Origin of the sequence: Shewanella inventionis, assembly GCF_019931735.1 — a bacterium.
Taxonomy (GTDB): Bacteria; Pseudomonadota; Gammaproteobacteria; order Enterobacterales; family Shewanellaceae; genus Shewanella; species Shewanella inventionis.
Genome location: NZ_CP082926.1, coordinates 4,210,016 through 4,267,686 on the forward strand (window position 1 = coordinate 4,210,016; position 57,671 = coordinate 4,267,686).

General features: G+C 39.0%; 62 protein-coding genes and 2 pseudogenes (2 of these 64 running past the window's edge). 15 read left to right on the forward strand and 49 right to left on the reverse strand.

Annotated elements, in window-relative coordinates:
- From K8B83_RS18795 to K8B83_RS18840, 10 genes are all read right to left on the reverse strand, one after another.
- On the reverse strand, positions 1-730 hold the 5' portion of the coding sequence (locus K8B83_RS18795; protein WP_188739480.1) for an SAM-dependent methyltransferase. It extends 509 nt beyond the left edge of the window; 730 of the gene's 1,239 nt are visible here — the first part of the coding sequence; its start codon is at positions 728-730; its stop codon lies off the left edge, out of view.
- A gap of 109 nt (positions 731-839) precedes the next feature.
- On the reverse strand, positions 840-1,652 hold the full coding sequence (locus tag K8B83_RS18800; RefSeq protein ID WP_188739479.1) for a DUF1365 domain-containing protein: 813 nt from the start codon (positions 1,650-1,652) through the stop codon (positions 840-842).
- Entirely contained in the window at positions 1,649-2,917 is a 1,269-nt protein-coding gene (locus tag K8B83_RS18805) for an NAD(P)/FAD-dependent oxidoreductase (RefSeq protein WP_188739478.1), read from the reverse strand. The genes K8B83_RS18800 and K8B83_RS18805 overlap by 4 nt, the downstream gene beginning before the upstream one ends.
- Complete coding sequence (locus K8B83_RS18810) at positions 2,918-3,694, reverse strand: SDR family NAD(P)-dependent oxidoreductase (RefSeq protein ID WP_188739477.1); 777 nt, start codon at positions 3,692-3,694, stop codon at positions 2,918-2,920.
- Positions 3,694-4,092, reverse strand: a complete 399-nt coding sequence (locus K8B83_RS18815; RefSeq protein ID WP_223420118.1) for a nuclear transport factor 2 family protein — start codon at positions 4,090-4,092, stop codon at positions 3,694-3,696. Before K8B83_RS18815 ends, K8B83_RS18810 begins: the two co-directional genes overlap by 1 nt.
- 318 nt (positions 4,093-4,410) lie before the next feature.
- A complete protein-coding gene (locus tag K8B83_RS18820; RefSeq protein ID WP_188739475.1) occupies positions 4,411-5,820 on the reverse strand; it encodes an ammonia-forming cytochrome c nitrite reductase subunit c552 in 1,410 nt (469 codons plus the stop codon).
- Positions 5,821-5,906: 86 nt separating this feature from the next.
- Positions 5,907-7,118 (reverse strand): NnrS family protein, encoded by a 1,212-nt coding sequence (locus tag K8B83_RS18825; RefSeq protein WP_188739474.1) that lies wholly within the window; start codon positions 7,116-7,118, stop codon positions 5,907-5,909.
- Between the two features lie 238 nt (positions 7,119-7,356).
- Positions 7,357-8,790, reverse strand: a complete 1,434-nt coding sequence (gene phrB, locus K8B83_RS18830) for a deoxyribodipyrimidine photo-lyase (protein ID WP_188739473.1) — start codon at positions 8,788-8,790, stop codon at positions 7,357-7,359.
- A gap of 11 nt (positions 8,791-8,801) precedes the next feature.
- Positions 8,802-9,764: a YbgA family protein gene (locus K8B83_RS18835; protein WP_188739472.1), complete on the reverse strand. Its 963-nt coding sequence runs from the start codon at positions 9,762-9,764 to the stop codon at positions 8,802-8,804.
- 337 nt (positions 9,765-10,101) lie between these two features.
- Positions 10,102-11,001: a DUF368 domain-containing protein gene (locus tag K8B83_RS18840; protein ID WP_308419217.1), complete on the reverse strand. Its 900-nt coding sequence runs from the start codon at positions 10,999-11,001 to the stop codon at positions 10,102-10,104.
- A 186-nt stretch (positions 11,002-11,187) separates the two neighbouring features.
- Here K8B83_RS18840 and K8B83_RS18845 point away from each other — a divergent pair, with 186 nt between their 5' ends.
- From K8B83_RS18845 to K8B83_RS18885, 9 genes and pseudogenes are all read left to right on the forward strand, one after another.
- The gene (locus K8B83_RS18845; RefSeq protein WP_188739471.1) at positions 11,188-11,667 is read left to right on the forward strand and encodes a hotdog fold domain-containing protein; all 480 of its coding nucleotides are present in this window, start codon (positions 11,188-11,190) and stop codon (positions 11,665-11,667) included.
- A 47-nt stretch (positions 11,668-11,714) separates the two neighbouring features.
- On the forward strand, positions 11,715-12,602 hold the full coding sequence (locus tag K8B83_RS18850) for a prohibitin family protein (protein WP_188739470.1): 888 nt from the start codon (positions 11,715-11,717) through the stop codon (positions 12,600-12,602).
- A gap of 161 nt (positions 12,603-12,763) precedes the next feature.
- Positions 12,764-13,933 carry a DUF418 domain-containing protein gene (locus K8B83_RS18855; protein WP_223418659.1) on the forward strand — a complete coding sequence of 390 codons (1,170 nt, stop codon included), beginning with the start codon at positions 12,764-12,766 and terminating at the stop codon, positions 13,931-13,933.
- Between the two features lie 28 nt (positions 13,934-13,961).
- Positions 13,962-14,588: a YceI family protein gene (locus tag K8B83_RS18860; RefSeq protein WP_188739469.1), complete on the forward strand. Its 627-nt coding sequence runs from the start codon at positions 13,962-13,964 to the stop codon at positions 14,586-14,588.
- Positions 14,589-14,608: 20 nt separating this feature from the next.
- Entirely contained in the window at positions 14,609-14,965 is a 357-nt protein-coding gene (locus tag K8B83_RS18865) for a DUF1294 domain-containing protein (RefSeq protein WP_223418661.1), read from the forward strand.
- Between the two features lie 112 nt (positions 14,966-15,077).
- Positions 15,078-15,329: pseudogene (locus tag K8B83_RS18870) on the forward strand (FKBP-type peptidyl-prolyl cis-trans isomerase N-terminal domain-containing protein); the annotation flags it as partial.
- Positions 15,330-15,363: 34 nt separating this feature from the next.
- On the forward strand, positions 15,364-16,908 hold the full coding sequence (locus tag K8B83_RS18875) for a recombinase family protein (RefSeq protein WP_223418662.1): 1,545 nt from the start codon (positions 15,364-15,366) through the stop codon (positions 16,906-16,908).
- A gap of 202 nt (positions 16,909-17,110) precedes the next feature.
- The gene (locus K8B83_RS18880; protein ID WP_223418664.1) at positions 17,111-17,959 is read left to right on the forward strand and encodes a TIR domain-containing protein; all 849 of its coding nucleotides are present in this window, start codon (positions 17,111-17,113) and stop codon (positions 17,957-17,959) included.
- A gap of 22 nt (positions 17,960-17,981) precedes the next feature.
- A complete protein-coding gene (locus K8B83_RS18885) occupies positions 17,982-18,326 on the forward strand; it encodes a hypothetical protein (protein ID WP_223418666.1) in 345 nt (114 codons plus the stop codon).
- A gap of 80 nt (positions 18,327-18,406) precedes the next feature.
- Here the strand turns inward: K8B83_RS18885 and K8B83_RS18890 are convergent, their stop codons facing one another.
- From K8B83_RS18890 to K8B83_RS19065, 36 genes are all read right to left on the reverse strand, one after another.
- The gene (locus K8B83_RS18890) at positions 18,407-18,727 is read right to left on the reverse strand and encodes a hypothetical protein (RefSeq protein WP_223418668.1); all 321 of its coding nucleotides are present in this window, start codon (positions 18,725-18,727) and stop codon (positions 18,407-18,409) included.
- Between the two features lie 79 nt (positions 18,728-18,806).
- Complete coding sequence (locus K8B83_RS18895; RefSeq protein ID WP_223418670.1) at positions 18,807-25,067, reverse strand: DUF1983 domain-containing protein; 6,261 nt, start codon at positions 25,065-25,067, stop codon at positions 18,807-18,809.
- A gap of 59 nt (positions 25,068-25,126) precedes the next feature.
- Entirely contained in the window at positions 25,127-26,395 is a 1,269-nt protein-coding gene (locus K8B83_RS18900) for an IS4 family transposase (RefSeq protein ID WP_223418334.1), read from the reverse strand.
- A 91-nt stretch (positions 26,396-26,486) separates the two neighbouring features.
- The gene (locus K8B83_RS18905) at positions 26,487-28,793 is read right to left on the reverse strand and encodes a phage tail protein (protein WP_223418672.1); all 2,307 of its coding nucleotides are present in this window, start codon (positions 28,791-28,793) and stop codon (positions 26,487-26,489) included.
- A gap of 91 nt (positions 28,794-28,884) precedes the next feature.
- Positions 28,885-29,418, reverse strand: coding sequence for a hypothetical protein (locus K8B83_RS18910; protein WP_223418673.1), 534 nt, complete (start codon positions 29,416-29,418; stop codon positions 28,885-28,887).
- Positions 29,418-29,993 (reverse strand): hypothetical protein, encoded by a 576-nt coding sequence (locus K8B83_RS18915; protein ID WP_223418675.1) that lies wholly within the window; start codon positions 29,991-29,993, stop codon positions 29,418-29,420. The genes K8B83_RS18910 and K8B83_RS18915 overlap by 1 nt, the downstream gene beginning before the upstream one ends.
- A 95-nt stretch (positions 29,994-30,088) precedes the next feature.
- On the reverse strand, positions 30,089-32,884 hold the full coding sequence (locus K8B83_RS18920) for a phage tail tape measure protein (RefSeq protein WP_223418677.1): 2,796 nt from the start codon (positions 32,882-32,884) through the stop codon (positions 30,089-30,091).
- Between the two features lie 130 nt (positions 32,885-33,014).
- Positions 33,015-33,443, reverse strand: coding sequence for a hypothetical protein (locus K8B83_RS18925; RefSeq protein ID WP_223418679.1), 429 nt, complete (start codon positions 33,441-33,443; stop codon positions 33,015-33,017).
- On the reverse strand, positions 33,398-33,772 hold the full coding sequence (locus K8B83_RS18930) for a hypothetical protein (RefSeq protein WP_223418681.1): 375 nt from the start codon (positions 33,770-33,772) through the stop codon (positions 33,398-33,400). Before K8B83_RS18930 ends, K8B83_RS18925 begins: the two co-directional genes overlap by 46 nt.
- A 133-nt stretch (positions 33,773-33,905) precedes the next feature.
- Positions 33,906-34,382: a hypothetical protein gene (locus K8B83_RS18935; protein ID WP_223418682.1), complete on the reverse strand. Its 477-nt coding sequence runs from the start codon at positions 34,380-34,382 to the stop codon at positions 33,906-33,908.
- 25 nt (positions 34,383-34,407) lie between these two features.
- Positions 34,408-34,785: a hypothetical protein gene (locus tag K8B83_RS18940; RefSeq protein ID WP_223418684.1), complete on the reverse strand. Its 378-nt coding sequence runs from the start codon at positions 34,783-34,785 to the stop codon at positions 34,408-34,410.
- On the reverse strand, positions 34,782-35,327 hold the full coding sequence (locus tag K8B83_RS18945; RefSeq protein ID WP_223418686.1) for an HK97-gp10 family putative phage morphogenesis protein: 546 nt from the start codon (positions 35,325-35,327) through the stop codon (positions 34,782-34,784). Before K8B83_RS18945 ends, K8B83_RS18940 begins: the two co-directional genes overlap by 4 nt.
- A 7-nt stretch (positions 35,328-35,334) precedes the next feature.
- On the reverse strand, positions 35,335-35,655 hold the full coding sequence (locus tag K8B83_RS18950; RefSeq protein ID WP_223418687.1) for a head-tail adaptor protein: 321 nt from the start codon (positions 35,653-35,655) through the stop codon (positions 35,335-35,337).
- Between the two features lie 7 nt (positions 35,656-35,662).
- Positions 35,663-36,175, reverse strand: a complete 513-nt coding sequence (locus K8B83_RS18955) for a head-tail connector protein (RefSeq protein ID WP_223418689.1) — start codon at positions 36,173-36,175, stop codon at positions 35,663-35,665.
- Positions 36,176-36,187: 12 nt separating this feature from the next.
- The gene (locus tag K8B83_RS18960) at positions 36,188-37,552 is read right to left on the reverse strand and encodes a phage major capsid protein (protein WP_223418690.1); all 1,365 of its coding nucleotides are present in this window, start codon (positions 37,550-37,552) and stop codon (positions 36,188-36,190) included.
- 113 nt (positions 37,553-37,665) lie between these two features.
- Positions 37,666-38,337, reverse strand: a complete 672-nt coding sequence (locus K8B83_RS18965) for an HK97 family phage prohead protease (RefSeq protein ID WP_223418692.1) — start codon at positions 38,335-38,337, stop codon at positions 37,666-37,668.
- Positions 38,338-38,375: 38 nt separating this feature from the next.
- Positions 38,376-39,578: a phage portal protein gene (locus K8B83_RS18970; protein WP_223418694.1), complete on the reverse strand. Its 1,203-nt coding sequence runs from the start codon at positions 39,576-39,578 to the stop codon at positions 38,376-38,378.
- Between the two features lie 17 nt (positions 39,579-39,595).
- Positions 39,596-41,398, reverse strand: coding sequence for a terminase large subunit (locus K8B83_RS18975; protein WP_223418696.1), 1,803 nt, complete (start codon positions 41,396-41,398; stop codon positions 39,596-39,598).
- The gene (locus K8B83_RS18980) at positions 41,398-41,763 is read right to left on the reverse strand and encodes a P27 family phage terminase small subunit (protein WP_223418698.1); all 366 of its coding nucleotides are present in this window, start codon (positions 41,761-41,763) and stop codon (positions 41,398-41,400) included. Before K8B83_RS18980 ends, K8B83_RS18975 begins: the two co-directional genes overlap by 1 nt.
- Before the next feature lie 271 nt (positions 41,764-42,034).
- Positions 42,035-42,265: a hypothetical protein gene (locus tag K8B83_RS18985; protein WP_223418700.1), complete on the reverse strand. Its 231-nt coding sequence runs from the start codon at positions 42,263-42,265 to the stop codon at positions 42,035-42,037.
- A 50-nt stretch (positions 42,266-42,315) separates the two neighbouring features.
- Positions 42,316-42,732: an HNH endonuclease gene (locus K8B83_RS18990; protein WP_223418701.1), complete on the reverse strand. Its 417-nt coding sequence runs from the start codon at positions 42,730-42,732 to the stop codon at positions 42,316-42,318.
- Positions 42,716-42,937, reverse strand: a complete 222-nt coding sequence (locus K8B83_RS18995) for a hypothetical protein (protein ID WP_223418703.1) — start codon at positions 42,935-42,937, stop codon at positions 42,716-42,718. The genes K8B83_RS18990 and K8B83_RS18995 overlap by 17 nt, the downstream gene beginning before the upstream one ends.
- A gap of 12 nt (positions 42,938-42,949) precedes the next feature.
- On the reverse strand, positions 42,950-43,306 hold the full coding sequence (locus K8B83_RS19000; protein ID WP_223418705.1) for a hypothetical protein: 357 nt from the start codon (positions 43,304-43,306) through the stop codon (positions 42,950-42,952).
- Between the two features lie 60 nt (positions 43,307-43,366).
- Positions 43,367-43,654, reverse strand: coding sequence for a hypothetical protein (locus K8B83_RS19005; protein ID WP_223418706.1), 288 nt, complete (start codon positions 43,652-43,654; stop codon positions 43,367-43,369).
- Entirely contained in the window at positions 43,638-43,973 is a 336-nt protein-coding gene (locus K8B83_RS19010) for a hypothetical protein (protein ID WP_223418708.1), read from the reverse strand. Before K8B83_RS19010 ends, K8B83_RS19005 begins: the two co-directional genes overlap by 17 nt.
- 79 nt (positions 43,974-44,052) lie before the next feature.
- The gene (locus K8B83_RS19015) at positions 44,053-44,304 is read right to left on the reverse strand and encodes a hypothetical protein (RefSeq protein ID WP_223418710.1); all 252 of its coding nucleotides are present in this window, start codon (positions 44,302-44,304) and stop codon (positions 44,053-44,055) included.
- A 70-nt stretch (positions 44,305-44,374) separates the two neighbouring features.
- On the reverse strand, positions 44,375-44,932 hold the full coding sequence (locus K8B83_RS19020; RefSeq protein WP_223418712.1) for a hypothetical protein: 558 nt from the start codon (positions 44,930-44,932) through the stop codon (positions 44,375-44,377).
- Positions 44,933-44,942: 10 nt separating this feature from the next.
- Positions 44,943-45,131, reverse strand: coding sequence for a hypothetical protein (locus tag K8B83_RS19025; protein WP_223418714.1), 189 nt, complete (start codon positions 45,129-45,131; stop codon positions 44,943-44,945).
- A gap of 3 nt (positions 45,132-45,134) precedes the next feature.
- On the reverse strand, positions 45,135-45,377 hold the full coding sequence (locus K8B83_RS19030; protein WP_223418715.1) for a hypothetical protein: 243 nt from the start codon (positions 45,375-45,377) through the stop codon (positions 45,135-45,137).
- A 94-nt stretch (positions 45,378-45,471) separates the two neighbouring features.
- Positions 45,472-45,897, reverse strand: coding sequence for a toxin-antitoxin system YwqK family antitoxin (locus K8B83_RS19035; RefSeq protein WP_223418717.1), 426 nt, complete (start codon positions 45,895-45,897; stop codon positions 45,472-45,474).
- A gap of 118 nt (positions 45,898-46,015) precedes the next feature.
- Positions 46,016-46,645 (reverse strand): hypothetical protein, encoded by a 630-nt coding sequence (locus tag K8B83_RS19040; RefSeq protein WP_223418718.1) that lies wholly within the window; start codon positions 46,643-46,645, stop codon positions 46,016-46,018.
- A 323-nt stretch (positions 46,646-46,968) separates the two neighbouring features.
- Positions 46,969-47,313, reverse strand: a complete 345-nt coding sequence (locus tag K8B83_RS19045) for a hypothetical protein (protein ID WP_223418720.1) — start codon at positions 47,311-47,313, stop codon at positions 46,969-46,971.
- Positions 47,314-47,573: 260 nt separating this feature from the next.
- Positions 47,574-48,284 carry a hypothetical protein gene (locus K8B83_RS19050; RefSeq protein WP_223418722.1) on the reverse strand — a complete coding sequence of 237 codons (711 nt, stop codon included), beginning with the start codon at positions 48,282-48,284 and terminating at the stop codon, positions 47,574-47,576.
- Between the two features lie 839 nt (positions 48,285-49,123).
- The gene (locus K8B83_RS19055) at positions 49,124-49,276 is read right to left on the reverse strand and encodes a hypothetical protein (protein ID WP_223418724.1); all 153 of its coding nucleotides are present in this window, start codon (positions 49,274-49,276) and stop codon (positions 49,124-49,126) included.
- Between the two features lie 187 nt (positions 49,277-49,463).
- Positions 49,464-49,664, reverse strand: coding sequence for a hypothetical protein (locus K8B83_RS19060; protein WP_223418726.1), 201 nt, complete (start codon positions 49,662-49,664; stop codon positions 49,464-49,466).
- Between the two features lie 29 nt (positions 49,665-49,693).
- Positions 49,694-50,215, reverse strand: coding sequence for a glycoside hydrolase family protein (locus K8B83_RS19065; RefSeq protein WP_223418728.1), 522 nt, complete (start codon positions 50,213-50,215; stop codon positions 49,694-49,696).
- A 53-nt stretch (positions 50,216-50,268) separates the two neighbouring features.
- On the opposite strand from K8B83_RS19065, the gene K8B83_RS19070 reads away from it, so the two are divergent.
- Together K8B83_RS19070 and K8B83_RS21665 are read left to right on the forward strand one after the other, a co-directional pair.
- On the forward strand, positions 50,269-50,742 hold the full coding sequence (locus K8B83_RS19070; protein WP_223418730.1) for an endonuclease domain-containing protein: 474 nt from the start codon (positions 50,269-50,271) through the stop codon (positions 50,740-50,742).
- Complete coding sequence (locus K8B83_RS21665) at positions 50,739-50,873, forward strand: hypothetical protein (protein WP_263283558.1); 135 nt, start codon at positions 50,739-50,741, stop codon at positions 50,871-50,873. Before K8B83_RS19070 ends, K8B83_RS21665 begins: the two co-directional genes overlap by 4 nt.
- Before the next feature lie 36 nt (positions 50,874-50,909).
- Here K8B83_RS21665 and K8B83_RS19075 read toward each other — a convergent pair whose 3' ends face one another.
- Positions 50,910-51,272 carry a DUF3846 domain-containing protein gene (locus K8B83_RS19075; RefSeq protein ID WP_223418732.1) on the reverse strand — a complete coding sequence of 121 codons (363 nt, stop codon included), beginning with the start codon at positions 51,270-51,272 and terminating at the stop codon, positions 50,910-50,912.
- 146 nt (positions 51,273-51,418) lie between these two features.
- On the opposite strand from K8B83_RS19075, the gene K8B83_RS19080 reads away from it, so the two are divergent.
- Together K8B83_RS19080 and K8B83_RS19085 are read left to right on the forward strand one after the other, a co-directional pair.
- Entirely contained in the window at positions 51,419-51,889 is a 471-nt protein-coding gene (locus K8B83_RS19080; RefSeq protein WP_223418734.1) for an FKBP-type peptidyl-prolyl cis-trans isomerase, read from the forward strand.
- A gap of 50 nt (positions 51,890-51,939) precedes the next feature.
- Positions 51,940-52,170, forward strand: a pseudogene (locus K8B83_RS19085) (FKBP-type peptidyl-prolyl cis-trans isomerase); the annotation flags it as partial.
- A 77-nt stretch (positions 52,171-52,247) separates the two neighbouring features.
- On the opposite strand, the gene K8B83_RS19090 reads toward K8B83_RS19085, so the two are convergent.
- The gene (locus K8B83_RS19090; protein ID WP_188739467.1) at positions 52,248-53,462 is read right to left on the reverse strand and encodes a M24 family metallopeptidase; all 1,215 of its coding nucleotides are present in this window, start codon (positions 53,460-53,462) and stop codon (positions 52,248-52,250) included.
- 205 nt (positions 53,463-53,667) lie between these two features.
- On the opposite strand from K8B83_RS19090, the gene K8B83_RS19095 reads away from it, so the two are divergent.
- Complete coding sequence (locus tag K8B83_RS19095; protein WP_188739466.1) at positions 53,668-55,455, forward strand: aminopeptidase P family protein; 1,788 nt, start codon at positions 53,668-53,670, stop codon at positions 55,453-55,455.
- Positions 55,456-55,689: 234 nt separating this feature from the next.
- Here the strand turns inward: K8B83_RS19095 and K8B83_RS19100 are convergent, their stop codons facing one another.
- Positions 55,690-56,052, reverse strand: a complete 363-nt coding sequence (locus K8B83_RS19100; RefSeq protein ID WP_188739465.1) for a LysR family transcriptional regulator — start codon at positions 56,050-56,052, stop codon at positions 55,690-55,692.
- A 423-nt stretch (positions 56,053-56,475) separates the two neighbouring features.
- Here K8B83_RS19100 and K8B83_RS19105 point away from each other — a divergent pair, with 423 nt between their 5' ends.
- Positions 56,476-57,671 carry the 5' portion of a DEAD/DEAH box helicase gene (locus tag K8B83_RS19105; RefSeq protein ID WP_188739464.1) on the forward strand. 106 nt of this gene lie beyond the right edge of the window, so 1,196 of the gene's 1,302 nt are visible here — the first part of the coding sequence; the start codon lies at positions 56,476-56,478; its stop codon lies off the right edge, out of view.

Below are 57,671 nucleotides of genomic sequence, written 5' to 3' on the forward strand. Positions count from 1 at the left end.
GGGTTATTTTGTCTTCTAACCCTTCTTGCTTAACACGGGCAACAGCATAGTCATATTGCGCGTCAGAAATAGTTGTGGTGGTAACATTAACGCCAAAGTGCTTAGCTGCATAAATGGCTAATGCGCCCCAACCTGTGCCGACTTCAAGCAGGGTTTGCCCAGGGGTTAAATCTAAACGCTCACAAATGGTGTGCAGTTTATGAATTTGCGCTTCGTTTAATGTACTGTCATCGCTAGGATATAACGCACTTGAGTACATCATTTCTGGGTCTAAAAACTGCTGATACATGTCATTACCTAAATCGTAATGCGCCAAAATATTGCGCTTAGAACCCGCCTCAGAATTACGATTTAGCACATGTTTTACACGGCTAATGCCGTTACTTAGCCACGAAAAATAACGCTCAATGTTGTCGAGCAAGGCTAAGTTGCGCGCAAACACTTGCACCACTTTTGTTAAATCAGGGCTGCACCAATGGCCTTGAATATAGGCTTCACCGGCACCAATTGAGCCCCCAAATACTACCTGACGGTAAAAACTAGCATGCCTAACTTGCATTACGGCATGAATATCGCTTTTAGTGTCGCCAAAAGCTGCGGTATCCGCCCCATCGACAATTGTTAAATGACCTTCTGCAAGATGCGCCAGTGCACGTAATAAAATCTTTCTTGCAAGACTGTCTGATAAACCAGCTTGAGCCATGCTACTTTCTGTGGCCGTATTTTCCATTTTTTGTCTCCAGTTCATCACTGTTATAGGCTTTTTAACCTTATTAAGTGTTTATACGCTGCAGTTGTCCATTTGGTTTACAATTGATTGTTGGCTATGGGTGCTCAAATTACAAAGCTTTGGTGGCTTGTTTACTCACAAAAGGAATACGTTTTAAAAATAGCTTTAATGCCTGCCAATAAATACCTAACATAATGTTTGCTGTCATCAGCGGAAAATGCAGCATAAAACCTCGGATACTTTTCGCGCTTATCTCCTGGCGTTTAAGCACCACACCAGCATCAAAGAGTTTATCGTTGCTCGCGTTGCGGTTTTCAATGGTCACCTTTAAAAACTTAGATGGCGCGGTAATTCGCCATAAGTAATGCATGTCTAAATTCATAAACGGCGACACATGAAACACCTTGTCGGTGTGGGTAGTATTGGCCATGTCCACTAGATAGCAATGGCGTTCATTCCAGGGGGTATTACTTACCTCTGCCAGCATATAAACCATTTCATCTTGGTGGTAACAAAAATAAAAATTCACCGGGCTAAAATAAAATCCGCAATGACGAATTTGCCCCGAAAAAATCACTTTATCGCATACTTGGCTCGCGCCTAAATGCTTAATGGTGGCTAACACCCGGTGTTTTAACGCACTGGCATCATCACCATGACAGGCTGGCGGCAACACGAATGCATCAGCAAATTGCTTATCCAATTCGTTAAGGTAGTCGCTTGGTTTAAATTTAAGCGGAGTAAACCTGTCTGTCGAAAACAGCTTACTGCTGGCACATATGGCATCGACTTCATCTAAATCAATTGCCATCATCGCCAACTTGTAACCAAAACTGTGCACTTTAGGCACGTGGCGACGATGGCTCACCGTACCGGTATAAATGCCGCTATGTAAGGTCTGTGGCGATGATGTTAATGTCATAAGGTGATCCCAAATAAGTTACATACGTCAACTGCGCTTCGCACCCCGTCTTCATGAAAACCATTGTGCCAATAGGCGCCCGCATAATAAGTATGACGTTTTCCGTTGATTAGCGCTTTTTTAGCTTGAGATTTCATGCTGGCGTCATTAAACACCGGATGAGCATAATTAAATTTACGTAAGATTTTAGTTTCATCAATTAAATCAGTTTGATTTAACGTCACACAAAAGGTTGGCGCATCTTTGGGTAAACGCTGCAATATGTTCATGTTATAGGTGACGCTCGCTGGACGCTGGGCAACATCTAACTCATTTTTACCATCAAGACGATAGTTCCAACTTGCCCAAGCCGCTTTGCGTTTTGGCAATACATTAATATCAGTATGAAGCACGACCTCATTATTTTGATAGGCCATTGGTGCCAATATATCTGTCTCGTCTTGGCTTGGATCGCAAAGCATGGCTAATGCTTGATCGCTATGGCAAGTTAATACCACATCATCAAACTGTTGCCACTCGCCATGAGACACTTGCACCTGCACGCCATCGTCACTGCGTTTAATGCCTGTAACGGGTGAGTTAAGGTGAATGCGCTCTTTAAACGGGGCGGTTAATGCCGGAATGTAACTGCGTGAGCCGCCTTCAAGTACATACCATTGTGGGCGGTCATTAATGTTGAGCAGACCGTGGTGCTGAAAAAAACGAATAAAAAACCGTAATGAAAAACTGCGCATATCATCAATACTGGAAGACCAAATTGCTGCGCCCATGGGCAAAATATAATGCTCGCAAAAAAAGGCAGAAAAGTTGTTTTGATCTAGGTATTCACCCAATGTGGCGTTAGGGTAGTTGTCGGCTTCATAAATCGCTTTACAGCCGTTATTAAAGCGCACGATTTCGCCAAGGAATCGATAAAAGCTGGGGCGGAATAAATTTCGGCGTTGGGCAAATAAACTCCATAAATTATGACCATTATATTCAAGCCCTGTAATGGCGTTGTTTACACTAAAACTCATTTCAGTCGGCATGGATTTAACTTTGAGCTGCTCCATGAGTTTTTCAAATCGTGGGTAAGTACGGTCGTTAAATACAATAAAACCGGTATCAATGGCATACGACTTACCTGCCACTTCAACATCAACCGTTGCTGTGTGTCCGCCAATATAATCATTAGCTTCAAACACGGTAACATTGTGTTTGCGGCTCAATAGATGTGCGCAAGTTAAGCCAGAAATACCCGTACCGATCACGGCGATATTTTTCATTTAATCATCCTTAGTGCTATTTTTGTTATTTTTCTTTGCTAGTAAAGACACCAGCAATGACTCTGGTAATAACGAAGCCAATTTAAGTAACCAGGTAAATTTGCCCGGAAAGTGAATTTCATTACGTTGGCGTTGCATGCCGTTATAAATAGCCACTGCTGCTTGCTGAGCAGTAATTTGCATTGGCATGGCAAAATCGTTTTTATCGGTTAAAGGAGTTTTAACAAATCCTGGGCAAATAACACTCACGCCAATATCGTGCTCGGCCAAGTCGACCCGTAAACTGCGACCTAGATAACTAATCGCCGCTTTTGATGCTCCATAAGCTTCAGCCCGAGGAAACGGTAAGTAGGTCGCACTTGAACTCATCAACCCAAGTTGAGCGCCACGGCTAAGTAACGGTAAAAAATGTTCTAGACAATAACCCATCGCAATCACATTAGTGTTAATCACTCGGGCAAATAATGCCGAGTCAAAATGCAATGCATCGTCGATATATTCGCAACTGCCGGCATTGAGTATCACGTGCTGTAATTGCCAATGGTTATCGAGCAACAACCGCTTAAGTTCAGTGGCCGCAATTTGCACTTGTGCATTGTCGGTAATATCAAATGCAAGTGGTGTCGCGCCGCTAATGTTTTGCAGCGCCTCGCGGTTACGACCACAAGCAATCACTTGCATACCTTGAGTAAGGTAATATTCTGCCAACGCAAAGCCGATGCCTGAGCTAGCACCAGTGATGAGTACTGCCGGCGTTTTAGCGGTTGTCATCACCATTACTTGGCCGCCCGATTTTTTAACAGACCAATCAACCCACCTAAAAATGGCACCTGTTCATACAACATTTGCCCAAGGTCAAAATAGTCGCGATGGGCATAGATTTTGTCATCAAACTTAAGTTGCGACATGCCGTCAACCTGAATCTGCTGGCCTTTGTTTAACTTAGGGTGCGAATAAGTCATGGTCCAATATAATGCCGCCTGGCTATTGTTATGACTCACAACCACTTCTTTAATATTAAATTCAATGTGGGTAACGTTAAGGTACATATTGGCAAAGTAACGAGTGAGATCGTCGATGCCATTAACCTGATGCATAGGATCGCGAAAAGCGATATCGTCGCGATAAACTTGGCGTAGCAAATGCAAATTGTCTTTGTTAAGTTGCTGATACATATTAATAAATGCATCTACAATAGCAGGGTAGCCATGACTAGACGTTGCATTTACGCCATTTGATGGTTCAGCTGATATATCAACTACCGATTGTGCACCTTGCATTAACCAACTCCTCTAATGCTATTCTTGTGAGCATAAAATAAACAATGCCTTAAATCACAATAAGATCAAAGTGTTTCATGCATTCAAATTCAGACTTATTTAATTAAGAGATAATACGAGATAAGGTAAAATACAGATCACTATGGTAGATAAATAGCAAAACGCCCAAGCTAGGCTCGGGCGTGTGGTTATTCAAAGGGTTAACAAAGCAAATTAATAACCGGTTTTAGCCACCGGATGCCAATGCTTATCCACTTCGTCTTTAATAAACGCTTGTTTTGCTTTAATCGCGTCGGCTTCAATAAATCCTATAGCAGCATGGGCAGTTTGCTTTGTCGAAATATCAGGATACTCAACTTGAGTAACCGAAAGTTGCGCTAAAATTCGAGCTAATGCTTCACGACCATAAGTAATTTGCTCTGTTGCTACGCTCAACAGTGCCACACCCTCTTTAGGGTTATGAGCATATAATCCATGTGATGCCATGGCAAAATCCCAACGCCACTGCGCATGACGGATAGCCATAATAGAATCATTCATTTGTGGCCATGTCGCGCCTGCATCCCAAGCAGCTTTTGCTTCGTAATGGGCTTTAACCAGTAATAACTCTAGATTTCGTGCCCGCTCGTTTATGTCATTTTTAGCGTTATCGAGTTTCTTGGCTAATGCGGTTTTACTGCTATGACAACTAATGCAGGTTTTATCAAAATTATCCATGGCGCCAGCCACTTTATGATCGGTAAAGGTTTGCCCTTTATCATCGCTCACTTGTGGCATATGACAGGTAATGCAAGTCACCCCTTTTTTAGCGTGAGTAGAACGACTCCAGTGTTCAAATTCTGGGTGACGAGCCTTTAATATAGGTGTTTTTGAAATAGGGTGGATCCACTCATAAAAGCGGCGAGTGTCATAGTATTTTTCAATGTCATCAGCTGTGCTGCCAAAAATCCACGGTATATTTACCTTATTGCTTTTTTCTGGCTGAAAGTAATACGTTACATGGCATTGGCCGCATACCTGCGCCCCTTGCATTGTGCTGTCTTGCTTATCAAATGGCAGTTTAATTTTTGCCATGGCATCTTGAGCATATGGACGAGGTAAGGTTAACTCCGCACTGCCATCGACATGGCAATCACTGCAATACACGACCGATTTTATTTCACGGCCTAAATCGACAAAATTAGCACCAGAATACCCTTCAATCCCCATTTGTTTCATCAGTCTTGGGGCGTCTGGTGTTTTACAGGTCCAGCAACTGGCTGATAAGCCTTTGTCACCTTCAGCCACTGCAACACCAGTACGTAAAGTATGAGTAACGTCTGCAACCGCAAACTGGTGGCCACGTGGGCTATGATATTCTTTGGCAAAAGATGAGCCTGCCCACAAAATAATACTGGCAGGATATTGCGCCAACATATCTTCGCTTTCGTCCTGCTCTACTGTGGCCTCCCAAGATGCAAACTGATTAGGAAACTTAATCTGATTTGGGTCGAGCTCTTCACTTTGTAAAGACCAAGAGGTCAGTGTCAATAATGCCAGCCCTGCGACCAGTATTGTAATCCCTGTCTTGCTACGTAATGGCCGAGAAACTTTCATCATCACGTCTACTAATAAATTAATCATACCGTTGCCTTAATACCAATCAGTAATCTCTAATCACTTATTTATCCTGATTGATATAACAGATAAATGTGACACATCAGTTGGCGTTACCCAGGGCGGCCATCAAGCCTTGGGCGAGTTAAAATTGGCGCATAAAACCACACAAACATACCAAAGCCAACAAACCAAAACGCCCCAGCAATCCACAACCACATTTGGGTGTGCTCTGGCATTAGCAGCGGCATAATCGCTCGAAACACCGCAGCCAAAGCAAGGCTCATAAATGCAAACGCCATATTGGGGCCTTGATAAATATTGCGACTGGTATGCCCAAGAGATACACGAGAGATCATTGATAAACACAATGCTGCAATGCCGCCAACAGCAAAGAGATGCAACAAGGTTCGATAGGCATATTCGTTGTTAATGTTAATTGCCATCAAAATAAGCGTGATTGGCAATGACACATACGCCAAATGCAAAGACCATAACATAGGCTCTTTCAAGGTTTTATGCGCTTGCCATCGAGCAAAACGAACAAGGTGTAATCCACCAGCCGCCGCCAATAACACTTGCTCTACACTTTTAGGAAACCAATGTGTAATTGCTTGTAAAAACAATAATCCCATGGCCAATAATAATGTATTTTCTAATACACTTATGGGATCTGGCTTGGGTTGTTGAATACGCATGGCGGTAAAAAACGGAATGACTCGTCCCCCCACAATGGTAATCACTAACGCTAGCCACCAAATCATGGCTTGCCATAGCTGAGTCGAAAGCGAAAAGTCTCGTTGGTATAATGCATAGTAACTGGCTAGATTGACCACCAGAGCCACCATAAGCAGAATAGGAAACCCGATATTTCGCCATTGCTTAACCGGATAGATACAACGCCATAATGCAAACGCACTGAAGCCTAAAAATAAGCTGTCAAAGAGTGCCGGAAGCACTAATGGAATATTCATGGGTAATAGCAGCATGAGCCTGGCGATTAACCAACAAGCAAATGTCAGCATCAAACTTCGGCCTTTAATGGTCGGTTGATTAGTCCAGGCTTGCACTGCGGTCAGTAAAAAACCACACACAATTGCCATGGCGAAACCAAATAACATTTCATGTGGATGCCACCATAACGGCACAACATTAGCCCAAAACTCACTGTTAAATAAGCTATATTGCGGCGTAAACCAGCCCATTAACCACAGTGGAATATACAGCGCAGCCACAGCAGCCCCACCAAGAAAAAACGGCCTAAAGCCTAAACGCCAGATTGCAGGGGTGTTATCAACATCAGCAGGATCATCAATATTTAGCATAAGTAGCACACTCATTTAGTGAGTTAAGAGCACAAGATTTAAACATGCATTATATATAAATCTTTAAGTAAGGCTATTGTATGCTGCCCATTATGTTACTTCAATCATTACTCATCGCTAATGCAAACTAGGCAGGTCATAGTGTGATCTAACGCAAAAAAGCCAACACCGAAAACGGGTGCTGGCTTTATATAAAACGATATCTACGGGGATTAGCGAGAAAGGATTAATGAGGAAACTAACCGCGCTTTAATGCACTTAGCACTTCAATGGCTCTTAAGCGTGCCATTTTGTGTTCAACAATTGGCTTGGGATACCCTTGATTATCTGGCTGGGCAAATAAGTCGTGCATATTAACCGATTTAGGCTCATGGATATCTTTAATAGACCAGGAGGCAATTTCAGGAATGTAGCGTTTAATAAAGCTGGCATCGGGGTCAAACTTGCTACTTTGGGTCATGGGGTTAAACACCCTAAAGTAAGGCTGCGCATCACAACCGGTTCCGGCCGACCATTGCCAGCCGCCATTATTAGCGGCTAAATCACCGTCAATCAATTGTTGCCTAAAATAGCGCTCGCCCCAACGCCAATCTACCAACAAATGCTTGGTTAAAAAACTGGCCACCACCATGCGTAAACGATTATGCATCCAGCCGGTTTGATTTAACTGACGCATTGCGGCGTCGACTATCGGGTAACCAGTTCGGCCTTCGCACCAGGCTTGAAACTCCTCAAGGTTATTGCGCCACACAATGCCATCACCTAACTCATTAAAGTTTTGTGCCATCGACAACCGTGGAAACGCCACCAGCAAATGGCGATAAAACTCTCGCCAAATAAGCTCGTTGAGCCAGGTTTTAGCTGGACTGGTATCGTCAACTAATGCTTCAGGGTAACGCGTTAAAACAGCCGCAACACATTGGCGCGAACTAATAACACCCAGAGCTAAAAAAGGCGATAAACGACTGGTGCCCTCCAGCGCAGGGAAATCTCTTTCGTTTTGGTAGTCGGCAACTTGACTGGCTAAAAACTGATCTAAAATACGCTTGGCAGCCCCCTCGCCTGCAGCCCATTGCTCACTACTGCGTTTATTGCACTCAAACACAATAGCCTCAGGTTGTGCTAATGCTGGCGCAACGGGTGCCGGCGCGGCAACTGGCAATATGGCTCGTTGGCAGGTGATACTTTTCCATTTTTTAGCAAATGGTGTAAATACCTTGTACATGTCACCCGACAAATTTGACACGTCGCCGGCTGCAAGCACACAATCTTGCTCGAGTAATCTCAGTGGTACGCCCTGCTCGATTAACAGAGCATCGCGGCGTCGTTCATTTATTTCGGGCTCACTTCCTGCAAACACCGCACTGATGTTGTGTTGTTGCAAATAATCACTCAATGCTGCATGGGTATCACTAAACCAATGTAAATGCAGCACGTCTAATGCAATGCCTAATGCTGCAAGCGACTGAGCTAATAAATTGACATGACGTTCAATAAAATCAATCTGAATAGGCGCAACATCATGCTGCGCCCATTGCTGTGGCGTCACTATGTATAGGGCTCTCACATTGCCTTGATGTTGCTTGGCAAACTCACAAGCCGCCACTAACGCAGGGTTGTCGGCAACGCGCAAATCTTGTCTAAACCACATCAAGCTATTCATGTTAATCATTAACCCTCAACCTAGTATGCATAACGAAGTTTTAACGCTTCAGGATGCGGATTTAAATACACTTGATCTTCAATATAAGGAGTATGAAACTCACGAACATAGTGGTTAATCAAGGTAATAGGCACAAGTAAAGGCAGTAATCCCTGACGGTATTTTAAAATTGATTCGGTCAGTTCTTCTTTTTGATCTGCACTTAATTGCTTCTTAAAATAACCTTGAATGTGCTGCAAGGTGCTAGTGTGATTTTTACGCGTCGCGATGATTTTAAGTGCCGTCATAAAGCCCTCAAAATACTGTTGTGCGGTTTGCTCTAAATCTTGAATGTCAGCCAACATTGGGCCTAATTCGCGATACCATTTAGGGCTGTGCGCCATCAGTAAATATTTGTAACGCGAATGAAATTGCATCAATTTGTGCTTAGTTAAGCCCGACTCAATCATCTTTTTCCAATCGTTGTAGGCAAACACGCGAGTAAAAAAGTTTTCTCGGATGGGTAAGTCATGCAATCGGCCTTCTTCTTCTACCGGTAAAAATGGATAGCGTTCCATTAATGCCTTAGCAAAAACACCAACGCCGGTTTTTGAGCCATTGTTCGTGCCGATTTTATATTCTGTAACCCGCTCCATTCCGCAGGTGGGTGATTTGGCACATAAAATATAACCACCAAGATAGTCGAGCTCTTCTACTTTATTTTTAGAATACTCATTGAGCTTATCAGTAACATCTAGGGTCCCATCTGCACTGCGAATATACACAATATCGCCATCGCGGATTTGACGAACACTTTTACGTGGTGCGCCCATACCAATGGCCATTTCTGGGCACACTGTGGTGTATTCAAAAAACGGTTCAATTTCTTGCTTGCAGTAATATGAGTTTTTATGGCCGCCATCAAAACGAACTTGATTACCCAAGAGACAACTACTGATCCCAATTTGGATTTTTTCTGGCACAAATGTGGCTGTATTTGGCATGCTTTACACTCCTGGACCGAATGAGATTTTGCCTATGATTGGCAAATTATTATGTAACTTTAACCATGATTAATAGCATAGTTATTATGGCTGACAATACGACATTTGAATCAATTAAGTTCATTATTAATAATATGTTTCTATTAAAAATTGAAGTAATACTAGGCTTGCCAATCTTTGCTGGTTGAATTTTATTCAAACTAAAACGTGCTAATCGAGGCGAATGGATTGATGCCAGTCATCAACGCTGTAAAGAATCGCTCAACAAAGCAAATACGAAAAAAAGCAGAACCTAAGTTCTGCTTTGATGACCTAATTTAGCTTAGCTTCAGTTAGCTTAGGTTGCCTGAGCCTTGGCTTTGCCGCCTACATACTCTAGGCCCCACACCAAACCTATGCCGACACAGGCGCACAAAACCGCCAAGGCAATTTGAGAGGGTTCGCCTGTAACCTGCTCAAACTGAAACGGCGATAAATTTTGCTCTAGCAAAGGCACTTGCTCACCTTTGCTGTTTTCACGCCAGCTAATGACTTCTTTCCAGGGCCAAATTTTACCTAAAGTACCTAGCATTAATCCGGTTAAAAACAACACGGTTGCATCGTGAAACTTACGCAATAAGGCCGACAATACATGGCTAAAACACAGCAAACCGATAGCGGCACCAGCAGCAAAACACGCCAAATACACAATATCAAAGCTCTTTGCCGCAGCTAATACCGCAGGGTACATGCCTAGCAACAGCAAAATAAAACTGCCAGAAATTCCAGGTAAAATCATGGCACATATGGCAATAGCGCCACAAAAGAAGAAGTTAAGGTAGGTTATCTGGATTTCAATTGGGTGTAATACCGTGATTGACCAAGCAAACACAACCCCAAGAATAAACATCACGATGCGCATTGCGGTGTATTTGTCGACCTGTTTAACCATGTGTACAACAGAGTAGATAATCAACCCAAAAAAGAATGACCAAACCGGAATAGCATGGGTTGCTAATAACCACGAAATCAACTTAGCTAGAGTAAAAATACTGGTTAAGATGCCGCCAAACACACAGACTAAAAAGGGACCATTAATGTGCATAAAGGCCGCTTTAATCCCTTGCTGCTTAATAATCCCAAACAAAGATAAATTAATTTTACGGATACCATCTAGCAACGGGTCTAAAATACCGGTAATAAATGCAATGGTTCCGCCAGATACACCAGGGACAACATCAGCCGCTCCCATGGCCATGCCTTTGATATAATTCAACAACAGGTTCGATTTCAAAATTTATCCTTAAATAAACAACGCTAGCAAAATTATACCTGTAGCTAAGCAAATGAGCGATGAAAAAGAGTGGTTGTCACTTCACCCAAGGTTACAACAATGTTAACCTCGTCCGACCAGATAGTTTTTCTCACACGAAAAGAGTTTTATATGACACCAACAAAACCTAACAAAGTCATGTCGCTTTACAAAAAAGTGACATCATACCCTCTTGGAAAACACATTTTCTCTAAAATGGTCGCCCGCATGGCACCTTATTTTGGCACCATTCACCCTTACATTAGCGACTTAAAAGTTAATCGTTGTGAATGTCTTATTAAAAAACGTAAAAAAGTGCAAAACCATATTGGTACCGTGCACGTGATTGCAATTTGTAATGGCTTAGAAATGGCAATGGGCACCATGGCTGAAGCCTCCATTCCAGCTCATTTACGCTGGATCCCTAAAGGTATGTCGGTAGACTATACCGCCAAAGCAGGGACCGACATTTTATGTGTCGCAGAGGTAAAACCAGAGCAGTGGCAAGTCGGTGATATGTTAGTCGACGTAAAAGCCTATGACACGAACGGTATAGTGGTAGTACAGGGCCATATTAAGCTGTGGATTTCTGAAAAACCCCAAAAACACTAAAACATCCATAAAATGATATTCATTTTATTTTTTGCTAGGGAAGCACAATGTTAAAAAACGATCTTTCAAAAGTCAGCACCAACCATTTAGGTAAAATTATTCCTGTGTCGATATTGCTAATATTACTTATTGGCTTGTACGGCAGCTGGTATACGATCGACCAAGGTGAGCGTGGTGTGTTATTGCGCAACGGTAAAATTATCGACACGGCTGAACCTGGGCTTGGATTTAAAATTCCGCTAATGGACACTGTTGTAAAAATCTCAACTCAAACGCACACCGCAAGCTATCAAGCATTACAAGCCTATAGCCGCGATCAACAACCCGCAACGTTGCGCGCGTCAGTGACGTTTAGTGTGCCGCCCGATCGCGTTGAAGAAGTCTATGCCAAGTTTAAAGGCATCGACTCTATGGTGTCGCGACTACTCGATCGCCAAGTACCGACGCAAGTGGAGAACATATTTGGTAAATATACGGCGATTTCTGCAGTACAGGAGCGGATTAAGTTTGGTATTGATGTGACCGAGGCTATCACTAAATCAATTAAAGGTCCGGTAACCATTACCTCAGTACAGATTGAGAATATCGACTTTTCTAATGCGTACGAAAAGTCAGTAGAAGACAGAATGCGCGCCGAAGTCGAAGTGCAAACACAATTGCAAAATCTTGAAAAAGAACGTGTTAGCGCACAAATTGCGGTCACTCAAGCACAGGCTGAAGCAGACTCACAATTAGCCCGCGCGATTGCAGAAGCTGAAAGTATTCGTATTAAGGGTAACGCTGAAGCCTCGGCAATTAAAATCCGTGCAGAAGCGTTAGCGCAAAACCAAAATTTAGTTGAATTGACCAAAGCTGAGCGCTGGGATGGCAAGCTGCCAACCACCATGCTGCCAACGGGTACGATTCCGTTTTTAGAAGTACAAAAAACGAAATAACGCTTCTACAGCGTTAAAGAATAACCCGCAGTAAAAACCAAGCTAAGTGCTTGGTTTTTTTTTATTATGGTGAAATCTGATTGACTGGCATGTTTACAGTATTGATGATGTAATCAACCTCAACTTAACATTTAGTGGTCGCGTATTATATAAGGAATTCTGTGATTAACAGTAACACCAACATGGATGAACATAGCGAGCCAACGCCCAAAAAACGTCTAGCCAACCTTGACGCCATTCGTGGTGTGGGTGTGCTGGGTATTTTCTTTTTAAATATCTATTTTATGGGCAATAGCTTTTATGGCTATGCCCCCCATGCTGTACAGCCGGTTAGCGATATTGCCATAGAGCTTACGAGTAACTTTTTCTTAGAAGGACGCTTCTTTAGCTTATTCGCCATCATTTTTGGCGCGGGTATGTTAATTCAATTTGAAAAATATCAATCTCAGTTAGCACTGCCGTCAGCACAAAAGTCACTTAAACAACAAAAGTGGCGTTTATATTGGTTGATTCTATTTGGGGTTATTCACGGGGTTTTTATCTTCCCGGGCGATATTTTACTGTCGTATGGTGTCAGTGGATTACTGGCTTTTAAATACCGCTATCTCGATGCAGATGCGTTAATGAGGCAGGCTAAATGGTTTATCTTTTTGTCGCTTATTCCTATCGCGTTGATATCACTAACGCCAGACGAGCAGGTGTACCTGCGTGGTTCAGCTTTATTTATTGAACAATTATCGGCATGGACAGGCAGTTATTCTGAGCAATTATTAATGCATTTAATGATGTTTGGATACATGATTTTGGTCATTCCACTCACGCTAATGTGGTTTATTGCTGGGCTGATGTTACTTGGCATGGCGCTGTATAAACGAGAGGTATTTAGTCACGGTTTTGATAATATCACAGTCAAAAAATGCATTTTTTGGGCTGTATTATTGTCGGTAATTGACTCACTTTTTAGTTTCAGTGAAAACCCCATGCTGGTCAGTTTTTCTGATGTGGTTTTACTGCTCAGTGCCATAGCCTGTGCTTTGGTGTACATCCATATTATTTGCCTAGTTTGCCGCAACAAACCAAACCGTTTAACAGCACTGCAAAATGTCGGCAAATTAGCTTTTAGCTTATACATATTACAGTCAATCGTCGGCATTTTACTCTTGCGTTACTTTGCCCCGCAATGGCAGCAAGAACTCGACCGTATTGGCTATCTCTCTATTGCCATTATTTACAGCATGGTGCAATTAGGGTTAGCGCAGGTGTATTTACGCCACTTTAACCAGGGGCCGTTAGAAAAGCTTTGGCGTTATTTGGTGTTAACACGTGGATAATCGACAGCAATATTAAGGACACAGCACCATGAAAATCACGTCTCGTTCATTAGCGTTGGGCTTAAGCTTCGCGCTGTGTTTTAGTCTCAGTAGCTGTGTTAGCTGGCTGGCACCCTCGGTTAACGCAGATCTCGCCACACTGGAAACCGGCCAATATAAACTCGACCCAAACCATGCGGCATTAATATTTAAAATACAACATTTAGGGTTATCGACCTATTTAGGACGCTTTAACCAATTTGATGCCAGCTTACGTTTTGATCCGCAAAATATCAGTACATCCCGTTTACAGGCGCTGGTCGATATCCCTTCAATTGATGTCAACAACCCAGACTTAGCCGACACTTTACAAGGCAGCGATTGGTTTGACAGCCAACAATTTCCTCAAGCCCTATTTATCAGCCAAGGCGTTAACCCTTTAGTAGATGAACAATTTGAATTTTATGGCCAACTCACCTTGCATGGTGTTACCCGCCCTGTCAGTTTTATTGCTCGTTTTCATGGTGGTGCAGATAATTGGATGACAGGAAAATACACCTTGGGATTTAGTGCAACAGGCACCATAAAACGCTCAGATTTTGATATGGCAAGTTACATTCCGTTAGTTGGCGACGAAGTGCAACTCGAGATTTACGCTGAATTTTTAAAACAATAACCCATAAGATAATCATTCATATGAATAAATTTGCTTGGCTAATGTTGGTGATATTGACACTCAACAGTACACTTATTGAACTTTGGCTTGGCGTAGCATTTTTGATACTTAACTTACTCACGTTGGGTTTGTATTACATCGACAAGCGCGCATCAATAAAAAGTCATCAGCGGATCAGTGAAAAAACATTACATGCTGCCGCCTTACTCGGTGGCTGGCCTGGCGCATTGCTAGGCCAACACCACTTTCGTCATAAAACCCAAAAGGCATCGTTTATTCGTATTTTATGGTGCTGCATATTAGCCAATATCGTAATGGTTAGCGCTGCGAGCTATTTATTTTATTCATGGTTCAAATTGCAATACTCATTTGCCTGAACTCAGAATATAAAACGCCAGTGTTCTTGTGGTTTTGGCTACACCAGCAGTGTTAGCCTAGGTTGTTTTACGGTAAACTCATGCTACATAAAACCAATAGTAGAGAGCGACTATGCGTATGATTTTGGCCGTGGTGGTCATTGCTGGAGTGATTTTTTATTTTTTTACTCAGGCAAACAACTCAAAAGCAGCGAAAGAAAACATCGAAAAAGGTAAGCAGTTTTTAGCTGAAAATGCAAAACGCGAAGGCGTAGTACAAACCTTGTCAGGTTTGCAGTATGAAGTCCTCACCAAAAGCGATAACACAGAACACCCAAAAGCCAACAGTAAGGTGACGGTACACTATCATGGCACGCGCATAAACTTACAACTACAGTTAACAACTTGAGTAAGTTAAAATGAAAGCATACATATACAGCCGCATAAGTACTAAGATACAGAAAAAAGGTGATGGACTAGATAGACAGCTTGAACTAACACATGCATACGCTAACAGCATAGGTCTTGAAATACAGTTAGACAGCTTTCAAGACATTGCATCAGGCTATCACGGCAGACAAATGCAAGGACGTTTAGGTGTGTTCCTAGACGCTATCAAAACAGGCAAAGTAAATACTCCTGCCGCATTAGTAGTTGAGTCATTAGATCGTTTAGGTCGTGAGCATACAATGGATGCTTTACCTCGTTTAATAGACATTATTAACAGTGGTGTTGAAGTCCATGAAGTTTCAACTGGTGTTGTTTATAATCGCGAAGATACTCACAAAATACACATTGCTATTGCAGTAATGGAACGCGCTCATAATGAATCAAAAGTAAAAGCACTTAGAGCTAAACAAGCTTACAAAACAGCTAGGGAAAAAGCATCCGAAACAGGTAAGGTTATAACCAGTTTAGTACCAGTTTGGATGGAAGTTAAAGATGGAAAGATTGAACTCATTCCTGAACGAGCTGAACTAATAAAGCGTATTTTTCAAATGTATATCAATGGATGTGGTGGTGGCGTCATAGCTAAAACATTAACATCTGAAAATATCGAATATCCTGTTTATAGAGATGCTGCACACAAACATAAACCAGTATGGAATGAACAGCGAATAGTTAGAATCATAAAATCACCATCAACTTATGGTGCATTTGTAAGCACAACAAATGCGCACAAAGACAACATTTTATATGACTACTACCCTGCTGTTATCACTATAGATACTTTCAACAAAGCTCAACAAATAAGGATAAATCGCGTCACTACAAAAACTAAAACTCACGCGATGCAAAACATATTCACTAGTTTGTTAGTGTGTGGAAAGTGCGGATATACATACCAACCTAACATGAGCAACACTACTAGAAATGGCATCAAGGTTAGAATGATGTATCTGCGATGTAGTGGCCGTACTGGCACTGGTCAATGTAAGGCTAAAGCAATCAACTTACCTGATACTGAATACACTATATTAAACTGGTTTAGATCGTTACGATTTAGCAAGCTACAAGTAGATAAGCGTGATGAAATATCAGATAAACAAGCACAAATAACGCAGCTTAATGAACAAGCTCAAAACTTACTAGTGCTAGTATCCAAAGGTAACTCACGCGCTATAGCGATGTATGAGGATATTGAAGATCAGCTTACTCAAGCCAAGGCTGAACTATTCCGTTTGGAAGACACACGCACTAAGCCTCAACTTGAGCGAATCGAAACTAAGTTAGCCCTTGATCCTGAGAATATAGATTTAAGACGACTTGTTAACCTAGAGCTTCAAAAAGTTATTAACAAAATCGTAATCAATAGTGATGCTAAAGATATCAACTTTGAAGTACATTTTAAAAATGAAAGCTTTGGTATCAAGCAGATTAAAGGCTATAGAAAAAGCATTAAAAACGCGTCAGCTGACAGTGAACTACCTAGCGGTTGGCATACCCAAGCTCAAAATATTTAACTTTGTATAAAAACTAAGAACTTTGCTAGCTGATACTGAAATGCTAGCAAAGTTGCATTTCTGTATTTCATCACTTAATAGATGATCAACGCCTCATATTTACACTACTCCATTTTAAAACAGTTAGTTACCTCCCCTATTTCTTGCCATATTTGCTTAAAGCGATAGAATGCTTTTAATAGTATTATTTTGTGAGGCATGGATGGACAAGCAAGAGATTATTGATAATCAAACAAAAGAAGTGATTCTTAAGTATTTAGATCAACACAAAACCCGTTTATATAGGGATGTAGCACACGCATTTGAATCTCAAGGCTCACAGTTTGGTGCTCGACGCCTTGTCGCATGGAGAAAGGTTGTATCAACTTTTCTTGAGGAATACATACCAACAGAACAAGTACGATTCAATGGAATGTTCAAGAAGATTGCTATGTTTGGTTCTACAAACAAAAGTGATTTAGAGATATTTTGGATTAACGATGGGAAAGGTTTACTTGCTTATATTGAGTCACTAATCCTCGATATTCAAAATGATGAATATGATTTCACGCCAATCAACAAGGAAGTTCCTAAAATGACATCATCACCTGACGTTGAAGTAAAAGCAAAATCCAAAAAAGTATTTATCGTACATGGTCATGATAGTGAAGTTCGTTCTAATATTGAATCATTTTTGTGGAGACATAGCTTTGAACCAATCATTCTACAGTTTCAAGCTAGTAGAAATAAAACAATCATCGAAAAGCTAGAACATCACACAAAAGATGTTGGATTTGCGATAGTACTGTATACCCCTGACGATTTAGGGCAAGTGAAATCTAAAGCATCAAATGGTGAGTTAGGAAATAGAGCTCGTCAAAACGTTATTTTTGAACATGGTTTTTTAATGGGCAAGATTGGTAGGGAAAATGTCGTAACCTTTGTTAAAGGTGATATTGAGTTACCAAGTGATATTAGTGGAGTTGTCTATATCGATGAGTCGAGTTGGGAACTTTCATTAATACGTGAGTTACGTGCTGCTGAATATGAGATTGATTCAGCAAAAATATAAACAACTATTCAAGGAATGAAAAATGAAAAAGATTACATCAATAGCTATTCTAGTTTTTTTAGGATCACCTATAACTTTGGAAGCTGCTGAAATAAAACTAAATATACCCTCTGATCCTAAAGCTAGCTACACGGTACTAGAAAAATCTAGATCTGGTGATGAAGCTATTATTGTTACTAAGCGTGTTGGTTCAAGTGGTACAAGCTTTTCAAAGCGTTTATATAACTGTTCTAACGAAACTGTAAAATATATAGGCTCAGGTGAAACAATAGATAGCATGAACGCTTCAAAGCCTGATGCCAAAATGGCACCAATATTTGAAAAATCCATTGCGTATTACGTTGGAAAAGAGGCTTGTAAAAAATAACAAAAGATCATTTTATGTGTACTAGTCCTACTTTTTATTAGAGCAAAAAGGCCAGTAACTTTTATGCTACTGGCCTTTTTTTATTTACGCTGTAAAAGCTCATCAAGCTTTCCATTCATTTCTTTTTGAGTAGCTTTAATGTCGTCAATATGTGAGTGCAATGTACCGATTTGGTTCTTAACCACAGCCATTTCACTCTGCCCCTCATCCACTTTCTTGTTAGTAATGTCTTGACGCCTCCATCTATCATCATCAACCGCTTGTTGTGTTGAGTGCTTTTGGTTGTGCCTTTCCAAGTCACTAACTTTGCTTTCCATATCCCCTATTTTTGATTTAGCTAGATAACCAATAACTGCAAAAATAGCAGTGACTATTAATGTCAGTATTATTTGATTATCCATAAATCACCTGATACTTCGCTTGATAACGATTTCATAAAACCTCCTTGTTGCCTGCTGTACCTCTACAGCAGGCAATCCCTTATTGTTCTGTTGATATAACTGTTAGTATTTGCGAAGTTACATTAGCAGTTGAGTGAAAACGACTATAAGCTAGAACTTTAATACGATAAGCATAAGTGCCTGTTGTAGTTGTGTTATCAGTAAATGTCGATGAACCATTACAACGTTCATCGGTTAACCATCTACGTGTTTCGTTGTCATATTCAGCAGTTGTTGTCCCATTAAATGTTCCAGAACTAACTGTAACCCATGAACCGCTATTAATAGAGCGTTCAAGCTGCCATTGAAGCTTTGGTTGTGTTGGATTTGTTGCTGCTGATGTGCCACTGTAAACAGCTCCTAACTGATAACTAACAACAACATTCTTAGCTTTACCATTACTTGAGAACGGCCCAACTTCGTTCATATAAGAACCAACAGTGTATGGTGTTAATAACGTAGTATCTAAACCATTCTTTAAAATACCAGCTGATAAAGCACCACCAAAGTAAGCATCACCATTAGCTGTTACATACTGAGTAGCATTTGATTTTCTTAACGCTGCAAAGTTTGGCTCACTACCTGACATTAACTTAGCACCACACCATTTCACTAAACTATCAGGACCAAATGGAGTAGCAGAACTAATCTCCATGTAGTTAGTGCCTAGTAAGCGCACTTGACCGCCCTCAATGATAGGTGATGATATTTTAGTGCCAGCTTTGATTTTATCGCCTGTAATCGTATCACCAAGTATGTGAGTAGCATTAATAGCACCAGCTTTGATGTTACTAGCTTCAAGCTGTCCTACGTGAGCAGTTGTAATACTCGCGTTTTGAATCACTGCTGTATTCAAATAAACAACGTTATTCACTAGCTTAAATGGCGCAACACCACTGCCACCAGTACTGTTAGCAAGAACAATACGATCTGCTTGTGCTATGAATGCACTTCCCATTGGACCACTACTTAAACCAATACCAGCAACATGACCAACTGAGTTAACCTTAACAGTGTATTCAGCTCTTAACCCGTTAACGCTAGAACTTAATGTATTAACGCTTGAGGTGTTGTTGCCTACTGTTGTAGTTAAACCATCAACACGAGTAGCCATAGCACTATCTTTAGCTGTTACTAGATCAACGACTTCTGTGTACTTGCTAAGAGCATTGGTAGCAACATTTGGCATCAAGCTAGACAAGCTAGGTTCATTACCATCTATTACATCAACTCTAGGATTCCAAAAATATTGCTTAGCGGCTGGGTTTGTTGAGTAATACAAATAAGCTCGTAGATGTTGACTCGTAGCACCTGCTGTCATTTTATAATCTGTGCCACTAGCAACCTTAACACCAGTTTCACAATCATATAAACCAGACACCCCCGAATCAACAGTTCCTGTATCAGGTTGTAATACACCGACCATTAGATACCACTTGTTGTTTGCTAAGCCTCCTGCCCAGAAATATGGATTAGTGTTTAATGACCCTGTTAGATTCAATGTTGGTCCGCCACCCGAACAACCAAAGAATGTTGTTCCACCAGTTGCTGTTTTATAAACATATAGAGTGTATCTATATGACTTTTTACTATCACAAGCAAATACAGCTGAACCAATACCACCATCACCGTCACTGTTAGCACTTGAGTTAGTGTTCATTTCCCATAACACTGATTTACTACCATATGGATCATCACCTAATACAAAACGGTTTTCATCTGTTGAACCGTTTATATACATACCGCAATCTAATGGGTGTTTACCTATTTTCCAGTTATCCATGTACTTTTGAAGTAAGTTACCTCTAGAGTTTATTTCATTTCGTACAGAAGCTTCCATTGCTGTTAATGCAGTAGTCTGAGCGCTATCTTTATTACTAATCAAAGTAACTGCTTGGTCATACTTACTATTTGTATAAGTTGCTGCGGCTGCTTGTGCTGCGGCTGCTGAACCTACTGGATCTGCTCCTGCAATAGCAGCATCGACTCTAGCAGTATTACACCAAGTAGGTGGTGTTGTCTGATTGCTACCCCACATAGATAACTGAGGCATAACATAAAACAAATAAGAACTACTTTGTCCTTGGTCAGTGTTGTATTTTCTTACCACACCTTTAGCATAAACAGCACCAGCAGGAACATCACGATATGACACTAAACGCTTATAACCCGATAAACTATTACCACCATTCAAAACGTTATAGTTGTAATCTAATGGGCTGTTAGTAACAACTGCACCTGCTGAGTTATAAAAATATATAAATGCTGCTGTTTTACAACGATGTGCGCCAGTATAAATGCTAAAGCCTAAACGCTGTCCTAGTGTAACTGACACTGGTAATGTAAATGTATCGTAATAAAGATCGGGATTAGTACCTTGGGGAGCGCCTTGGTTAATATCACCTGTAAATCCACCATAATCTAAACCCCAACCATCTGATTCAAGCCGAGAGGTTTTATTAACGCTTGATATTGTTCCACTACCAACTGAATCAAACCCAACGGGAACACCGTTCACAAATGGTTTTTCAAAACCAGCATCAGGTATCAAGTTATATATTGAACTGGCTATTTCACTTGCTGCGTTAACTTTATTAGTAGAATCAGTTTTAAGTGATGTTTCCATACTTGTTAAAGCTGATGTTTGAGCTGAGTCTTTATTATTAATCAAAGTAACCGCGTCGTTATACTTAGTATTTGTATAAGTAGCTGCTGCGTTCTTAGCATTAGTTTCTGCCGTGTTAGCTTTATTAGTAGCATCAGTTTTAAGTGATGTTTCCATATTCGTAACACGAGTTGCCATAGCAGAATCTTTAGTAGCTAATGCGTTTTCAACTGTTGTTATTTTCGCATTAACAGCTAACTGCTCAGTAACATCTTCGAACTTAAAATCAGCAAATCTACACTTACCAGAACCACCGTTATAGTTACCAATAGCCATAACTTGAATATAACAAGTCCCTGCACGGAACTGATTATGTGATGCTGTACCTGTTCCAGTTATTTCACCTGTAAAAGTAGTCCAAGTATTTGGAGTATCACCACCAGCTTTACCACAATACCTATAAGTGCCAGCACCACCTGTTAACTCGTTATAGTTAGCATCATAAGTTCTAACACCTAAATACGAGTTTTTATTACCACTTATTGTTTGCTGTTTAATCTTAGCTGTTAAGCGATAAGTCTTACTTGGATCAACTGGAATAAAGACACTGTTATAAGGCCAAACATCTCCGGTTACTTCTAAACACTTACCAACTTCAGCATCGTTAACTACTTCACCAGCAGACCAGTTTAATGTTCCACGCTTAAAATCAAAGTTAGTTTCTTGATTATTAATCTCAGAAAGTGAATAACCAACGGCTGCTTCTAGTGTTGATGTTTTGGTTGATTGAGCTGTGTCTTTTTGGTTAATCAAAGTAACTGCTTGGTCATATTTGCCGTTAGAATAAGTTTGTGCTGCTTGTTGTGCTGCGGCTGCTGAACCTGCTGGATCTGCTCCTACATCACTTGCTGATAAACTATCCTTAGCAGCTAAAGCACCTGCTCTTACTGGACTTCTTGAAATAACAATATCTTGAACTAATGGGCTGCCATAGTTACTTGATGCTGATATTTGTAAAAAAGGAACAATCGAAGTCGCATCGGCGTGCATTACTTGACTACCTTGAACCCAAGTCCAACCAGTATTTCCATTTAAGAATGTAGATGTAATCCATGAGTTCTGAGCTACACCATTAGCATACTTTCTATAACCAAAGTTAACTCTATTTGAAGTTGCTTGGGTATTAATCCACGCGCCCCAATATATTGTTTCACCTGCTACTACTGGAATAGGATTTTGGTATTCATAGTTATCACGAGTAGATAACATCAACGCATGAGTTCTACCATCTAAAGCACTAACACCTGTTACTGAGTTAATAGCAACTACACTACCTGAACTCCATCCACCTTTATTAGCATTACTAGTGAATGTAGATATATTCAGTAAGTTTGTTCCACCAGATTGCGCTAAAGCATCATTTAAAGCTTGGTTAGCTTTGTTAGTAGAATCTGTTTTAACTGATGTTTCCATGTTAGTTAAAGCAGTTGCTTGAGCTGAGTCTTTTTGGTTAATCAATGATACTGCGGCATCATACTTACTATTAGTATAAGTAGCTGCTTCAGTCTTTTTAGTATCTGCATATGACTTAGCATCAACTAGTGCTTGTGCTGCTTTAGCTGCTGCGTCTGTAGCTGCTGCTACTTTTGCATTTGATTCAGCACTATTAGCTTTAGTAGTAGCATCAGTTTTAGCTGCTGCTAGTGCATTGTTTGCTTTAGTTGAAGCGTCTGTTGCTGCTGCCACTAGTGCCGCTGCTTTCGCTGCGTCAGCTTTAGTAGTAGCATCTGCTTTAACTGCTGTTTCCATACTTGTTAAAGATGAAGCGAAAGCAGTATTTGCATCAGCTAAAGCAGTATTAACAGTAACGATATCTGCTTTGTTTTTATTAGCTGTAGCAGTAACAGTATCAATGCGAGTTGATAAAGCAGTATCTGCACTAGTACGTGCTGTCTTTTCAGTTGTTAACTTACCATCAACACCATCTACGTTAGCTTGAACGTTAGTGATGCTTTGAGCTAAAGCAGCTTCTTTAGTAGTTAAAGCAGTATTAACAGTAACGATATCTGCTTTGTTTTTATTAGCTGTAGCAGTAACAGTATCAATGCGAGTAGATAAAGCAGTGTCAGCATTAGCAAATGCAGTGTTAACAGTAACGATATCTGCTTTGTTTTTGTTAGCTGTAGCAGTAACAGTATCAATGCGAGTAGATAAAGCAGTGTCAGCAGTTGTACGAGCTGTTTTCTCTGTTGTTAACTTTCCATCAACGCTATCAACATTAGCTTGAACTGTATTGATGCTTGAAGCTAAAGCAGCTTCTTTAGTAGTCAAAGCAGTGTTAACAGTAACAATATCAGCTTTGTTTTTATCTGCTGTAGCAGTAACAGTATCGATACGTGTCGTTAACGCACTGTCTGCTGTTATACGCGCATTCTTTTCTGTATTAACACTAGCTGTAGCAAATGTTTTAGCGCTTGTCTCTGCTGCTTGTGCTTGCGTTAAAGCAGTAGCTTCAACTGTATCAATACGTGTCGCGGTAGCTGAGTTATTATCAGTTACCGTTTTAGTTAATGATGTAATAGAAGCTGAGTTAGCATCACTTTTAGCAAGTACGCTATCTACTCGTGTTGATAAAGCACTATCAGCATTAGTTCTAGCTGTAACTTCTGAGCTTATTGATGCTGAGTTAGCATTACTTTTAGCAAGTACACTATCTACTCTTGTTGATAAAGCACTGTCAGCATTAGTCCTAGCTGTTGCTTCAGCTGTTATTGCTGCTGCATTTGAACCAGTAGCTGCACTAATAATATCAACACGTGATGATAAAGCACTATCTGCATCTGAACGTGATTTAGCTTCATTGCTAATAGCAGTACCACGAGCACTAGCCTCGGCTATCAACGCATCATGACGAGCACTAGCTTCAGCAGTAATAGCATTAGCTCTAGTAGTAGCTTCTGCTGTGATTGCTGTATTTCTAGCAGATGTTTCACTAGCTACTGCTGTTGTTATAGCTGTAGCACGATCACTAGCTTCTTTAGCTACTGCATTAGTTCTAGCAACTGTTTCAGCTTGAATAGCTGCTGCACGATCACTAGCTTCTTGTGTTACTAATAACAATGCATCTTGAGCATTTTGAATATCAACTCTAGCTCGTTCAACAGCTTCATTTTGTAATGATTCATTGATCCCAGCAATAATCCCGTCAACGTCAATATCAGCTAAAGTAACTTCAGTTAAAACAACCTCTTTTTCAGCACTAAAGTTAATACCCGTTTTATCAAAAACATCATAATGACCAATACGGCAATACCACTTACCTACACTCAAACTCTTACTGAAAGTATTATCCCTAACATCAGCAACTAAAGAACTTGAGCTTGGTGTAAAGCCTTTTGTTTTGCTCATGTGGAACTGAGTACCATTGTAATCAAGCTCAATAGGCTTAAATGTACTGGCGTAGAAAGTATCGTAATCAACATTAACAACAACATCGATTGGTGCTGCTATTTGGCTGTTTACTACTGTTACTGTTGCTGTAGCTGAACCTGTTTGATTCATTGTGTTAATAGTACGGACAACGAACTTTATACTGCGTTTCAATCCATCAGCAGCATTTTTATCTAATGTGTATCTATAAGACGGATCAGTAACAACTTCTGTTCTACGTAGACTTGTACCTGAATAAACACGCACTTCATATCCACTAATAAAAGGGCGATAAGTACTGTTATTAACGCTTCATACACTGGACCTTAAGCATTAAGTCTGACATAAATCCCATCTAAGGTTATGTCTTCTTTAGATTTTCTTTGCTGTGACTTTGGAGCGTTTCTTGTTATATAGCAAATCGCCCAGTCTAGCTTTTCTGTTATTTCTGACCAGGCTCGATGACAGATACATTCAAAGATAGGCAGTAACCAAACGTCCACATTTTTTGCAGCTTTGAACAGTGAAACTGAGGGCATTATCTGAAGTGCGGTACTGCGCCTGATGATAACTGCCAGCAGACTGGCCCAGACTAGGCCGTCAACTATCGCTTTTTGCGCGGTAGCAAATCTCTGCCAGTTTGTATGTGATTTCAACTCTTTGAACAGCAGTTCAACCTGCCAGCGGCAGCGATAAATCGCCATAATATCATCGGCTGAGTAGGCCTCTGTCGGTAGGTTTGTTAACCAGATACAAAACCGCTTTTCTTCAGCGAACCAACGTCTTACAACTCGAAACTCCTGTTTGCCTCTGTGGACTTTGAGGTCAAGAATTTCAGTGCGGTTGGTACGGCGCGTTATGTCTTTGAGCTTCATTCCAGCTAGCTTAGGAAGAATGCGGCCCTTGCCATTTTTAGCTTCTACAACCCTTGGATTGAGTGACTTTGCACCCCGAACAATATAGAAACCATTATGACGCTCCACATCGGCAAAAAACTCGAAATCAGGGTATCCCGCATCAGCCAGAAGTAGCTTGTTTTTCATCTTAAATGGCTTGGGAAGATAGGCTCTTTCTGAAGCCGTATCAGCAGTTATCGTCATCGCCGTCGGGTTAAAGGTTCGTAATGACATGGTCATATGGCACTCTATCGCAGCAGGATTGCGTTTAAAGCGGCTTGGGTAGACATCGGCTAACGCCTTGTGAACATGAAATGAACTGCCATCTTGAAGCAGAATATCATCAAAGCAAGACAGCTTCTTCGGAAGCTGAGCACATTGTTGGCGGGCAAATTGAGCGATAGCCAACTGTACCAGTTGCTGCATAAAATGAGGAAAGGCTTCCTTACGGAGCTGGTTGTGGAAGGGCTTGTAAGCCACATTATCATTTTCAGTCAAACACATACCATTGAACTGACGATGCAAGTCTGCAATGGCATGGCAGTTGCCTTTACTCAACGCAGATATCAAGCTTGGGATCAGTATTTCCGGCAGAATAGACCGATTTCGTTGAATAAACCCCGTGCGCTTAGCCGTTTTTTGAAGGATGTTTGCATTGAAGAATTGCATAAACTGCTTTTTTAAGGAGATAATCGTCATCGGCTTTATTTATTGCTCATGGTAGTTTGTTTGGCGACAATTATCAGATCATAAATAAGGCCTTTTTTCTACCTAAAATATAGCGTTATCGCTAAAGATCCTGTCTATGATTAACGCTTAATGGATTACTATCATCTACAAAAGCTGTATTTCGTAAATCATCCCACTTAACGACAGCATCAACACTAGTAAACTCTGCTGCCATATTTGAAACAGATGGAAACTCAACCACGTTTGTATTGATGTTTAGTGTTGCTGATACGTAATCACTCACAAGCGTTTCAAGTTTATTACAAGCACGAATCCTAAATGTATACGCACCAGATTTTAAACTTACTGCTCTGAATGAAAGATCGTTTGTTTTAGCTAGTAACTTATATTGACCAGTTGTCTTATATTCAATGTTAAAATGGTCTACTGCTGCTGATGCTTTCCAACTTAAATCAGCACTACCAGCCACATCAAACGCGACCTGTTTAACTGTAAAATCAGTTACTGGATCTAATGATTCAGTGATCGTAGTTGTGGTTAAAGGTAAGTTTGCATCGTATGGAATGTTTAGCTGTAGTACTTCAAAAATACCAGTGTCATAAACTAAACAGTTCAACGTAACAGTTGAATCAGTGTTGATTGTTTTATCAACAATACTATAAGCACGATCAATATTATTCTTAGTGTCATTAACACGAATAATATTACCTACTTGATACTGGATACCTACGTGTGTAGATGTGAACTTAATACTGTCTTGTAGTTTACTTTTGTTTAAAAACATACTCGCTAAGTAATGAGCACGTCCATAGCTATTACAGAAGTTAAGATTAAGCTCTTTAAACTCTTTGCTATTACTATCACCACCATCATAGCTATTATCAATAGTTACAACTGATTGATTAGTATAACCAAAGTTAGGATCTCGATACGTTGCCTGTACACCGTTATATTTTGTATCGCTGTCACCGAACTCATATTCAATATCACCAATAATGTTAGATAAATCGAATGTTTTTACTACTGTTGATGGTACATGGCATTTTAAGTGTGTAAGACCGTTATAAGGAGGTAGAGTAGCATTCATTTCAGATAGCATTTTCTCAACGTTATCTTCAACAGTTTCACTTTGATCAATGATACCGTTAAAGCTAAAACGAGCTGCTTCCTCAACATCACCTACAGGTTTGTTTTTAACAGCTAACTCAACAGTAACTTCAACATCTTCATCACCAGCAAGAGCAGCGACATACTCACCATTAGCATTAATGATAATCGCGTAACCGTAATACTTACCACCACTCGTTAAACTACCGCTTTTATATCTAAGTGTGTTTACTAATAAAATAGGGTCTGTGATTTGATAACCAGCTTGCTCGAATATTTGCTTGTTGAATGCTTGTGCGCGTTTAATATTTTCAGCATCTGAGTCTGTAGCAGTTAAACCAACTACATCATAACCCTCATTAATAATATGGCCACGATGTAAGTCTGTGCGTGAACGCTCACGAAAACGTGATGGACCAATATTAATAACCTTACCGCTTAATGTGCTATCACTCTCTCTAATCGTTGTTTTTGCACTAGTGTTAGCAAGTAAGTTTTGACCTGTTTTAAGGTTAATCACCTGGTCACATACTGCTGCTTGTTCAATAAAGCTATCGGTATCAAATATAGATGGATCTTTACCAGCACCATAGCGACTGTTAGTTAGATAATCATACAAACATAAAGCTGGGTTATTACTCCAAACCTTTTCATTTGATTCAGTTCTAATATCACGAACTAGCTGCCCTTTAATATCGAACTCAAACTTAGGTTCAACATCAAATGCTGATAAGTCGATTAGTACTGCTACTGCTGCTGAACCATTACCTTGGAAAGTGTCATCCCATTTAGGACTTAACTTAGCTATTGTTAATGGTGTTGTTGTGTAGTCAGTTCTACCTGTTGAAACTTGTGTGTAAATCGTACGCTGTGAACCCGCTGTCACTTGTAAAGTATCAAAGAATGATTGATATTTTATGTCGTATTCAATAGTAGTTTTTTGAAATGGGTGATTCTTAACAATCACACCTTTTATTTGTTCAACCGTAGCAGCAAACATACTGTTACGTGAATCAGAACCATTCACATAAACAGCTGGTACACTGTGGATCTCGCCCTCAGATACTGTATAAACTTGCAGCAAATAATCTTTATTCGGACCTACTAAGTCTTGAAATACTAAGATGCCGCCAGTACGAGTTTCACCATAGATAACAGGCTTTCTTTTGTCGCCTGATTTAGTTTCTAGAAAGCGATCATAGTTAAGTAACTCAACATTAAAATCAGGTGATGCGAATGCACTAATACCTGAAATAGATCGTTGTTGAGTTGAATATGGGTTGTGGTTTTTCTCAGCCATCCTTGGCCTCCTGTGTTAACTCTTTCTGTGTTAGCTGCTTAGTACTTGCTCCTAAGTTCTGTTTAAGATTTAGTAAAGTAAAAGACTAAGATTAAGTGTTTTGATTTTTCCAGCTAACTTCCATGTCCGTCATTGTCGAGTATTTATAGAAGTTGTCGTTTGGGTAACGTGATGTTTGTTCGCTATGGTTCGTCCGTGAACTAGCTTTAAAATCAAGATTAAGCTGTGTGCTTGTGGTGATTGTTAAGTCGCTTTTTTTGGCTGATGTGAACTTAGCTGTCTTCACATACCCGTTAAAATAGTTATAAATGCTAGTAACTTTATTGCCTTGTCTGAATGCTGTGATTATTTTGATTTGGCTATTTAAAGCATCTGTTGATACAAACAAGTTTCGAATCGTTTCATCTAACCCAACAAGAACAAGCTTCACACCTTTACTATCTAGTTTTGCTGACTCTTTTACGTTATCGAACTTCTTAATAATGTTTAAGCTGCTGTATCGCTGTTCATCGTAAACTAAGTCAAAAGGACAATCTGTGTAGTAAAAGCTTTGTTCTTGTATGTGTATTTCGAACAAAAAGTTAACTTCTAACGTGTTCTTATTTAAATCATTTGCTAGTGTCATTACACGTCCTCGATTATTTTAAGTTTAAACTTTTGATAGTTAGCTGTATGTGGCGCTCTCTCTAGTTCATTAGACTTTTGATATCCATATATGTGTGCATCAAAATCAACGTAAGTAGTTGAATCAACATCAACACGCAATGCAGGATGAATCACTAATACGTTTGTTAACGTGTCATGTGAAATGACTGTGTAGAGCTTGCTATGATTGCTGAAGTTAAAATAAGTACCACTCTCAAGCTGACTTGATGGGACTAACGCTATTGAAGTCTCACCAGCTTCTGTTGTTTCTTTAACATTCACAGTTAAAGGATGTGTGCTATCAAGTAGCTGTAAACCTAATGGTATTTGAACCTTAAAGCTTTCATAGTTACCTGACTTGCTTGCTAAGAATGCATAAAGCGATTTAGCTTCTTTTTGTGATTGAAGTAATGTAGTTCCTTCGAACTCATATTGTTGGAAGCCGTTGTTTTTTCGAACAACTGTCCCATTTAAAGTTATATCTGTATCAATATCGTTAACGTCATTTACTGATACTGATTTATCTTCCCAGCGGTTATACGGAAATGTGGTCATATGCCCTCCTTTGTTGTTGTATTTATAAAAAAAGGGCTAGCACGAATGCTAACCCTAGTTTGGATACTTGTTGGTTATTGATTATTGGTTATTGATTATTGATTAATAGCGTTATAAACCATTTGATTGAAATACCCCTCAATATTGTTCATTTGATCAACGAATGATTTACTATCTGTAGCAGTAATAGTCACGTTCACATTAACGGGTTGTTGAGTAGGTTGTTCTGTTTTAGCTGTAGCAGTATCAATCTTTTCAAGAGCTGTAATAGCAGCAGCACCTTTAGCACGTGGCACAACTACTTCATCTTTTTGTAAGTAGAAAGTACCATCATATGGAATAGTACCGCCGTCATGGAACTGACCTACAGCAGACGCACCAGATACAGCAGCAGATGTCATTGTTGCTCCATAACCAGCAGCTAAACCACTGATCATTGCTGAGAATGCAGGAGCACCTAAGTTAATAGGCCAAGGAGCAGCAGCGAATGAAGTTAACGCATTTAATCCAGCTTCAGCGACTTTCTCAGTGCCTTTCGCAGCAGATACTTGAGCGTTAGACTTACCAGCAATCATTGCGTACATTTTATCAATCAAGAACATTTTTATCTTTTCAGCTACGTATGAAACAGCCATTTGTTTAAAGACGTTCTTCATTGATTTACCAAAATCATCACCATTCATCATCATGCTAGTAAAACTATCAGCGACACCTGACGATATTGATTCCCACATACCCCACATATCTTCTTGAAAGCCAGATAGTGACTCAACCCATACTTCTTGTTGTGTTTCTAAATGCTCATTTTCCATTTCAGCTTTAGCATCAAGATATTCTTGTTGAGTGATTAACTTGTCATCATATAACTGCTTCAAGTTTTCCATTTCAAGTTCATTCTTAATCGCTAACGCTTCACTTTCTAACCCAATACTTTCAAGTGTATTAGCTCTTTCAAGTGCTAACGCTTCACCCATTTCAACACGAGCATCATTAGCTTCTTGCTCAGTTAATAACCCCTCAGCTTGCATATCAGAAATAAGCTGTAGATCATTTTGCATTTGAAGTGTTCTAGCTTTATCAGCTAAACCAACAGCATTAAGGTTTTCGATTTTTTCTTGAGCGTATGAACGTTCTTGAGCTGCTACTTTATTACCTAGCTCAATACGAGCTTCAGTAGCTTGAGCATTTGAAATCTCATTAAGTGATTCAAGCTTGTTGATGTAATCCAGTTCAGATTGATATTGAAGTGTATTAGCTTCTCTAGTTAGCCCTAATGTATTCAAGTTCTGTATACGTGCATCAAGTAACTGCTTATCACGATCAATCGTTAGAATAGCTTGAGCTTTATCAAACTCATCACGAGTTAAATATCCATTTTTAACGTATTCATTAAGCTTTAACTGTGATTCATTAAAACTATTCTCAATAGTCTTATTAACACCTATGGCAGATGAAATGATTGCATTGTATTCAGTCAAAGCATCTTTTCTACCAGTGCCATTAACAGTACCACCAGCAGAACCAGAATCATTACCTTTAGTCGTTGCGCCTAAATCAGTTGTTCCTTTCTTGCTTTGAACACTATCTATATCTTTGTTTAACTGATCTAGCCAATCATTCATTCTAGCTTTAGCTGATTTCAAACCACCAATAACACCACCGTTAACAGATGTTTCAACTTTTGATTCTAAATCAGTAACCTCTAGTTTTAATGCTTTTACTTCATCTTGCCATTTACTAATAACCTTATCATTACCCTCACTTCGCCATGTGTGGATAGATGGAAATGTTGAGTTCTCAATAACTCTGTTAGTCTCAGCTTTAGCATCAAGTGCTTTTTGCAATCGCTGTTCAGCATAAACCAACATATCAGTACGGTCTTTTAACTGTTTCTCTAAATCACTAGTTGTTAGTTCAATCTTAATAGGTTCAGCATCAGTAAAATACATATCAGCCCAAGCATTGTGGACACCTATAATCGCTGTATAAATGCTTTTAAATGTGGTAACTAAAAACTCAGCCACATCAAATACTGCATCAGCCATTGTTTTAGCTGAATCAAAAGCCCACTTTCTTAGACCGCCCTCTTTGCTTTCAATCTCAGTTAGGTAATCACTAGCCATTTTCATAATAGGCTCAAGCATAGGTGCGAAAGCTACTGCGAAACGTTCACGAATAATCCCTATTTGTGTGCCTAACTTAGTCCACATTTCATAAGCTGAACTTAATAAACTAATGTCAGTATCAGTAACAAAACCACCCATAGCTTTGTAATCAGCAACAACTTCAGTCACTGACTTACCGCTAGCTTTAAGCGCATCTAATACTTTTAACAATGCATCTGAACCTAATGCATCTGCGAACTGTCTGCGGTTGTTATCAGACATTTTTGAAGTTGCTTCATCTAATAATGATAACTGTTCAATCGCGCTCTTACTGTTCCAACTTTTTAAATCAACATTAACTGTATCTGTGAAGTCTTTAAAAGCACCACCACCAGTAATAGCTAACTCACTAACCTTTAAGTTCAAATCCTTTAATGCGCTATAAGCATCATCAGCTGATACTCCGAACGTACTTAACTGAGTTGTTAGTGCTCTGTATTGGTTAACGTTCACGCCTATTTGTCGTGCTAAGTTAACCTGTTCTTTTACGTTTTTAGCTGTATCTATTGTATTAGCAACAATAGCAGCACCTAACGCTGTAACAGCTCCAAGTCCTAATGTGACACCAGCGGCCATTACACCACCAGCAGTTGAGCCAATATTAGATAAGTGCTTACCTATATCGCCTGAATGTTTTTTTGCGCTTGAGCTTGCAGATACTAATGCTTGGCTAAACCGAGCAGTATTAGCTACTAAGCTGACGCTTAATGTTGCTATATTTGACATATGACTTCCTTTTCATTCTGTTGCATCCATGCACAGATTTTGGTCAAAAAAAAAGCCCCGAAGGGCTTTATAACGGGAATATCCCAGTTTGAGAATATAACGGTGAGTTGATTAGATGTGATTGATCTGATTATTCGGATTGCTCAGTAGGTTCTATAGCTTCAATATTTTCAATATGTTCATCTGTGGATATAGGCTGCTCTGGTGTAGCCATTGAAAGCATCATATAGAATGCATTTGCTACCTTATCATTTGATTCAACAACAACGTCACGCTTGAAATGATGAGGAAAAATATCGTATATATCAAGGTCTTGATTTTTTTTCATATGAGGTGCGGCAGCAACAAACTGTATTAATCTTGCGAACTTCATAGTATCCCATTCAGTGCCACACTTATATTTTTCACAATAATCACGCAATAAACAATAATCTTCATGAGGCATAGATTTAACTTCAGATGGAAGCTTTTTGAAAACATCACAAATCAAAGCAACATAGTAATCTTGTGCTCTTAACTCTCCGCCGTTTTCTTCTTTCCCAGCGGATCTTGTAACCACCCTAAAATAACTTCACTTAGTTCATTAAGCATTACGAGATCTAGCTGTTCTACATCTTCTGGTTCGTTGAAAACTTGTTCACCGTTTTCATCACGTAACCAATGGACTAAGCCTTGTTTGATCAATGTGTTTATATGCGAACCATAATCTTCTACTAATGCATCGTATTGGTTTAACGCCATGCCTTGTAAGTAGATATCAGTACCATCTTCAAGTGTACGTTTAGTTAATCGTGGCTTACTTAACTTTTGTAAAAGTGTTAAAGCTGGTTTTGGTTGTTCTTGGTGTTCTGTATTAGTTGTTTTAGTTGTATTAGTTGTTTTAGACATTTTAATCTCCTAAAGCAAAGGCTCTCAAACTGTTGCTTTTATTGTTTAGTATTCTGTTATTCCGTTTTTGATAATGTTATTTATGTTGATTAGCTGTGAGTGATTATGCTCACAGCTAACCGAACAAAAGCTATTACGCTTTAACTGGATAGGTGAAACCACCCTCAAGATCGATACGAATCGTTACTTGACGATATGCATCAGCACCAGTTGAAATATCAAATGAACCAACAGAACCGGTCATTTGAACATATTGTGAACCCACGTAAGCTTCAGTTTCACCTAGTTCAACTACGAATGAATGTGAACTACCTGAAGTGTAAGCATTGCGTAAACGAAGCATACTTGCGTCATTAGTTACGTAGTTAAGTACTAATGTAACTGGACCCGCTGATTTAACACCTGCTTTGTTAAGTGTATAACCACTACCAGCTGTGCCATTTGCGTATTCACTACCAGTTACTGTACTTGCTGAGTTAGTTAAACCTGAAACATCAGAAACATAAGCGATCATGTTTGCTGGTACTGCGACTGCTGTTATTAATGCGCCTACATCACCCATAAAAATACGAGTAGCTAAGCCTGTTGAGCGTTGATTTGTGACTGCCATCCTTGGCCTCCTTATTGTCTATCTTTTACCTTGCGTTCATTAGTAGAGTTAAATCTGTTATGAACTGATAAAGTTTTGTGTCGTTTTCAAATACTGGCTGTTGTTCCATTAAACTTGTGCCTAATACTCTGAACGTTTTTTGATTTGAACTTGTTTGAATATCACCTGAGAAACAATAAAACTTATCAAAGATTTCTTGTTGTAATATGCGACCATTCATCACTGACTTGTTGTATATAGTCACCTGAAAGTTAACGTTATATGTTGGATTCATTAATGAATAAAACTGATTACTTAGTGGTGTTATGACGATGAAGTTATCCTCTGCACTTGCAGGAGCAATCATGTAATAAACAGGCACATTAAACTTCTCAAGTTCACATTTTAATGCGATATCAATCATGGATTACCTCCTGCTTTTCTAGCGGCCTTAGCTGCTTTAGCAACCGCTCTAGCATTCTTCGCAGCAATAAGCATCGACTCACGTATTAAGCCTAATGAAAGTGATTGTTTGAATGTGTTGATTACTTGCGATTGATTGTTTTCAAGTGCTGGTCGTAAGAATGGAGTAGCTATTTGTTTACTTGTACCGAACTCAGTAGCCAATATATAAAATCGACTATCTATGTTAGTTCCTGCATGTTTAACACGTTTAAAGTTACCAACCTTAAAAGCCATAGTAGGCTTGTCGATACCTGTTAAACCTAACTCTCTACTTTCACGATTTATTTGCTTCTCATTTTTGTATGTTGATACACGTAACGATAAGCTTTCTCGCAAGACTTGTGTGTCTTGTGGTACTAGTGCGATAGCTGTATCTAAAACCACTTGCATAGCCGCTTTACCAGCGTTTCTAAGCAGTTTAGTACCCGCTTTAACACCTATTTCAGCTAATGCATCATCTAACTCTTTCAAGCCGTCAACGTGAGTGTATTTATATGACATAAGCACCTCACTTCAAGCTTTGAGCAATAATAATCAACTCGCGGTTAGCGTCATTAACATTGTTAACAGATAGAACTTCAAGCTGCTGATTATTATATAAAATAATATCTTCATTGCTTATTTCTTGCGATATGTAACGAGTATTGATTGTGTATACTGTTTTCTGCTTTTTGACTTGCTGTAACAGTGCTTCGTCTATTTGTACTTTAGTTACGTCAGCGTAGAATGTAGCTACTGAGTTCAACTCATGTTTTACTTGCCCTATCTCATCAATGACTTCTGTTGTCCTGATTAACTGGCAACGTTTATTAAGCTTCCCTGCTTGCATAACCACCTCACATATATCTGAACTTAGCTAAAAGATTCTCAACACCAAATGGTATTTCTTTAAGATTTAGCTCAGTTTGTTGCTCTCTATGTTCATAGAAAGTACCGATGATTAAGAGGATTGCTTGCTTTATTGCTGGTGGGACTTCATTAACATCATCAGTGCCAACGACAAAGTTGATTACTGTGTTGCTGTAACTGTTGTTGAAGACAATACTGTTTTTAATGTAACTGACACGATACTCAGAGTTATCTAATAAAACATCGTCAACATATACACTTTCAATCGATTTTAAATCACCGAATAATAACTGTATGGGTTGATTAGCTTTTGTGTTTAGCTCAATGGCTATATGAGTGGTCATTATCTTAATATTGCAGTATTGCTCAACATAATCAGTAGCAGCTTGAATCAGTGACTCTAAGTGATCTCTTTCACTTTCATCACTGATTCTTAAATGTTGCTCAACTTTTGAAACAGAAACAGGGGATATTAAAGGTCTTTTAGTGATCTTATACATATCCCACCTCTATTACTTGATGCGGAATAGTTTCAACAAAGTACTATCTTTCATGATTGTTCCAACACGAGTTTCATAATACAACTGGATGTTGCCAGGATTTGTATATGGGTTTTCTTGTGTGAATGATTCACCGATTGATAAAAGCTCAAAAGCTTCAGCTAAGTTACCGAACACTAATGGAACAGCACCAGTTACGATGTCGCCTAAGTGGTATTCGATTTCAACTGGGAAGTTGAACAAAGTACCAGCAGCAGCACCAGAAACGTCTGGACATAGTAATGGGCGACCATCTAAATCACGTAGTTTCATTAACTCAAGCCACATGCTTTGTGACACATAGAACTTACAACCTTTACGAGCACCTTCATCAACACTAGCGATAATAGATAAAATAGTGTCTAGAACAGCACTAACATAAGCAGCACCAGTACCAGCAGCTACTTTACCAATAGTGCTTGAGTCGATTACTTGGAAATAACGTAAGTCACGAGCATTATCTGATTTAGGTGATTCAATAGCATCAACATGGCTTAAAATACCTTTTGGTTGCTTGTTAGCAGTAACACCTTTAACAAGTGCTTCATGTACTGCACGACCGATTTGGTTAGCAACGTCAGATTTTAACTCACCGAAAATATCAGTTCTAGGGTCATTAATAGCTTCACGTGTAGTGAAAGGATAAGCATAAGTTTTACCAGTAGTACAAGTAACGCGAACACGTTTAGTAGCAGCAGTGTTAGCCACACCTGCGTTAGCTACATCTTCATCAATCCAAGCTGTGCCTGAATAACCAGTTTTAATAAACTTAGAGTGATCTTTGTTTGGTACTGCACGAACGCTAATATCGCGGATCATCGCGCCTTGTGTGCGCATACGGTCGATAACAGCTAAGTCAAAATCGGGTAATATAGTTTCAGCACCGTCACCTTGGTTAACTGTGTTAAGACCTTTTACTAAGAAAGCTTCACCAGCTCCTGATGATTTAATACCTGAACGAATAGCTTCGTTGAATACTTGAGATTTAACATCTACATTTTTTTGAGTCATTGTTTTACGTCCTTGTTTTGCAACTAATGCGTCCAGTGTTTGCACTGTTGATTTAATAGAGTTGATTTCAGAATCGATTTCGGATTTAACGTTTTCGATATCTGATTTCATTTCTGATTTGATTTTTTCTGCACCATCCATGGCGACAGATTTAATATCGTTAACTTCAGCAATAAGTTTTGATTCAAAATCTGACTTTATTTGCTGAACTGATTCTTGAGCTTCAGATTTAACTTGTTCAATATCAGCTTGAGTTTTTACTTGTGTTTGTTCTTGTGCTGATTTCATTTCTGAAACGGCATCAATGATTAAATCTAGTTTGTCCATTGTAAGTTCCCTTTACTTCTAATCCGCATCCCGCAGACGTGACTGTACGAACGCATCGCGCTATTCGTATTTGGTTTCTTAGTTCTTATTTATTTATAAAATAAAAGAAGTGTTTAAGACTTTTTTAACAGTCCTAATAGTTGATCTAGCTTTACATCTTGTGATTCTTTAATAGACTTTTCAGCTTCATATTCTTCAGCTGTATTTAGTCCTTTATAACCAGTAGACATAAATGCTAATGCTTGTGACTTAGTTAAACCGAAATGACTTATTAACTCTTTCTCAATAATACTTGGCTGCGGAATCGCTCCTGTTTCCAAAATACTTTTAATACTTGTTAATATACTTTGGTCGTTACATGGAAATGGAACAATAGAAACTTCTCCTAGTTCAACTTCTAATAACTTTGTTATTTTATTTATACGATCATATTGTTGCTGCTTAACTGTATAACCAATACTAAATCCATTAATCGCATCTGCTTTTAATAAAGCATATATTTCACGCGCTCTTTGAACTTCTAGTATTAACTGTCCAGTCATTTTTAAACCATACTCATCTTCTTCCATCGATATCCATTTACCGATTGGTTCATTACGATTATGGTTAAACAACATTTTAGGCATAGTGCCTTTAGCTGTATGTTCAGCTATTGTTTTCTTGAAAGCTCCTTGAATCGTTTCATCGTTTGCTTTGTCTACATAGTTAAATGTATTCGCATAACAAACGATGATCCCTTTTTCATCAACGGATTTAATATCAAGATCGTATTCACGATATTGCATACTCACCTCTACCTGATAGTGATTGATTGATGTTGTATTTATAGTTTTGTTAGAGGTGGTTTTTCAGTTGTTGCAGGTACTTTAGAGGGATTATTGAACGTGATGTTATTGGTTTGAATAACTCGTTTATCACCATCTTCAATGTGTTCTTCACCGATTTCTGAACGGATTTCGTTAACGCTATAAACACCCATTTCTAAGTATGCTTTATGCACTTCGGCTTGAGTTTTAACGTCACCACGCAAGAACATTTTGTCATCAAACTCGATTTCCATACCGTCAGGTAAGATGCTATTAATCTTTTCTTCAATGTTTTGAAGTAGAGGCCCGATGCATGTTTGATGGAAGAATCTGTTTTGTGATTCAATGTTGTTAAAATGAGCATTTTCCAAGTCACCAATCATGAATGCTGGTACTAAGAAAACACCTGCTATCTCACTTCTTTGATACTTACGAGTTTCTAAAAACTGTGCATCAACGTTAGATGTACCTATAGATTTATAATCAGTGCCATCAACCAACATCGCTGTTCGATTGTGATTACCTGCACCACCGTATGTTTGCACCCAGCTTTCAAGAAATGCGATCTGCGCTTCTCTACTCAAAGGCTTATCACTAGTAATAACACCAGCTGGCGCACTGCCATTCATGAAGAAACTAATACCGTGATTACGTGCGTAGTAGTTCAAGTTAATAACGTTACACGCTACATCAAAGTTATTTAGTCCACGTACACTGTCGAAACTAAAATCTTTAACATGTAATATTTCATTTTGATCATAAACATTAGCACCTAAGCGATACATTAATGTGTCATCAACTAACTCAACTTGAGGTATGATATTTGGTGGTATTGGAAATAAATCAACAATATTACCCCTAGTATCACGAGTAATAAGTGCGTAAAAGTTACCTCTAACATCAAGATGCATAATCATCATTTTTATAAAATCATGCATTGTTTGATAGTTATTAGGACGTTTTGTTAATGTGTTTACTGTTGGGTTATCTTTTGCTTTTAATAAAACACGGCCATTTGTTGTGTTGAACATTTTTAAAGGTAACTGACTTACCGCGTTTGATTTAACTTTAATACAAGCAAGAATATCACTTAACCCTAAAGTTTCCATTTCAGTTAATGAAGCAGTACTGCCTTGATTTCGTATTCTTCGTATTAAATCGTTAAAGTTATTATCATTACTCTTTGTGTTTTTTTCTTTCTGAAAAAACTTGGAATCCATTCCATATTTTTCTCCTGTTATTTATACCTTATAGATACCAAACCTTTCATATCTTCATATATGCTTTGAGTTGATTCTTCTGTAATACGTGATGCAGCAATAATCATCGCCATTAAACTGTCTGTTTTATCTTCATTTGTATTTTTAACAACACTGACAATATTATTTGCATGATTTTTTAATAACGCATTAGAGCAACAATATTCAAAAACCTTATCACCGTTATATTTAATACAACTATCAACAATCATAGCTTCTACACGTTTAGTAGGTTCGTTTAGTTGTACTGGTGTTGGTTTTACTTCAACTACTGTTAATCCGTGTTTATTCCTCAAGTCATTCATTAACTGATTGCCTTGTGCTGGATCGAATGCGACTTCAATAACGTTATACTTCTTACTCAAATCAGCTATGTAATCAAGCACAAGATCGAAGTCAGTAATAGTTGACTCAACTATCTCTAAGTAACCTTGTAAGCTCCATGTGTGATAAAGATTTTGGACTTGTTCTGATGCTTTATTTATAGCGCCACGGGCTATGTAATGTTTTTGCATTAAATGATATTCAATCTTGCCCGATTCAGTATCACTAGCAGGCACTTTGAAGACTGCTGATACCGCGGTTAAATCGATTTTTTGAGCTAAATCCACGCCTATATAACAGTCATAACGCTTGTATTTCTCAGCATTAAAATCTAAATCTGCCACACATTTATCTAAATCTTGTTTCTTTAACCACACCTTTTCACTGTGACAGAACACATTAAGATGCTTTGTTAAAAATCCAGTTCGCTCAGAAACAAGATCACGCGCCATTGCAGCATTTTTACTGATGTCATCATAATCTTTAACGACACCTAAAGCTGGATTAGCCTTAATCCAAGTATCTTCATCAAAGTAATCATCATCTTCATCAATCCCATAAATCATTGTGAACATATGATCAGCTTCAATAACCTTGTCTAACATGCGCTGTCCACGCTTATACAAGTCAACAGCAATACCATCTAAGATTGTTCCTGCTGTACTAATCACAAGCATTAAAGACTGTGTTCTTGCACCTGTACTAGTGTCCATAACCCCGTATAGATTGCGGTCAGTCCATTCGTGTATTTCATCACATACGACTAAGTGACTTGATAAACCATCTAGTGTTGAGCTGTTGTTAGCTAATGGCTGATATTTACTATTTACGTAATGCATCCCATCAAAGCGTTGTTTAAATGCTTTATCGTATTTAACAGACATTCCATTTATGATTTTTGTAGATTGGTCATATACGATTTTTGCTTGTTTAAGCGATGGCCCTACTGAATAAACTTGTGCGCCATGCTCACCATCAGCTAAGAAGAAATACAATGCTAAACCAGATGATAATGCTGATTTACCATTCTTACGTGCTACCCAAAGCTGTGCTTCTGTAAAACGTCTTACATGCTTTTTGCTGCGGTGATGTGGTTCTTTTTTTAACCATCCAATGATGTTTGAAACAATGAATATCTGCCACGGCATAAGCTCAAATGGCTTACCATAAAAATCACCATCCGTGTGTTTCATGTGCTTATAGAAATCAACTATTCGCTGAGCTTTTTTAGTTGAGAATATGTATTTAAAATCAGGTTCAGATGATGCTTTTAAATCATCTATAAATCTTTGACATGCTAGTTTGATGTACTTATTACTATTGATATATCCAGTGATAATGTCTGCTGCATATAAGTATGCTTGTCGATAATCTTGTGTGGGTATTTTTGGTATATCTTTTAGCTTTGTATTAAATCCATGAACATCAAGCAGCATTTCATATCTGCTTAGGCTCATTAGATATCCTCATTTAAGAAGTCAGTAAAAGCATCAGCACTAGCAACACCAGCACGGAACATTGGATCTTTTAATAAACCTGTTTTGGTTAATAGCTCGATGATGTTTTTGAATGCGGCTTGTTTGGTCTGTACTGCTGGTGATTGTTTTGTTACTGCGTGACCATTAGCGCCCTTAACAGTGATTGTTGAACCGTTTATCTCAAGTTCATTAATAGCTTGAACATATTCGTTAAGCTCAATCGCTAACATGCTCATTAACACGTTATCAATATCATCAGTGTCGCTATAAGTACCCTCGATGATTTTTGATACTTGTTTGTAAAACTGTTCAGACGGCTTAGGCAGCCATTTAAGTTTTTTCATAAGCCCTCCTTGGCTTTGCTTTGCTCCACGCAGCAGAAAGCACCACACTTTTTGGGGTGCTAGGAATAATATTTATTAAGATTGGTTTCGGTGCGTTGTTTAAACGTTTTGTTTTTAAACTTTACCCACCCCCCCTATGTTATTTATTTAAAAATAAAGAGCGGAATATGCGTTATTTAGTCAGTTTCAAGTGCGTTCAGTAGTGGTTCACATGGCTTTTAGTGGAGCTTTTAGTAGGGCTTTTAGTGGGGCTTTATTGAGGGTCTGATACTTACTTGTGTAGCCATTTGTCAGTGTTGTCAGTATCAGTGCTGTCTGCTGTATCTATAATGCTTAGTGCTTTAATAATGAACCTAAGTACATCTAGTTCATCGTCACCTGTTAGTGTCTCTTGACTGTTCAGTGACGTTATAGTCAGTCCATTGTTATCACAGTACTTAATCCATAACACATCACCGTTATAGTCCATCATTACGTTATGTAGTTGTTCAACTTTAATCATCTATTACTCCTTACTCCTTGTAGTGCTTATTAGTTATTAGTTATTAGTTATTACCATCCCTGGTTAATGTCTCTACCTATTCCCTTTACTAACTCATTCTTCTTACGCTCTTGCTGTGCCTTACCTGTCTTAACGTTATGGCAGGCGTGGCATAAGCTTTGTAAGTTCAAGTAATCATCACGCTTACTGTAATCGTCCTGTAGTTCAATAATGTGATCGACTAATGTAGCAAGCTTAGTAATGCCTAACGCATCGCAATGACTGCATAATGGGTGTTCACGTATGTATTGGTCACGTAATCGTTTCCATGTATTAGTGAAGTAGAATGAGTGTCGTGATGGTCGGTCTTTGTTGTATCGTTTATGTCGTTCTGATACTTGGGATTGGTAGTATTGCTGGTGTGTATCACAGTATCCATTGTCATTTAAATGAGCTGTGATGCATCCTGATTTAGTACATGTTCTCATCTGTGTTTGGTTCAGTTGGTTCAGTTGTTTCGGTTGGTTCAGTATCTGCTTTTAACTTCAAGCGATAACACCACATAAAGTTCTCGTCTTGATATTGCTCGATAATATAATCAGATGGATTTTGTGATTCATCTAACGCACTGAATAACTCTAGTGTTACATCAGCAGGTAATGAGTGGTCGTTGTCGAATGGTATAATGTCCATATTATTTTCCTTTTAGTTGAATAAGTTTCGCTCTACTGCAATGTTACACAAAACTTTAGTATATGCAGGTGGCATTATTACGTGATGCTCGTATTGAGGTAGCTTTTGAAATGCACCATAAAAGTATTCGTCGCCATTTGGTAGTGATTGGCTTGATGATCTGAATGTTTTTAATAGTAACTTTAACTCTACGTCAGTTAACGATTCAAAATCTTCTTTAGTAAGTTTAGTAAAATCATTTTTCATTTCATCAACTTCAACAAATAGATTTTGTTCATGTGAGTCTTTGATAAAGTCTGCGATATATTTTACTGAACTAGATGTTTGTTCTGTTGCTGAATGTTCTGTGTAGCTTGATGATTGTCTCATGTTAGTTTCCTTTTAGTTTTAGTTATTACAGTGTTCATTGCTGTACCCTGTTGTTAATCTCTACATAATGCATTCATATTTCGCGTCATACTTCTCAAGTAACACACCACCATTAATAAAGCGTGATCTTGATAATACCCATTTCTCTCTTTCGGTTCCGTATTTTGCTACCATAGGTGGAATAAAATATGGGTCTACATCAGCAAAGCACCAGAACCAACCAGCTTCTATATACCAATAGTTGTCGAAGTATTTGAAGCCAGTGTCACAGCATAATGATGGTCTGAAGTTTAAGAAACAGCTTCTCATTTCTTCTGTTGTTATGAATATTTTAGTTTCTATCTTCATTGTTGTATCCTGTTGCTGTAGTAACAGCTAACTGATCTGCTTCACTTAGTTCGTTATACTTTTGTTCTATGTGTTCATGTGTAATCTCAACATAGTATTTGTATGGTGCATTAAGGTCTGTAGGTTCACTTATAATGCAGTTGTTAAAATACAAAAGAGCACAACTCCATATAAAAGTTTCTCCTGTATCGTCATATGATCGCGGATTAGCCAACATGATGTTGAAGAATAAAACAATATCTTCTATGGTTGGATTAGTAGCTTTGTTTAGCTCTTTGTTTAAATCGTATATTGTTTGTAAGCTGTATTTACTTTTCATTTATGTATCCTGTTGTGAGTGTAATAGTAACAACTCTATTTCTAGTGTCTGTTTAGTCTTAGTTGTTACTGCTGTTATTTTACTTTATACGCGTCAATACCATTTGAGGTATATAGATAACAAGTTCTTCTAATCCTAATGATTCACGTGTAGTGTTTAAATCAACTACTAATATTTTGATTTTATCCATCAATACATTTAGTTGATTTTGTTGTTCTGTTACATCAGTTGAAGTCAACACAGTTAGGTTAGTGTTGATTTTGTTTAACTCATTATAATCTCTCAAATAGTATCTTAGAGTTGTTTCTTGTTCATGTTGGATTGTGTTCATGTTTTATCCTTTTTGTGTGTTATTGCTTACTTTTTATTTATACATAGATAACTAAGTTCACATAAGTGTCTTATATACTGTTGTATCCTGTTGCTAATGTAACGGTAAACTGATCTGTTTCATCTAGTTCAGAGTACCTAGTATTGATTATATCTTTGATACTAGAGCGACTTGTTTTTATACATATGTCTTCTACTTCAATAAGGCACATCAAAGTATCTAATGTATTTGGCATGTCGTTGTTTAGTAGTCGTTTATTGTAGATATCAACTTTTTCACTGACTATTTTATTAAGATTTTGACCAGCTTGAGAGTCGCTGTATATATCTTTTTTTATTTCATAGTTCATATCAGCAGTAATCGATTGAGTAATGTTATTTGTTGATTGTTTTACCATACAGCTAGTGATGAATGGTGTGGTTGCTTTATCACTGTTACTAGTAAAATAACATGCATTTGATTTAGTATTAGGATCTGTTAGTTTTTGTATTATCTGGCTCACTAACAACTCAATATCGATATCATATTTGTTTTCATATTTTTGCATTTCTTTATACAATGCATCCAATACCTTACGTTTTAAATCAGTACAAAAGTATTTTTTATACAGCATTAATGCTTCCATCATTTTAGTCATCTCACCTATTGTTATTCTTTCCTGTACATACATTTTCACTAATAACATCAAGTTTAATCTTCAAGTTATTAGCTATTACTATTTGGTTTTGCTCTATTGTATTTAACTTTTCTAAAACTGGGACGGTTACTGCATAAGCAGTGCTCGCAATAGCTATTACTAAAAACATTACAGAAAATACGTTACTCATATATTACTCCTTACTGCCTGATAGTTTAAAAACTTGTACATTATCGCCTACACGTTTAAATCTTAAATCTGATAGTTCTTTCGTAACTTCAAATGGTTCAAATGGTGTTAGTTGATATTCGTTAATGCTTATTGTTGTTAGATGAATAACAGGAACACGTCCTAATATTGGATCGTCAAATGTCAGTTGTTTGTTTTCTTTGTGTTGTTGGTATTGCTGGTATTGCTTTAAACCTTGTGCGCTCATTCCTGATATCCTTATGCTGTTACTTAACATTGCTTCCTTTCTTATATGTATTTAGGGTTTCTAAACAAAAAGCCCGTCAAACGGGCTTAATATTCTAATCATCAAACCAAACACCACTTTCAACCTTTATTATCTTTGAATAATCAACAGTATGATCAAACAATCTATGCTTCTTTCCAGCAACGTACCAATATTCTTTATGTATACTGCCATCAATCTGATAATAAATCTTAGCAGGAGCATCTAATCTATGAAGTTTTCCATTTATATACCACGATTCACTTTTAACTAGTCCACTTTCATAATATTCGATCTTAGCAGGACCATCTAATCTATGAAGTTTTCCATTTATATACCACGATTCACATTCAACTAGTCCACTTTCATAATGATGAATAAAAGCTGGACCGTTTAATCTATGTAATATTCTGCCTTTTAAATAACCAATACAGTAATCATTGTCATATTGGACTTTTACCATAGTGACTTCATTGTCATCATTATTATTATCATTATTCATTTTATTACCTGCTATTTGTAAGTGTTGCTTTCTTATATGTATTTAGGGTTTCTAAACAAAAAGCCCGTCAAACGGGCTTAATATTCTTACTAGTACTGTTTAAAAGTTAGTTAAAGACTTAGTTAAAACTAATACCAGCTTGTTTCATTTCATATTCGCGCTGAATCTGCTTCACTAAATGAATATCTACTCGACATGTAACAGCGTTATCGAACTTACTTGATCCGTGTTGGCGTGATTCGTTTTGAGCATGGAGACTATTACTATTGCTGAGTAAAAAACCTACGATACTTTCCCCATTTATAACTCGCTCAATGTATGGCATAAGTGCTTCTTTATTGAACACAAGCACATCTTCTACTTCGTCATCACGTATGCACCAATGGTATAAATCAGCTTTGCTATGTAAAAAGCTGCCAGCATTCATAATGGTTGGATCGTTAGTGTTATATTCCATTAGCTCAACGTTAATAGTGCCGTGAATAAATGCTTTTGGCTGGTGTTTAACATCAATCGTTTCACCAGTAACTGATACATAGTCAATGCCCTGTTTTAGCTGCTCGTCTAATGTAGCTGCACGTCCACCAAAGCTTTTAATAATCTTTGCGACAGTACGCGCTTCGTAGCTATAACCAGCTTTACTATTATTAGGTGTATAACCGAAAGTTAGCTGTGTAGCTCTGTTAAGCTTGAATGGCTTGTTTAATGAGTGTGTTTTTGAAGTGTTGCTGCTTGTACTTGTGTTCATAAGATACCTTTATATTGTTTGAAAGTGCTTTTGCCTTTCTTCATAGGTATTTATGTTTAAGGATTTAAAAGTGCTTCAAACGGGCTAAAAACGCCACATAGTTCATTTATTGAACAGTCGTTTTTGTAAAGGCCAAAAAAAAGGCCCAACCGTGATTAATCACGCTGAGCCAAATCTTTATTCAACAAATAGACCTGGAAGTATATTTGTGAAAACTAAACACCCATTATTAGAAATCAACGCATTATAATCTAGTGCATTATTTTCAGTGTTATCTTATATAACAATATTATTTATTCTTATATTTTAGCCTAGAAACTTTTTCAAGACGGTGAGAAACCACATGTTAGTGTTATTGTGAACTGATCGTGTTCACTGTATTCATTATATTTTTCAGTAAGTATTTGTTGGCGATTGTCTTTAAACACGTTGATATCACTTGAGTTTAAACCTGCAAAGAGTTGTAATAGTTCTTCGCTTATTACAGGGTTAGGTTGTGTTATTTGAACCCATAGTTCCAAATCATCATTAATACTAAATGAACCAACATTCTCTATTTCTTCAATGATTAGTTTTAGTTTTTGTATATCAGTGTAAGTGAAACCTATATTGACACCATTGTGGTGTATCACATATTTCTTTTTCGATGCGTTCTCAGTGTATTTCATATGATTCTCTTGTGTTTGTGTTTACTTGGTATTTAGTTATAAAAAGTTTAGCCACAAAAAAGCTCAATCATGATTAACATGAGAGCCTTACTTTATTTCTACATACATGATGAGCTGACTAGTAACTTCCGGCTAAGTACACGGAATATTTTTTTATTGTAAAAAATGGCTGTTTTTGCTTAGGAATGGCTAGTTTTTCGTTGTTATTAGCGGCTTTTTAGGCTTGTTTTTAGCTGTTTACGCTTATTGTATATCCACTGTTAAAGCTTACCCTCAGCTTCAAAGCGACTCTTTAGCTTACTAATCGCCATCTTTGATACTTGATATTGTGTCGCAAGCAATGCACCAGTGATTTTCGATTTACCAGCTTTCTTGTCCTGTAAGCAGCGAAGTATCTCAGCTTCATCACTGAACGATAACTTAGATCCCTCACGTCTATGTGTCTTTTCACCACCTTTCAATACTGTCATCTTTATAGATGGATCGAATGTTGTCTTAGTGGCTGGAACGACTTCACATTCACGTTGACCATTAGCATTAGTACCCATAGCAACATCATGCGATTGGAATATTGCACCTGACGGATAATGAATCTGAAATGCTATGACGTTTTGATCATAAGCAGCTACCCAACAAGCAACATTCACATCGCGCATAATGCCTAGCTGTAAGTTTCTCTCTTGTACTATGTTGCCGCACTTGATTGATACACCCTCATAGTGTTTTGAGTAATGCTTCTTGTATGACTCAACAGCACCATTGAACATTGAGTCCCAATCATTAAGAACTTTGGTATCTGGTGTGGTTGTTGTGATGCGATATTGGCACTTAGCTACTTGATCAGGAACTTCTTCATCAAGAATAGTAGTGATATAAACATAGCCCGAAAGAGTGCCAGCTTTTTTGGTTGATTGACCGATTACAGTGTCTTGGTCGTTGATGTAAATCTTAGTGGTTCTTTGTGTAGACATGATGCACTCCTTGCGTGTTGTCCTATGTACTATTATAACATTCCATTGTGGTAAACTCGTTTTTCAGTTTACGTAGTATTTAGTATTTGAGTTTATTTTGTGGCTGTAATAGCTAGATTTCTGCATATCACATTTGAGTTTACGCCTAATCAGTTTACGTGCTGCTTTATTAAGCGATTTCTGTTGGTTTTATAAGCAGATTCGTGATTATTTTGGGATTTGTAAACTGGAACCTTGGTTTTCGCCGTTGCTATTAAGATACTATCTAGCGTTCCTGTATTGCTTTTCAATACATCACTTCTCTATCATTTTAAGAGCTATCTCGTAAACTCTATAGCTCTTAAAATGATAGAGAAGCAAGTATAACTTCGTGCTTCGCTGTCTTCCTGTCGGCATACATCAAAGGCACTAGGTTCTTCGCTTTCGCTATTCATTAGGCAAAGCAACAACATTAAAAGCTATGAGAAGCAGTGAGAAGCACATAAAAAGCTATGAGAAGCACATTAAGAGATTAGGTAGCTGTTTCACAGCCCATCGCTACGCTCAGCGGCAGTTCTACAGCAGGGAACCCGAAGGCACTATGGGAAGTTGTTCCGCGCAATGCCAACGCGACATTCACTTGTACATTGCTTGAGCAACGCGATTGAACATACATACAAGCATACACTTTATTATAGTTGCTTTTTAAGAATGGCAACATCTAAGCCATTATTATTATTATAAAAAAGTTAAATGCGCACTATAATAAAGTGTAGTGTGCTTGTATATTCAGTAAGGCAACAGATTAAGAATCAAGGCCGCGCGGAGCGTGTGCCTCCTATTCTATATTCATCAATCTCTCATTCATTCAATATCTCTCTTAGTTTAAGTAGTTTAAGTTTCATTACTTCAATATTCTTTAGTGCTTTCAATAACTCTAAAGCATAGCTACGTGATTCATCACAGTGAAAGTCTGCTGGTTCAAGATGCTCAAGTTCTTCAATACGATTCATTATTATTCCTTACTTTGTTGTTACATGTAGCTGGTTATCAAATCAAAAACTATTCTAATCAAAGCGCGTTAAAATGTTCCAACAGGAAACTGGTTACTGAATACTGAATACTGAATACTGAATACTGGAAACTGAAGCCACAAAAAAGCCCAGCAATGCTAGGCTCTTTATACTTTTACTTTTACTTTTACTTAACTTCTGGCTGATTTGGCTGATCTAATGCAGTTTTAATCTTCTGAACTAGTTCATCATCAAATGTTGTAGCAGTACATTTAGCAGCCATAACAGCTAGCTCAATGATTACCCATTTAATCAATGCTTCACTAGCCACAGCTAATAACACACTTTTTAATGCAGCTAACAATCCTTGTACGATTATTGTTCCCATGACATCTCCTTGTCTTTTTACTTACTTACCTACTTACCTTTAACACTTAACAGCACATCAATGTGCTTCTGTACTCTTGTAGGTGTTTGCTTATACCAACGGCTATTTTTCATTTCATAAGCCGCTTTTTCATAATCACCTGCTTTCAAAGCAAGCAACATTTTCTTGAACTTCAATAAGCCGTTATAGCCAATCTGAAATACGGTCTCGATTAATACATCATTAACCACTTGATACTCGTCCATGTGTATCTTGGCTGCTAATGTCCTAGCCGTTTCAATATCTTTATCTAACAAAGCATCAGCTTCTAATGGCGTTATTGGTAACTGGTTATCAGCACATCTATGCCCGTATCCAATAGTGGTAAATCCCTCACTACATTTATACGAATGAAAATGACCATCACTGAAAAAGCCTTTGTACTGCTGATATTCAATAGATCCTTCGTTTAGTTTTATCCGTTCTTTAAGCGCATTACGACTGCTTAAACGACTAGCTACATTACTAGCTACATTACTAGCTACATTACTAGCTTTATCACTGTTCACCATCCTTGGTTCCTCTAAATAGTTTTATGTATTTATGAGGATTTGATGGACATTTGATGAACAATAAAAATAACAATAAAAATAAACAAAAACTGATACTTAACCAAAAGGAACTAGCTGAACTAAGGGCTAATGCTAAATGTCACTTTTGTAAGACTGATAGCGATTTAGTAGTCGATCACGACCACACAACACATCACATAAGAGAGGTCTTGTGCCGTTTATGTAACGGTGCATTCTTGCTCGGAGGGATTGAAAACAGGCTTAATACACTAGCTAAACGTACTGGGTTAACACTTGCTGATGCTATTAAAATGATCAGTGATTACTTAACTAATGACTATTCGATGAATCATTACTATACAAATATGCTAGCAGTGGAAGCTAAACGCTTTGCACGTTTAAACGCAGGAGAGCAACGGGAGCAGCTTGCTTTATATAACGTGGATACAACTGCATTAACTAATAACAAGCAACGTTTAACAGCGTTTAAACAAGCGTTAAAGCTAATACACAAGAGGAAAAAATGATGGAAAAAACTGTGACTGAAATGGCTGAAATGACTGAAAGTGAGTGGGCTACTTATATACTTGATAGTCCATTAGCACTTGAGCTTTTAGAGGATGATCCTGAGTTATTATTGAAAATACTAGAAGCATAAAAAAGCCCACATCAGTGGGCTTTTGCTTAATAAAAACTACTGTAAACCAATCAAAGCTTCGTTTGCTTTAAACTCATCTTGAAACCCCATAAAATCTTCACCATCATCTGCTACAAAAATAACAGGACCAACTAGCACTTTAACGCCACCTACATTGAAATGATCTGGCACTAAAGCTTCCAGTTCATCAGGAACGCGCCAAGCAACTAAGTCCATGTTTAACGCTTCTTCATTCATCAATAAAGCAGCGCCAGTTAAGTAAGCAACTGGTTCAATCAACCCGCCTACTAGTTTTTGAAAACTAGCTAACTTATCTCGCCCTATTTGCTCTGTGGTTTTGAACAACACATAACCAGTTTCAGGTGAACCTTTAACTTCAAACTTTAATACTACTGACATAAAAAAACTCCTGTTAAGTTAACAGGAGTACTTTATTACCTGACATATTATGTCATCAACCGAAGATTTTTTTGATACATAGACTTCCTTTACTCCACTTTAATGCATACGTATCATGATCCAATCAATCTATAGGAGTTTAATAAATGCGTATGATTTTGGCCGTCGTGGTTATTGCTGGAGTAATATTTTACTTTTTTACTCAAGCTAATAACTCAAAAGCAGCAAAAGAAAACATCGAAAAAGGGAAACTATTTTTAGCCGAAAATGCTAAACGCGAAGGTGTCATACAAACCTTGTCTGGTTTGCAGTATGAAATCCTCACCAAAAGCGATAACACCGAACACCCTAAAGCCAATAGTAAAGTAACTGTCCACTATCACGGAACTTTAGTTAGTGGTGATGTATTTGACAGCTCTGTTGAACGTGGCGAAACAATCACCTTTGGTTTAAACCAAGTGATTAAGGGATGGACTGAGGGTGTTCAGTTAATGACAGTGGGCGACAAGTTTCGCTTTTATATTCCAAGCCAACTAGCATATGGCAACCGTTCAACGGGTAAAATCGTAGGTGGTTCGGTACTGATATTTGATGTTGAGCTTTTTGAGATCAACTAGTTAAGCTTATATAAATGCCAACAGTAAACTGTAGTTGCTTTATTAGCAGCACATTAATCGACGGCACTGTATTTGACAGCTCAGTTGATCGCAATGAAACCATTAGCTTTGGCCTAAATCAAGTGATTAAAGGCTGGACAGAAGGCGTGCAATTAATGACTGTGGGTGACAAGTTCCGTTTTTATATTCCAAGCCAGCTTGCCTACGGTAACCGCTCAACTGGTAAAATTGTGGGTGGCTCGGTACTGATATTTGATGTTGAGTTATTTGCGATTAATTAATCTAGTGCTACCGACCAACATAAAAAGCCTCCGTAATGGAGGCTTTTTGGTATCAACAAATTAGCTTTAACCTATGCTCAAGCCAAATAAAACGGATCATCAATTGATTTGGCAGGTGGCGTAAACCACTTTGGCCCTTGAGCCGTCATGTAAAAATGGTCTTCGTGTCGAATACCAAACTCACCCGGCACGCACAACATGGGTTCATTACTAAAACACATACCACTGGCCAGTAAAGTTGAGTCATTACCCACTAAGTACGGCCATTCATGTATGTCTAACCCTATGCCATGTCCGGTGCGATGTGGTAAGCCAGGTACCTGGTAACCTGGGCCAAAACCTGCATTTTCTAACACCTTGCGCGCAGCAACATCAACCTCACAGCAAGGCGTACCGATTTGCGCAGCAGCAAATGCCGCAAGCTGTGCATCTTGCTCTAATTGCCATAACTGGCGTTGGCGTTCATTGGGTTCACCAAACACGTAAGTGCGAGTAATATCTGAGTTATAACCATGCAACTGACAGCCGGTATCAATCAGCACTGTATCATTAATCGCTAACGACTTTGGCGACTTAACTCCGTGCGGATAAGCGGTATCTTCGCCAAATAATACAATACAAAAATACGAGCCTTTTGGAGCACCTACCGCATAATGTGCTTGGTCGATAAAGTCTTCAACCTCAGCGGTGGTAATCCCTTCACGCAATATACTCGCAGCCGCTTTATGCACCTCAAGCGTCATGTCTTTTGCGCGTTGCATTAAGGCGATTTCGGCAGCAGATTTAATCATTCGACAACCTGCAGTAACGGTTGTTGCACTAACAAGTCGATGTTGAGGCGCAGCTTGAGCGATGCCGTCGCTAATAAAAAACGGAGTCGATTCATCAATGCCGATCTTGGCTTGCTTAAGGCCCATTTTATCAAGCAAATGGGCAAATAATTGATAGGGGCTTTGATCTTCATGCCAGGTGTTTACTTGACCTTTAATGGCCATATACCCTTGCAAAGTATCTAGCTCAAACGCTGGGGCAATGTACTCAATCGCGCCCTCTGCCGGAATGATAGCCCCGACCATACGTTCACTTGAAAACCAGCGTGTACCGCTAAAATAATACAAGTTAGTGCCCGCATTAACATAAATAGCATCTAAGCCATGTTGTACCATTAACTCTTGTGCACGCTTTATGCGTTGATTAAATTCATCCTCGCTTATGGCTGCAACACCGTCTGTCATTTTACATAATTTAGCTAATGCCTGCTGCGGGCTAACACCACCAACACCGATTGTCATCACGAGTCCTTTATTATTGTTATTGTCAGATAAATGCCGATAAGCATAACGCCTACAATGTAGAGTTACCATTGTATACAATATAAGTTTACAATTTAAGCCAAGCAAATCTTAGCAACTACGCTTGCAAGGCTGCTGTTGCCCTTGCGATAATTGCACCTCATTTACAGAGCTGAGTTCATCAGTCGCCTCCAACGGAGAAACCATGTCCAATATTATTGCCACCCGCCTTAGTGCTATTCGCCAACAACTTGAAGTTAACCAAATCGATGCCTTTATTATTCCCCGCGCCGATGAATACTTAGGTGAATACGTGCCTGCCCGCAATGAGCGTTTACACTGGGCTACTGGCTTTACCGGCTCAGCAGGTATGGCGATTGTATTAAAAGACCGCGCAACCATTTTTACCGACGGTCGTTACACTGTGCAGGTGCGCCAGCAAGTGGATGGCAGTTTATTTGAGTATTTAAGCCTGCATGACGACCCACAAATTGACTGGCTAATCGACACCTTACCCGCTGGAGCAAATGTGGGTATCGACAGCCGTTTACACACTCTTGCCTGGTACCAACAAACCAAAGCGCAATTCGATAAAGCTCAAATCAACTTGGTTGAAGTAAACGACAACCCGATTGATGTGAGCTGGCGAGATCGCCCTGCACCATCAGCATCAACCATGACATTATTTAGCCATGAAGGTGCGGGCCGCAATAGCATTGAGAAACGTCAACAAATTGGGGCATTAGTTAAAAAACAAGGTGCCGACATGGCACTTATCGCGGCATTAGATTCATGCTGTTGGTTGTTAAACATCCGTGGCAACGACGTGCCACGTTTTCCGGTTGTCTTGGGCTGTGGTTTACTATCTACCAATGGCGACATGACCTTCTTTACCGACTTAGGCAAAGTACCGCAAAATATTGCCGAGCATGTGGGTGAAGGGGTGAGCTTTAAAGAAGAGTCTGAATTAGCCAGCGTGTTAGCGCAAATGGATGGGGTTAAATTGCTAGCCGATCCTCATTCTGCCAATGCATACTCACAATTATTAGCGCAAAAAGGCGGTGCCAAACTTATTGCTGGGACAGATCCTGTTGCATTACCTAAAGCGCAAAAAAATAGCGCAGAACTTGCCGGTATGCGTGCCTGCCATATTCGTGATGGTGTTGCTGTTAGCCGCTTTTTAGCCTGGTTAGACAGTCAGGTTGAGCAGCACATCATGCACGATGAAGCACAACTGGCAGACAAATTAGAAAGCTTTAGACTGCAAGACCCACTGTATCGTGAGCCAAGTTTTGACACTATCTCAGCCACCGGTGCTAATGCCGCCATGTGTCATTACAATCATAACAATGGCACCCCAAGTACTATGACCATGGACAGCATTTACCTGGTTGACTCTGGCGCACAATATATCGATGGCACTACCGATGTCACTCGCACTATCGCCATTGGTAAAGTAACCGACGAGCAGAAAAAAATGGTCACCTTAGTATTAAAAGGTCATATTGCACTTGATACTGCACGTTTCCCTAAAGGCACCTCGGGCCAGCAACTTGATGCCTTTGCACGCCAATATTTATGGCAACACGGTTTTGATTATGATCATGGTACCGGTCATGGTGTAGGCCACTTTTTGAGTGTACACGAGGGCCCACAGCGTATTGGTAAAAACGTCAATGGCGTTGCGCTGTTACCTGGCATGGTATTGTCGAACGAGCCTGGTTATTACCGCGCCGACGGTTTTGGTATTCGTATCGAAAACTTAGTGGCAGTACAACCTTGCCAAGCCCTGCAAGGGGCTGAGCGTGAAATGTATGAATTTGATGCATTAACCCACATCCCAATGGATGCACGCTTAATCGACAAATCATTATTAACTGATGTTGAAGTAAATTGGTTTAATCAATACCAACAAAAAGTACGCAACACCCTAGCGCCATTAATGCAAGGCGATGAACTAGCCTGGTTAAATAAAGTGACTAAGGCGATTTAAGCGCTAGCTTTCAATAGATGATAAAAGGCTTAGAGTAGTTATCTCACCTAAGCCTTTTTTAATCGCGTTAATATATACAACATTGACAAAGGAAGCCGCTGTTTTTGTGTTTAGGTTTAGTGTGGAGTTTTACTAACTCACATTTGTCCTCAACCTTATATTGCTATCAATAAAAATGAACGTTGCAGCAAGGAATATTTTAAACAACGTGCCGGTAAAGACGAGCAACAATGACTAACGTTTTTTGAAACGCCCGATTAATTTTGCTATGCCAACCGTAATTAACATGGGCACGCCAATTAAAATCAACTCTTTAACAAAAGGTAATATGTACCTCAGTATTGAGGGCATGTTTCCTCGACCTTCCCCATCGCCATGAGAATATCCCTGGGCATTTATTTGCTCAGCCCAACTTGTCCACTCTAGTGATACCAGCAAGATGTGTTGGTCATCAAAAAGCACTCGCAGCTTTGCCAAAGACCGACTAATTGATGGTTGGCTGATACCTAACGTTAATGCGGTATTACTGATATGCTTTTCTTCAAGTAACTGTTTTAAAATAATCAGTAGATTAAGATCGAGTTGATTTATATTCATAAAAGAAGGTTGCTACGTCGATGATGCACTTGATGTCATAGTCTATCATTGATTTACCATGCAATTTAGCAAACATTTTTACCTCCCTCTACTCAAGAATTTGCGTTTATGTGAAACACCGCCTAAACCGCAATAACAACAAAAGCGCAAGCTTAAAAAATCTTATGAGTAAACACAGATAAAGTTCAGGATTTAGGCAAAAGTTTGTTATACTCCGCGGCCGCTTATCGATGGCGTCCCAATCGGGTATTCTGCTCAAGCTTAACGTTTTTCAACTATCCTATGAAGTTAACAACATTGTTAAGCATGAATTTAGCCATCGAGTAAGGCTAACGGGCCCAATTATCTAGATTTACCTTGCTCAGCTAATAAGCTGGACGTAACTAAATCGCTTTGTTTTGATGTACATACAGGAACCGCACCATGAAATTCGAATCTTTTAGCTTCGCCCCAGAAATATTACGCGCGATCGCTGAGTGCGGTTACCAATCGATGACACCAGTTCAAAAACAAGCGATCCCAGCTATCCGCCGCGGCGAAGATGTACTCGCCAGCGCGCAAACGGGTACCGGTAAAACCGCAGCGTTTGCTTTACCTATTTTACAAAAAATGTGTGAAGTGCCAAAAGAGACATTACCATCAAACACACGCACGTTAATTCTTACACCTACCCGTGAACTTGCGGCACAGGTTGCAGACAACATCAGTGCTTACAGCAAACACCTTAACTTCACCGTATTAACCATTTACGGTGGCGTTAAAATGGACACGCAATCGCAAAAGCTAAAACGTGGTGCTGATGTTATTGTGGCCACCCCAGGCCGTTTGCTCGAGCACATCACAGCTTGTAACTTAAGTTTGTCAAACGTTGACTTTTTAGTGCTCGATGAAGCTGACCGTATGCTTGATATGGGCTTTAGCGCCGATATTAAAAAAATCCTCCAAGCGGTAAACAAAAACCGCCAAAACATGTTGTTTTCAGCGACGTTTTCTAGTGAAGTAAAAAAACTCGCTAACGACATGCTTGATAAACCTAAAGTCATTACTGTAGATAAACAAAACACCACGGCGGCGACCATTAGCCAGGTGATTTATCCGGTTGAACAACGCCGTAAGCGTGAATTGTTGTCTGAACTGATCGGCACAAAAAACTGGCGTCAAGTACTGGTGTTTACCGCCACTCGTGACGCAGCAGACACCTTAGTAAAAGAATTAAACCTTGACGGTATTCCATCAGGTGTTGTTCACGGAGAAAAAGCTCAAGGTAGCCGTCGCCGTGCATTACGTGAGTTTGTTGAAGGTAAAATCCGTGTATTAGTGGCCACTGAAGTTGCTGCTCGTGGCCTTGATATTCAAAACCTTGAATACGTGGTTAATTATGATTTACCGTTTTTGGCAGAAGATTATGTCCACCGTATTGGCCGTACAGGCCGTGCAGGTAAAACCGGTGTGGCTATTTCGTTTGTCAGCCGTGAAGAAGAACGCACGTTAGCCGACATTGAAAAACTTATTGGCCAACAAATTCGCCGTATTACCGTACCGGGTTATGAGGTAGGTAGCCGTGAAATGTTGCTTAAACAAATTGAAAAGCGCCGTAGCTTCGCTAAAAAACAGCAACG

Bases quoted from the DNA above. Each gene is read 5' to 3' on its own strand.
- K8B83_RS18990 (WP_223418701.1), bottom strand. From the start codon at position 42,732: ATGAGAACATGTACTAAATCAGGATGCATCACAGCTCATTTAAATGAC.
- K8B83_RS18865 (WP_223418661.1), top strand. From the start codon at position 14,609: ATGAATAAATTTGCTTGGCTAATGTTGGTGATATTGACACTCAACAGT.
- K8B83_RS19090 (WP_188739467.1), bottom strand. From the start codon at position 53,462: ATGACAATCGGTGTTGGTGGTGTTAGCCCGCAGCAGGCATTAGCTAAA.
- K8B83_RS19025 (WP_223418714.1), bottom strand. From the start codon at position 45,131: ATGAGTAACGTATTTTCTGTAATGTTTTTAGTAATAGCTATTGCGAGC.
- K8B83_RS18980 (WP_223418698.1), bottom strand. From the start codon at position 41,763: ATGAAAAAACTTAAATGGCTGCCTAAGCCGTCTGAACAGTTTTACAAA.
- K8B83_RS18875 (WP_223418662.1), top strand. From the start codon at position 15,364: ATGAAAGCATACATATACAGCCGCATAAGTACTAAGATACAGAAAAAA.
- K8B83_RS18815 (WP_223420118.1), bottom strand. From the start codon at position 4,092: ATGTATCAGCAACTTAACAAAGACAATTTGCATTTGCTACGCCAAGTT.
- K8B83_RS19070 (WP_223418730.1), top strand. From the start codon at position 50,269: ATGAACAATAAAAATAACAATAAAAATAAACAAAAACTGATACTTAAC.
- K8B83_RS19045 (WP_223418720.1), bottom strand. From the start codon at position 47,313: ATGAAATACACTGAGAACGCATCGAAAAAGAAATATGTGATACACCAC.
- K8B83_RS19080 (WP_223418734.1), top strand. From the start codon at position 51,419: ATGCGTATGATTTTGGCCGTCGTGGTTATTGCTGGAGTAATATTTTAC.
- K8B83_RS18800 (WP_188739479.1), bottom strand. From the start codon at position 1,652: ATGACATTAACATCATCGCCACAGACCTTACATAGCGGCATTTATACC.
- K8B83_RS19095 (WP_188739466.1), top strand. From the start codon at position 53,668: ATGTCCAATATTATTGCCACCCGCCTTAGTGCTATTCGCCAACAACTT.
- K8B83_RS21665 (WP_263283558.1), top strand. From the start codon at position 50,739: ATGATGGAAAAAACTGTGACTGAAATGGCTGAAATGACTGAAAGTGAG.
- K8B83_RS18905 (WP_223418672.1), bottom strand. From the start codon at position 28,793: ATGGCTGAGAAAAACCACAACCCATATTCAACTCAACAACGATCTATT.
- K8B83_RS19040 (WP_223418718.1), bottom strand. From the start codon at position 46,645: ATGAACACAAGTACAAGCAGCAACACTTCAAAAACACACTCATTAAAC.
- phrB (WP_188739473.1), bottom strand. From the start codon at position 8,790: ATGATTAACATGAATAGCTTGATGTGGTTTAGACAAGATTTGCGCGTT.
- K8B83_RS18890 (WP_223418668.1), bottom strand. From the start codon at position 18,727: ATGGATAATCAAATAATACTGACATTAATAGTCACTGCTATTTTTGCA.
- K8B83_RS18835 (WP_188739472.1), bottom strand. From the start codon at position 9,764: ATGCCAAATACAGCCACATTTGTGCCAGAAAAAATCCAAATTGGGATC.
- K8B83_RS18860 (WP_188739469.1), top strand. From the start codon at position 13,962: ATGAAAATCACGTCTCGTTCATTAGCGTTGGGCTTAAGCTTCGCGCTG.
- K8B83_RS19000 (WP_223418705.1), bottom strand. From the start codon at position 43,306: ATGAGACAATCATCAAGCTACACAGAACATTCAGCAACAGAACAAACA.
- K8B83_RS18885 (WP_223418666.1), top strand. From the start codon at position 17,982: ATGAAAAAGATTACATCAATAGCTATTCTAGTTTTTTTAGGATCACCT.
- K8B83_RS18995 (WP_223418703.1), bottom strand. From the start codon at position 42,937: ATGGACATTATACCATTCGACAACGACCACTCATTACCTGCTGATGTA.
- K8B83_RS19050 (WP_223418722.1), bottom strand. From the start codon at position 48,284: ATGTCTACACAAAGAACCACTAAGATTTACATCAACGACCAAGACACT.
- K8B83_RS19005 (WP_223418706.1), bottom strand. From the start codon at position 43,654: ATGAAGATAGAAACTAAAATATTCATAACAACAGAAGAAATGAGAAGC.
- K8B83_RS18965 (WP_223418692.1), bottom strand. From the start codon at position 38,337: ATGCAATATCGTGAATACGATCTTGATATTAAATCCGTTGATGAAAAA.
- K8B83_RS18805 (WP_188739478.1), bottom strand. From the start codon at position 2,917: ATGAAAAATATCGCCGTGATCGGTACGGGTATTTCTGGCTTAACTTGC.
- K8B83_RS18940 (WP_223418684.1), bottom strand. From the start codon at position 34,785: ATGATTGATATCGCATTAAAATGTGAACTTGAGAAGTTTAATGTGCCT.
- K8B83_RS19035 (WP_223418717.1), bottom strand. From the start codon at position 45,897: ATGAATAATGATAATAATAATGATGACAATGAAGTCACTATGGTAAAA.
- K8B83_RS19060 (WP_223418726.1), bottom strand. From the start codon at position 49,664: ATGGGAACAATAATCGTACAAGGATTGTTAGCTGCATTAAAAAGTGTG.
- K8B83_RS18945 (WP_223418686.1), bottom strand. From the start codon at position 35,327: ATGTCATATAAATACACTCACGTTGACGGCTTGAAAGAGTTAGATGAT.
- K8B83_RS19065 (WP_223418728.1), bottom strand. From the start codon at position 50,215: ATGGTGAACAGTGATAAAGCTAGTAATGTAGCTAGTAATGTAGCTAGT.
- K8B83_RS19010 (WP_223418708.1), bottom strand. From the start codon at position 43,973: ATGAAAAGTAAATACAGCTTACAAACAATATACGATTTAAACAAAGAG.
- K8B83_RS18930 (WP_223418681.1), bottom strand. From the start codon at position 33,772: ATGTCTAAAACAACTAATACAACTAAAACAACTAATACAGAACACCAA.
- K8B83_RS18920 (WP_223418677.1), bottom strand. From the start codon at position 32,884: ATGTCAAATATAGCAACATTAAGCGTCAGCTTAGTAGCTAATACTGCT.
- K8B83_RS18810 (WP_188739477.1), bottom strand. From the start codon at position 3,694: ATGGTGATGACAACCGCTAAAACGCCGGCAGTACTCATCACTGGTGCT.
- K8B83_RS18850 (WP_188739470.1), top strand. From the start codon at position 11,715: ATGTTAAAAAACGATCTTTCAAAAGTCAGCACCAACCATTTAGGTAAA.
- K8B83_RS18935 (WP_223418682.1), bottom strand. From the start codon at position 34,382: ATGGCAGTCACAAATCAACGCTCAACAGGCTTAGCTACTCGTATTTTT.
- K8B83_RS19055 (WP_223418724.1), bottom strand. From the start codon at position 49,276: ATGAATCGTATTGAAGAACTTGAGCATCTTGAACCAGCAGACTTTCAC.
- K8B83_RS18840 (WP_308419217.1), bottom strand. From the start codon at position 11,001: ATGGCCATGGGAGCGGCTGATGTTGTCCCTGGTGTATCTGGCGGAACC.
- K8B83_RS18960 (WP_223418690.1), bottom strand. From the start codon at position 37,552: ATGGACAAACTAGATTTAATCATTGATGCCGTTTCAGAAATGAAATCA.
- K8B83_RS18880 (WP_223418664.1), top strand. From the start codon at position 17,111: ATGGACAAGCAAGAGATTATTGATAATCAAACAAAAGAAGTGATTCTT.
- K8B83_RS19020 (WP_223418712.1), bottom strand. From the start codon at position 44,932: ATGATGGAAGCATTAATGCTGTATAAAAAATACTTTTGTACTGATTTA.
- K8B83_RS18950 (WP_223418687.1), bottom strand. From the start codon at position 35,655: ATGCAAGCAGGGAAGCTTAATAAACGTTGCCAGTTAATCAGGACAACA.
- K8B83_RS18970 (WP_223418694.1), bottom strand. From the start codon at position 39,578: ATGGATTCCAAGTTTTTTCAGAAAGAAAAAAACACAAAGAGTAATGAT.
- K8B83_RS18955 (WP_223418689.1), bottom strand. From the start codon at position 36,175: ATGTATAAGATCACTAAAAGACCTTTAATATCCCCTGTTTCTGTTTCA.
- K8B83_RS18900 (WP_223418334.1), bottom strand. From the start codon at position 26,395: ATGACGATTATCTCCTTAAAAAAGCAGTTTATGCAATTCTTCAATGCA.
- K8B83_RS19075 (WP_223418732.1), bottom strand. From the start codon at position 51,272: ATGTCAGTAGTATTAAAGTTTGAAGTTAAAGGTTCACCTGAAACTGGT.
- K8B83_RS19030 (WP_223418715.1), bottom strand. From the start codon at position 45,377: ATGAGCGCACAAGGTTTAAAGCAATACCAGCAATACCAACAACACAAA.
- K8B83_RS18915 (WP_223418675.1), bottom strand. From the start codon at position 29,993: ATGACCACATTTCCGTATAACCGCTGGGAAGATAAATCAGTATCAGTA.
- K8B83_RS18985 (WP_223418700.1), bottom strand. From the start codon at position 42,265: ATGATTAAAGTTGAACAACTACATAACGTAATGATGGACTATAACGGT.
- K8B83_RS18845 (WP_188739471.1), top strand. From the start codon at position 11,188: ATGACACCAACAAAACCTAACAAAGTCATGTCGCTTTACAAAAAAGTG.
- K8B83_RS19100 (WP_188739465.1), bottom strand. From the start codon at position 56,052: ATGAATATAAATCAACTCGATCTTAATCTACTGATTATTTTAAAACAG.
- K8B83_RS18825 (WP_188739474.1), bottom strand. From the start codon at position 7,118: ATGCTAAATATTGATGATCCTGCTGATGTTGATAACACCCCTGCAATC.
- K8B83_RS18910 (WP_223418673.1), bottom strand. From the start codon at position 29,418: ATGACACTAGCAAATGATTTAAATAAGAACACGTTAGAAGTTAACTTT.
- K8B83_RS18975 (WP_223418696.1), bottom strand. From the start codon at position 41,398: ATGAGCCTAAGCAGATATGAAATGCTGCTTGATGTTCATGGATTTAAT.
- K8B83_RS18820 (WP_188739475.1), bottom strand. From the start codon at position 5,820: ATGATTAATTTATTAGTAGACGTGATGATGAAAGTTTCTCGGCCATTA.
- K8B83_RS19015 (WP_223418710.1), bottom strand. From the start codon at position 44,304: ATGAACACAATCCAACATGAACAAGAAACAACTCTAAGATACTATTTG.